Origin of the sequence: Bradyrhizobium shewense (genome assembly GCF_900094605.1) — a bacterium.
In the GTDB taxonomy this organism is placed as follows: domain Bacteria; phylum Pseudomonadota; class Alphaproteobacteria; order Rhizobiales; family Xanthobacteraceae; genus Bradyrhizobium; species Bradyrhizobium shewense.
Genome location: NZ_FMAI01000024.1, coordinates 57,252 through 107,669 on the forward strand (window position 1 = coordinate 57,252; position 50,418 = coordinate 107,669).

Consider the following 50,418-nt stretch of genomic DNA (forward strand, 5'->3'; position numbering starts at 1 on the left):
GCAGGCCCTCCAGGCCGCAGCCGAATTCGGTCGTGGTGATCTCGCGCGCATAGGTGCCGCTGACGGTGGTGAGGTGCGAGGCGTAGACGAGGCCGGCCTTGAGGAAGGACAGTTGGTCGTAGAATTCGATGCCGTCGATGTGGAAAGAGCTTTCCGGTGCGCCGATCCGCCGCAGCGAGTCCTTCGGGAAGAGACCCTGATAGGCGAGGTTGTGAATGGTCAGGATCGACGGCAGCTTGGAGCCGCGCCAGGCGAGATAGGCCGGCACGAGCGAGGCCTGCCAGTCATTGGCATGGATCAGGTCAGCTGCCCAATTCTTGTCCAGCTTGCCCATAGCCAGCTCAGCGGCGGCAGAGGCAAAGCGCGCGAAGCGGATGTCGTTGTCCGGCCAGTCGCGCCCGGACTCGTCGCCATAGGGGTTGCCGGGCCGGTCGTAGAGTTGCGAGCAGAGCAGCACGTAGACCGGCAGCCCGTCCTTGGTCGCGGCCCGTCCGAGCGAGCAGGCCGGCATCTCCGCGAAGGCCGGGCAGCGGCCAACGATCTGAATATGCGTGAGTTGCTCGATGATGTCGCGATAGCCGGGCAGCATGATCCGGATATCGGTAAAGGAGCGAAGGGCGCGGGGCAGCGCAGCGGACACGGCTCCAAGGCCGCCGACGCGGACGAAGTCGTCCATCTCAGTGGTGACGAACAAGACCCTCAAGAACAGCTGCCCTCTGTCGATCCCGTTCGATGCTATGCAAGAACGGGTCCAGTTGTCCCGGAATTCTTAAAGCCCGCCCACGCGGCGCGCAGGTTCGGTAAACACTTTCCTACTCAGCCGCCGCCCTCTAGGGTCGCCGCATCAACAACAGAGAACTTCGAGAGTTCCTGAGAGCCCAAGGACGTGAGCAGGCATGCAGCTAGCAGATAAGCATGAGGGGACGACGACAAAAGCCTTCGCCGGGCTCAGGGTCCTGGATTTTTCGACCACCATTGCCGGTCCTCACTGCGCGCGGATGCTTGCCGACATGGGCGCTGAGGTCATCAAGATCGAGACCGATGGCGGGGAGACGATGCGGACCCGGCCGCCGCTGCGCAAGGGATGCAGCACCGCGTTCGGCCAGCTCAATGTCGGCAAGAAGAGCGTCGTGCTCGACCTCAAGTCCGAGGACGGCAAGGAAGCGGTGCGCCGGCTGGCCGCGACCGCCGACATCCTGGTCGAGAACTTTCGCCCCGGCGTGATGCACCGGCTGCGGCTCGACTACGATAGGCTGCACATCGTCAACCCGAGGCTGATCTACTGCTCGATCTCAGGTTACGGCCAGACCGGCCCCTCGGCCGAGCTGCCGGCCTATGCTCCGGTGATCCATGCTGCCTCCGGCTACGACATGGCGCATCTGGCCTACCAGCCCGGTCGTCATCGCCCCGACTATTGCGGCATCTATCACGCCGACGTGGTCACCGGCACCTATGGCTTCGGCGCGATCGCGTCCGCGCTCTATCAGCGGACCGTGACCGGCCTTGGCCAGCACATCGACGTGTCCATGCTGGAATCGATGCTGTCACTGACGCTGACCGAATTGCAGGGCGCGCAATTCGCCGTGAAGCCGCCTCCGCGCCCGATGTTCGGCCCGACCGAGACGGCAAGCGGCTATGTCATGATCACGGTCGCCAGCGAGAAAACGTTCCAGGGATTGATGGGCGTGATCGGCCACCCCGAATGGATCTCCGATCCGCGCTTTGCGACCTACGCCGCGCGCCGCGACAATTGGGCGGAGGTGATGGACGGCGTCGAAGCCTGGTCGCGGCAACTCACGACCGACGCCTGTCTTGTCGCGCTTGGCGCGGCCGGCGTGCCGGCCTCGGCCTATCGCACCGTGTCCGAGGCGCTGGCCGATCCGCAGCTTGCGCACCGGCAGGCGCTCTCCGAGGTGCGGGACGAGGGCGGCTCCTTTCAGGTGCTGAACCTGCCGTTCCGGATGTCCGGCGCCGACACCACGCCGGCCAAGACGATGGCCGTGCTCGGTGAGCATACGCATGCGCTGCGCGAGGAGATCAGCCTCGCCGATGATGCATCAATTCCGACAGGCAAAACTGCCGCGACAGGCTGAGCATCATTACGCCGCACGTGCGGCGTGTGATCTGTTGTGCGTTCCTCTTGCCGTGGCGAGCTTTTGTCGCCAATCTCGTCCTCAGTCATTCGACGATCCGAAACATCGGACGAGGGATCCCGGGAGGAACCATGACGAACACTGCTGCCGCGGCGCGCAAGCACGCGCCGATTTTCCTTGTTGCGGCATTTGCCCTCCTTCCGCTGGCCGGGCCGGTGCAGGCGCAGAAGCCGGGTGGCAGCATCACCGTCGGCCAGGAGCTGGAGATCACGGGCTTCGATCCGCTCAAGGTCGGGGTCTACGACACCTCGACCTTCACCGCCGCCGCTGCGATCTTCGATACGCTGACCACGCTCGACGACAAGGGCGAAGCCGCGCCAAAACTCGCGGTGTCCTGGACGCATTCCGACGATTACATGAGCTGGACCTTCAAGCTGCGCCAGGGCGTGACATTCCACGACGGCACGCCGTTCAATGCGCAGGCGTTCAAGGAGAATTTCGACCGGCAGAAGGATCCGGCCAACAAGTGCCGCTGCGCCTTCTACATCACCAACGTCAAGGAGGTGCTGGCACCCGACGAACACACCATCGTCTACAATCTTGCCGCCCCTTCCGTGAATCTGCCGGCGGTGATCACGATCCAGAGCCAGAACAATGCCGTGCATTCGCCGACGGCCTGGAAGACCAAGGGAGACGACTATAATCGCAATCCCGTCGGCACCGGTCCCTACATCCTGAAATCATGGACCGCCGGCGACCGCATGGTGCTGGAGAAGAACCCAAACTATTGGGACAAGGGTCGTCCCTACCTGGATCGTGTCATCTTGAAGCCGCTGCCCGACGCGCAGTCGCGCTTCGCCTCGCTGCAATCGGGCGAGGCCGATATCATCTGGGACGACGAGAACGACGCCGACAACATCATGAAGGCGCAGAAGGACCCCAAGCTGACCGTGCACAGCTACAAGGGCTCGGGTGCTGCGGTGTATGCCTTCAATACCAAGGTGGCGCCGTTTGACGACGTTCGCGTGCGGCAGGCGCTGGTGATGGCGGTCGACCGACCCAAGATGTCCCAGGCGATCAGCAACGGCCTGAGCCGGCCCGCGACCAATCCCTATGGCGACGGCTCCTGGGTCAAATGCAAGGACGACGGCGCGCTGCCGTTCGACGTCGAGAAGGCCAAGGCGCTGATCAAGGATTATGGCAAGCCGGTCGAGTTCAAGATGCTGGTGACCGCAACCCCGCGCGGCCGCATGATCGGCCAGGTGCTCCAGCAATTCTGGAAGCGCGCCGGCGCCAACATGGAGATCGAGCAGGTCGATCAGGCCACGATCCCGCCGCGCGCCTTCATGCGGCAGTTTCAGCTCGTGCCCTGGCGCATCGTCGACCTCGCTGATCCCGATCCGCAGATGTACGCGAATTTCCGCAGCGGCAGCCCGCTGGCGCTCGCCAACTTCACCGATCCGGAGCTCGACCGGCTGCTCGACCATTCCCGCGTCACCGCCGATCTCGGCCAGCGCACCGAGGACTATTGCGCGATCAGCCGTCTGATCAACAAGGAGGCGATCTGGTTCTGGACCTTCCAGAATACCTATTACGCGCTGTCGAGCGCCAAGCTGAAGGGCTTTCCGAAAATCTACAACGGCGTGATCGACGTCTCGAATACCTGGCTGGAATGAACGAGCGATGCTGAACTTCGTCGTTCGGCGGCTTCTTGCCATCCTGCCGGTTCTGCTCGCCGTCTCGCTGCTGACTTTCCTGATCGCCTCGCTGCTGCCGGGCGATCTCGCCTACGTCATCCTCGGCGATCAGGCGACGCCGGAGAATGTCGCGGCGCTGCGCCGTGACATGGGGCTCGACCAGCCGCTGTGGTGGCGCTATCTGAGCTGGCTCGGCCACGTCTTGCAGGGCGATCTCGGTCGCTCGTTCCGCACCGGCCAGACGGTGTTGCAGGCGGTCGCCGAGCGCATTCCGGTCTCGCTCGAATTGATGCTGATGGCCGAGTTCATCGGGTTGCTGATCGGCGTTCCCGTCGCGATCGCCTGCGCCGCGCGCGCAGGCGGCGCCTTCGACCGCTTCATGACCGGCAGTGCGTTTGCCATGCTGTCGATGCCGTCGTTCCTCGTGGCAATACTGCTGATCTACCTGTTTGCGGTCGAGCTGCACTGGCTGCCTGCGACCGGCTATGTGCCGTTTACCGAGGCGCCGCTGGCGAATCTGCGCTTCTTCGTGCTGCCGGCTCTGACGCTGGCGCTGGCGGAATGGCCTGGAATCATGCGGGTGCTGCGCTCCGACATGATCGCGACCTTGCAGGAGGATTATATCGCGCTTGCCAAGGCCAAGGGTCTCAAGCCCGCGCGCATCCTGTTCGTGCATGCGCTCAAGCCCTCGTCGCTGACCCTGGTGACGGTCACAGGCATCAATATCGGCCGTCTGCTCGGCGGCACGCTGATCGTGGAATCGATCTTCGCGCTGCCCGGCATCGGCCGGCTCCTGGTCGGGGCGATCTACACCCGCGACCTCGTCATCCTCCAGGGCGTGGTGCTGCTGGTCGCCTGCGGCTTCGTCATCGTGAACTTCATCGTCGACATGCTCTACGCCGTGCTCGACCCCAGGATCCGCCATGGCCACGCTTGAGCTCTCGATGCAGGACGAGGCGGCGCCCGTGCCGGTCGGCCGCAAGCGCAGGCTCGGCCTGCTGTTCTGGCTCGCCAGCGCCTGGCTCGCGATCATCCTTGCGCTCGCGATCCTTGCGCCGGTGCTGCCGCTGCAGAACCCTGTAGACATGGACATGCTGGAGCGCCGCGCCGCGTTCTCCGGCGAGCACTGGCTCGGCACCGACGGGCTCGGCCGCGACGAGCTCGCCCGCCTGATTTTTGGCGCGCGCGTGTCGCTGACCGTCGGGCTGATCGCGCCGATGATCGGCCTTACGCTCGGCGGCGCGCTCGGCCTGCTCGCCGGCTATTTCCGCGGCCGGTTCGAGACGCTGGTGGTCGGCAGCATGGACGTGCTGCTCGCCTTTCCGCCGCTGATCTTCGCGCTCGCCGTGACCGCTTATCTCGGCCAGTCCGTCCCCAACCTTACCTTGATCCTCGGCGTGCTCGGCATTCCCGCCTTCATGCGTGTGGCGCGGGCCGCGACGCTGACGCTGGCGCGGCGGGAATTCGTGATCGCGGCCGAGGCGTTAGGTGCCAGCCATGCGCGCATCCTGCTGCGCGAGCTGTTGCCGAACGTGATCCTGCCGCTGCTGGCCTTCTTCCTGCTCGGCGTCGCCGTCACCATCGTGGTCGAGGGCGCGCTGTCCTTCCTCGGTCTCGGCGTGCCGCCGCCGATGGCGAGCTGGGGCAGCATGATCGGCGAGGGGCGCGACAGCCTCGACGTCGCGCCGCGGCTGGCGTTCCTGCCGGCGGCCGGATTGTTCCTCACCGTGCTGGCCTTCAATCTGGTCGGCGATACCTTGCGGGCGCTGACCGACCCGCGTCAGGGGGCGCTGTGAGCGCTCCGCTCTTGACCATCGAGGACGTCGCGGTCGAGCTGCCGACGCCGCGCGGCAATTTGCGCGCCGTGGATCACGTCGACCTGTCGCTGGAGGCGGGCCGCACGCTGGGCATCGTCGGCGAATCCGGTTGCGGCAAGACCATGCTCTCGCGCGCGGTGCTTCAGCTCTTGCCGAAGAAGGCCAAGCTCACGGGCCGCGTGATGTTTGACGGCCAGGATCTGGTGCGGCTTCCCTCGGAAAGCCTGCGGCGCCTGCGTGGGCGCGACCTTGCAGTGGTGTTCCAGGATCCCATGACCTCGCTCAACCCGGTGCTGACCATCGGCACGCAGCTGATGGAGACGATCCAGGAGCACCTCGAGCTCGATGCCCCCGCAGCACGGAAGCGCAGCATCGAGCTGTTGGCCGCGGTCGGCATTCCGGCGCCCGAGCAGCGGCTCGCGCAATATCCGCATCAATGTTCCGGCGGCATGCGCCAGCGTATCGCAATCGCGATCGCGTTGTCCTGCGAACCGAAGCTGCTGATCGCGGACGAGCCGACCACCGCGCTCGACGTCACCATCCAGGCACAGATCCTCGATCTGCTCGCGCGCGAGCAGCGCCGCCGCCACATGGCGATGATCATCATCACCCACGATCTCGGTGTGGTCGCGGGCCGCGCCGACGAGGTCGCTGTGATGTATGCGGGCAGGGTGGTGGAGCGCGCCCCGACCCAGGCGCTGTTCAAGCGCATGCACATGCCCTACAGCGAAGCGCTGCTGGCGGCGATCCCGAAGCTGGAGACCGCGCCCCATACGCCGCTGCCCGCGATCTCGGGCCGTCCGCCCGATCCGACACGACCGCTAAAGGGCTGCTCCTTCGCGCCGCGCTGCCGCTATGCCGCTAGCCGTTGTCATGAGGCCAAGCCCGACCTGAAGAGCGCCGAGATGCCCGATCATCTCTATGCCTGCTTCTACCCGATCCAGATGGCGGAAGGAATCGGCGCATGATGCAGCTTGCCGCGCGCGTCGAGCCGCTGCTGAACGTCGACAATCTCGTCGTCGAATATGGTCTCGGCAACAAGACGGTGCATGCGGTGTCCGGTGTCAGCCTTGCGGTCGCGCGCGGTGAGACGCTAGGGCTGGTCGGAGAATCCGGCTGCGGCAAGTCGACGCTGGGACGCGCGGTGCTGCAATTGCGCCGCGCCAAATCCGGCCGGGTGCTGTTCGACGGTGAGGACCTCACCGCGATGGAGGGCGAGGCGCTGCGCAAGATGCGGCGCCGCGTGCAACTGATTTTCCAGGATCCGATCGCCTCGCTCAATCCGCGCCGTCGCATCGGCGACATCGTGGCCGAGCCGCTGATCATCGCCGGCGTCAAGGATGCCGCCGAGCGCAAGCGTAGGGTTCACGAGGTACTCAGCGCGGTCGGGCTCGATCCTGATCTCGTCGTGGGCCGCCTGCCGCACGAATTCTCCGGCGGGCAGTGCCAGCGCATCTGTATCGCGCGGTCGCTGGTGCTCAGCCCCGAGTTCATCGTCTGCGACGAGCCGGTCTCGGCGCTGGACGTCTCCATCCGCGCGCAGATCCTCAATCTGCTGGAGGAGATGAAAGCGCGCTTCGGCCTGACGCTGCTGTTCATCGCGCATGATCTCGCAGTGGTCAAAGCGGTCAGCGACCGCGTCGCGGTGATGTATCTCGGCCGGCTCTGCGAGGTCGGTCCGTCGGAGCAATTGTTCGCAAATCCTGCGCATCCCTACACCGGGCTCTTGTTGCAGGCGATCCCGGTGCCCGATCCGGATGTGCGTCCCGCCGAGAGTGTGGCGGCGGGTGAGCCACCATCGCCGATTGCGCCGCCGTCCGGCTGCCGCTTCCGCACCCGCTGCCCGCGAGCCGATCAGCGATGCAGCGCGGAGATACCGGAGTTGCGCGAAATCGGGCCGGGCCAGTTCGCGGCTTGCCATCATCCGCTGACCTGAACTAAGACCGGTTTGTCTCGCCTCGCCGGCCATGGCATGGTGGCGCGACAACGAGAAGCATGCCGGGAGAACGCCGATGAAGAGTTTCAAGGTCGCCGATTTTAAGGCGCCGCTGCAGGAGTTCGACGAGGCGACGCCGCAGCCCTCGGGCACGCAGGTGCTGATCAAGGTGAAGGCCGCCGGCGTCTGCCACAGCGACCTCCACATCTGGGAGGGCGGCTACGATCTCGGCCATGGCCGCAAGCCGCTGTCGCTGAAGGACCGCGGCATCAATCTGCCGCTGACCATGGGTCACGAGACGGTCGGCGAAATCCTGGCCTTCGGCCCTGACGTGAAACCGACAGACCAGGGCGACCTGAAGCTCGGCGATGTCGGGCTGGTCTATCCCTGGATCGGCTGCGGCAAGTGCGCGACGTGCCTCGCCGGTGACGAGAACATGTGCCTGACGCCGCGCTCGCTCGGCGTCTATTGCGACGGCGGCTATTCCGATCACATGCTGGTGCCGCATCCGCGCTATCTGCTCAATCTCAGGGGACTCGATCCCGCAACGACCGCGCCCTATGCCTGCTCGGGCGTCACCACCTACAGCGCGCTGAAAAAGGTTGAGCAGCATTTCGACACGCCGATCGTGATGTTCGGCGCCGGCGGGCTCGGCCTGATGGCGCTGTCGCTCTTGAAAGCCATGGGCGGCAAGGGCGCGATCATGGTCGATATCGATGCCAGGAAGCGCGAGGCGGCGGAGAAGGCCGGCGCGCTCGCCACCGTCGACCCGAAGGCGCCGGATGCGCTGGAGCAACTCGCCAAGAAAGCGGGCGGGCCGATCCGTGCCGTGATCGACCTCGTCGGCAATGCCGCGACGACGCAGCTTGGATTCGACTGCCTGACCAAGGGCGGCAAACTCGTGATCGTCGGCCTGTTCGGCGGCGGCGCAACCTGGGCGCTGCCGCTGATTCCGATCAAGGCGGTGACGATCCAGGGCAGCTATGTCGGAAACTTGCGCGAGACGCAGGAATTGCTCGACCTCGTCCGCACCAAGAAGGTGCCCCCGATCCCGGTGACGACCGCACCGCTCGCAAAGGCCAACGACGCGCTGGTGCAATTGCAGCAGGGCGCGGTGGTCGGGCGCACGGTGTTGACGCCGTAGCGAACACTCTCTCCGCCGTCATTGCGAGCGCAGCGAAGCAATCCAGAAATCCCTCCGCGGACACAGTCTGGATTGCTTCGTCGCAAGAGCTCCTCGCAATGACGACTTGGCTAGCTCCTGTCCTTGAGGCCCTAAATGTCCGCAAACAACGCCTTCCACATTGCCGTGCTCGCCGGTGACGGCATCGGTCCCGAAGTCATGGCGCCGGCCGTCGAGGTGCTGCGCAAGATCGAGCAGAAATCGGATTTGCGCTTCCGCTTCACCGAGGCACCTGCCGGCGCCAACAATTATCTCGCCACCGGCAAGTCGATGCCTGACTCGACCATCAAGCTGTGCGAGGAGGCGGACGCAATCCTGCTCGGCGCCTGCGGCCTACCGTCGGTGCGCTACCCCGACAATACCGAGATCGCGCCGCAGATCGAGCTGCGTTTCATCTTCGATCTCTATGCCGGCGTGCGACCGGCGCGCCTCATTCCGGGCGTGCCGAGCCCGATCGTCGGCGCTGATGCGCGCGGCATCGATCTCGTCGTGATCCGGGAATCGACCGAAGGCCTGTTCGCCTCGATGGGCAAGGGCGTCGTCACCCATGAGGACGCGCGCGAGACCATGGTGATCACGCGCAGGACATCAGAGCGCCTGTTCGACTTCTCGTTCCGCCTCGCCGAGCGGCGCAAGGCGCGCGGCAAGCCCGGCGCGCTTGCCTGCGTCGACAAGGCGAACGTGTTCAAGGCGTTCGCGTTCTTTCGCGGCATTTTCGACGAGATCGCCAAGAAGCATCCCGACGTGAAGACCGATCGGCTCTATGTCGATGCCTGCTCGGCCATGCTGGTGAAGCGTCCCTGGGATTTCGACGTGATGGTGATGGAGAACATGTTCGGCGACATCGTCTCCGACATCACTGCGAGCCTGATCGGCGGCCTCGGCATGGCGCCGTCGGCGGACATCGGCGACAAATATGCCGTGTTCCAGCCCTGCCACGGCACCGCGCCCGACATCATGGGGCAGGGCAAGGCCAATCCCACCGGCATGATCCTGTCGGCGGCGATGATGCTGGACTGGCTCGCCGACAAGCACGGCGTCGAGAGCGCGGCGGAGGCCGGCGAGACGATCGAGCGTGCGGTGGATCAGGTCTATGCGGGCGGCATCAAGCCGATGGAGTTCGGCGGCAGCAACGGCACCGCGGATATCACGAAAGCGGTGCTCGCGGCGCTCTGAGAAGCAGTCGAGCCGCGGCCCCAGTTCATCTCAAAGAAAAAGGGGCCTCGCGGCCCCTTTGTCGATCACCAGCGGCGCCAATGGTGGTGGCGATGGCCCCAGCCCCACGGGCGCGGGCCGTAGAAGCGTCGCGGGCCGCCGTAATAGCCGTAGGCGCCGTAATAGTTCGGACGCCAGAAGCAGCGGCCCCAGGGGTTACACACCCAGCGCACCTGATCGACGTCAGCGGCCGGACCGCTTGCAATCTTGTCCGCCTGCGGGATGCCATTCGGCATGGCTGCGAGCGCCTCGCCCGACGCGAGCGCCACACCGCCGATGGCAGCCAGAGCAAGAACAGCAGATTTCAGTGTCATCGCGATCTCCCTCGTTGTGGCGGGAGAACTTTCGTCAGATCAACTGGTTGCTACCGCGCGGAGCTGCACGAGGAATTTAATCTTCGTGAACGTCGGTTCAGCTTCAACGCCCCTGGAACTGCGGTTTGTGCTTTTCCATGAAGGCTTGCCGGCCCTCGAGAAAATCCCGGGAATCCATGCAGGCATTGCCGATCGCCTTGATCGCGTCCATGTCGCGCTGACTCTCATCCTTCAGCACCTGCGCGATGGTGATCTTGGCGGCCTTGATCGCGAGCGGGGCGTTCTGCGAGATCGTCTCGGCAATCGTCATGGTCTCGCCCCAGAGCTCGTCGACCGGGAACACGCGCTCGATAAGGCCAATGCGCAGCGCTTCGGCGGAATCGATGCGCATGCCCGTGTACATCAGAAGCCGAGCCCAGGACGGGCCGACCAGCGACACCAGGTGCCGCAGGCCGTCGAAGCCATAGGCGATGCCGAGCTTGGCCGCGGGAATGCCGAACTGGCTGCCGTGCGCGGCGATGCGGATATCGGCGAGCATCGCGACCTGCATGCCGCCGCCGAGGCAAAAGCCCTCGATGCAGGCAATCGTCGGCTTGGGATAGTCTGCGAGCAGTGCGCGCTGGGCGGCACTGCGCCTGGCATATTCCTCGGACGCTGCCGCGTTATGGCGGGTCTTCTCGAACTGGCTGATGTCGGCGCCGGAGACGAAGGCCTTGCCGCCGGCTCCGCGCAGGACCACGACGCGCACCGTCTCGTCGTCGCGCAGGCTCGTCAAGGCCTCGCCAAATCCCTCCCACATCTCCAGCGACATCGCGTTGCGCTTGTCGGGATTGTTGAAGGTGATCACGCCGACGCCCTCGGTGGTGTGCTGGAGAATCTTGCCGTCCGCGTAGGGTGTACCGGTCGTGCGGAATATGTCGGACATCGCTTGCTCGCTCGTCATGTGCGAGGTGCAATGTGCTGCGCTGGCGCTTCCGGGGTCAACCGCGGCAGGGTGGGCGAGTCTGCATCCGCCTGTACCGGGATTGCATGGCGCGTCGTCCCGAGTGTCGCGCGCGCAAAGAAAAGGGGCGGTCGTGCCGCCCCATAAAGGCCGCGCGCAAGCGCGCGAGCCGCAATATGATCGTTCAATCCGGCCGCGTCCCCGCGACGCGGCGGATTGAAGATCGGCCGCAAAGGCCAGACCGTCGACCGGTCTCAGCTCTCGTTCGCCGCGATCGATTCCATCAGCGAGACCAGCTGACGCTGCACGGTCTGGTCCTTGATCTTGCTGTAGGCGCGCAGCAGGCGGAGGCTGAAGGCCGAATCGAGGAACAGCAGGCTCTCGACTTCGCGCGCCTTGTTGTCGCCGTCGTAGAAGAAGGTCACGGGCACGTCGAGGGCGGAAGCGATCTGCTGCAGACGAGCCGCGCCGACGCGATTGACGCCCTTCTCGTATTTCTGGACCTGCTGGAAGCTGACGCCGAGCTTCTCGCCGAGCTCGGCCTGCGAGATCTTCATCTCGACGCGCCGCAGACGAATCCGCTTGCCAAGCTCGATGTCCGGCTTGCCAGCACTGCGCTGCTTCATTCTTTTCGCCGCTGCTTTCATCTTCGTTTTCACCTTTGTTCTTCGGTTGAAAATCCCCCGAAGAGCTGGGTCAGGGGTTCGCCCATATACGAGTCCTTGAATTCATGCGGATGCACGAACTCTTCCTTAAACCACGGGAAGCGAGCCGGACTGAAAGCTTCGATCAGCCAATCAATCATGTGCCGCACGCGCGGAATACGGCCGCTACCGGGATGGTAGGACAACCAGATATCCAGCGGTCGGTTCAACTCGACCTCCAGTGGAATCAACTTCCCGCCAAGCGCAATGGCGTAGCTCGGGAAGACGCCGATGCCGGCGCCATTCGCGACCGCCCAGTAGTTGGCGCTTGAGACGTTGGTCTTCATGACCAGAAGGTCACGTTCCGATACGCCCGGGAAGAAGCTCTCGAAGGATTCCTTGGCGGCAAGCTGGTCGGCGAATTGCAGCACCAGGCGATGCTTGATCAATTCCGCCGCCGAGCGCGGCGCGCCATGCTTCTCGATGTATTTCTCGGAGGCCCAGAACATCAGGTGCATGCGACCTAACCGCACCAGTTTGATGTCGAGCGCCGAGGGACGCGACAAATGGATGGCGACGTCGGCTTCGTGGCGCGAGACGTCGGCCGAGCGCATCGCGCAATGCAGGTCGACCAGGATCTTCGGATAGGCGTGCTGGAATTCAACCAGGCGCGGGGCGAGCCAGAACGTGCCGAGCCCCTCGGTGACGGCGACTCGCACCTCGCCGGACAGGGCGTTGGCCATCGAATCGCTGGCGCGCAGCACGTCGAAGGTGGCGGCCTCCATGCGCTCGACGGCGGAGACCACCAGCGCGCCCTCATCGGTGAGATGGGTGCCATGGACGTCACGGGTGAACAGTGTGGTGCCGGTCTGGCGTTCGAAGTCGTCGATTCGCCGGCGCACGGCGTTGATCGACAGCGACAGGCGCTCGGCCGCCGATCGGAAACTTCCGCATCGGACGACTTCAAGGAAAATGCGGGCCGCATCCCAATCCGAGAGGCCGCTGAGATTTGTCTTTGGGCGTTCCGCCACAGGAACGCCCCTTTCCGCCAAGGAGTGCATACAAGTCCCTTCGGTTAGCTAAACTGGCAGAATCTGGCGCAAACCACAACCACTGCGGGTTGGGGGATGATAAGTTTTGAACGTCATCCTTACTACCGGTGGGTGGTATCTGAGTGCTTCCAAGGGTTGGGAATCGGGCAGGCCATTGCCCGGATGAGGGGTGTGGCGTGAGTGCCGTTGCGAGCCGTGAAATGGCTGCGGGATTGCAGGCGCTGTCGGCAATGAGTGTGCTTGCGCGAAAGCCGGCGCCATCTCTCTCAATGGATCAATCACAGCGCGCGGGGCGTTTGCTCTCGGACCGTTTCGACCATGGCCAACGGCGCAGCGCGGCGATGTTAGCCGGAACCGCGGTTTCGCGGCAGAAACCCACTGAAATCAGGTTCAGAGGCGCTGTGGCCTCGTGCTATCCTCCGTATTCCATGGGGGCCGAAGGGGTCGTCACCAACACGTCTCGCAGGCCGAATTAACGGAAAGAACGCCGGTGTCGCATTCAGACGAACAGTTGCAGTCGGTGCTGGAAACGCTCGAGGGGTGCCGCAGGGTTCTCAACGCGTGCGACAGCCGTGAGTCGGCCGAGCTGCTGTCCATTGTCATCCTCGACGTCAGGATGAAACTCAAAGGAATTGACAGTGCCGATCTCAAGGCACTGTGCGACGAAATGCTGCGGAGCGCTGCGAGCGAGCCGCCGTCCCCTTCCAAGCAGACGCAGGACCAGCCCCGGCGTCCGCTGCTCCGCGTGGTGAAGTAGCCGCGCCGCCGAATCTCGCTTTTTGGCGAGGTTTGTGCGCGTCCCGATGCCGCACCTGTGATCGCAGGCGGCATCGGGAGGAGCCTTGGTTTTGTGCGCCTCTGTTGCGCATTCTCCGGCATCGGTTACACCAGAGCCGGTTCGGCTCCGGGCCGCGCCCATTCCCGGCGCGCCGCACCGGGGCCTGAGATGGCTCAGACGGCATCATGCAAAATGTTTCGATCCCGGCGGCGCTGATTGCCGGCCTCGTCAGCTTCCTCTCGCCTTGCGTCCTGCCCCTGGTCCCGCCCTATCTGATCTATCTCACGGGCGCCACGATCGAGCATGTCGAGAGCGACGAGCCGGGCTCGGCCTCCAAGCGCGCGATCATGATGTCGGCGCTCCTGTTCGTGCTCGGCTTCTCCACGGTGTTCGTCGCGCTCGGCGCCAGCGCCTCGCTGGTCGGCGGGCTGATCCGCGCCTGGTCGGCGGAGCTGTCGATCCTCGCCGGCATCGTCATCATCATCATGGGCCTGCACTTTCTCGGATTGACGCGCATCGGCCTGTTGATGCGCGAGGGACGGCTGCCGATCCCCAAACCGGTCGGCCTCTGGGGCGCCTACATCATGGGGCTGGCCTTCGCCTTCGGCTGGACGCCTTGCATCGGCCCGATCCTCGCCGCGATCCTTTCGATCGCCGCCGCTGAGGCCACGGTGACGAAGGGCGCAGGGCTGCTCGCGGTCTATTCCGCCGGTCTCGGCATTCCCTTCCTGATCGCCGCACTCATGATCGAGCAGTTCTCCGCGCTGTTCGCGCGGATGAAGGGCCATCTCGTCAATGTCGAGCGCGCCATGGGCGTCCTGATGGTGATCACCGGCATCGGCTTTCTCACCGGCGCGGTCTCGAATGTGAGCATCTGGCTGCTGGAGACGTTCCCGGCGCTGCAGACCATCGGGTAGGGCGTGATCCGGAAAATGCCGGCGCGCTGATCGCGCCGGCGTCCCCGCATGCAGTTGCTCAGGGTTTGAACACGTAGCCCGGCGAGATCGCCGCCGTCTCCGGGATCGGCGGCAGGTCGGCGAACAGTTCGGGACGATCCTTCATGACCTTGAGAATGTGCTTCGGCTCGATATGCGCATTGACGTCAAAGGTCGATTTGAGGATCCCGAGGCGGGAGAGCCGATCCTCGGCGCTCCACAGCGCGCGGTAATTGTTCGCCGACAGCCGGCGGTCCGCCTGCTGGATGTTGAACTGCATCGCAGCCTCGGCGACGTCCTGCTTGAGGCCCGGAATCCAGCGTGTGGCGACTTGCGCCGCCTGCTTCGGATTCTTGCGCATCCATTGATCGGCTTCGGAGACCGCGGCGAGGAATTTCTCGATGGTCTCGCCGTTGGCCTGCACCCAGGGGCGAAGCGCGACGTTGAAGCCGATATAGGAGATCACGTCGCCGCCCCTGATGATCTCGACCGCGCCGGGCACATCCTTGCCTGCAACGATCGGCCAGGGATCCCAGCCCGAGAACGCGTCGATACCCTTGGCGAGCAGGGCGACGGTCATGTCCGGCGGCGGCGTGTTGACCAGCGTCACGTCATCGGGTTTCAGCCCGGCCTTCTCCAGCGTCGCCAGGATGTAGAGGTGATTGATCGTGCCGAAGGAGGCCGCGATCTTCTTGCCCTTGAGCGTCGACAGGTCACCCTTGACGATGCCTGAACCTTCGCGCGCGATGATCGCCATGGTGGCATCAGAGCCGGCCTTGGTGGCGTTGCCGCTGTAATTGCCGAGTGCGACAAGGTCCATGCCGCGCAGCACGGCGCCGATCATGGGCACGCCGACCTGCACGATCTCGCTCTCGCCGGCTTGCAGTGCGTTCAGCGCATCGACGCCGGTCGCGTAGGGGCGTGCGATCGTGACATCGAGCCCGTACTTCTCGAAGAAGCCGCGCTCGAGTGCGATCGGCAGGCCGATCTGGTCGATGCCGGTGACCATGCCGGCCTTCAGTTTCGTCGGGGTCTGGGCGCTCGCCGGCACCATGCCGGCCAAGAGCGCGATTCCGAGCAGCAAGAGTCGTTTCATATTCTCAGCCTCCCTCTTTTATCGGCCCCACCGCCGTCACCCAATAGGGGCGAGCGACGGCGTTGAGGTCCGTTCGTTTGACGCCGCGTAGTTCGATCGAATGCTCGTCCGTTCCCGAGACGCGTCCATATTGCTGGAATGCGAGCACGTGGAAGCGCTCCGGCGTGAACGGCAGCTCGATCTGCACGTTCACCTTTTCCGATGTGCCCGTGAGCTCCGGCGAGATCTTTCCCGGCGCGGCAACCGTCAACCAGAGCTGAAACAGCGCCCACGCGGCAATCGCGCCGAGCACGATGCGGCCCTTGGATGAGCGCAAGACGTCGGAAGCGATGCTCATGCCGCGCGCACCATCTGGAGCACGCGCGCCGAGAGCTGCTTGAAGTGGTCGTCCTTGACGAGGTCGTCCCAGACGCGGGGACGCGGCAGGTCGACCGCGATCTCGTCGAGCACGCGTCCTTTCGACAGCACGACCACCCGGTTGGCGAGAAACACCGCTTCGGGCACGTCGTGGGTGATGAAGATCACCGTCGGCTTGCGCTCCTGCCAGATCCGAGTCAGCTCCTCCTGGAGCGTCATGCGCGTCTGCGCGTCGACGCTGGCGAACGGCTCGTCCATCAGCAGGACGTCGGGATTGTTGGCGAGTGCGCGCACCACGCCGACGCGCTGCTGCATGCCGCCAGAGAGCTCGTTTGGATAGCGGTGCGCCGCGTGCGACAGCCCCGCGAGCGCGAGATATTCGCGCGCGATGCGGTCGCGCTCGGCCTTCGGCACGCCGCGCATCTTCGGGCCGAAGCCGACATTGTCGAGCACCGTCTTCCAGGGAAACAGCGCGAACGACTGGAACACGACGCCACGCTCGGGGCCGGGCCCGTGCACCGGCTTGCCGTCGAGCAGGATGTCCCCCTTCGAATAAGGGATGAAGCCGGCGATCATGTTGAGGATCGTCGTCTTGCCGCAGCCGGACGGGCCGACCACCGAGATGAACTCGCCAAGCTCGACGTCCAGCGAGACGTCGTGAACGGCGGTGACATGCGCCCCTGCGTAAGGATCGAAGTAGGTCTTGCCGAGATTGCGCAGCGAAAGCGTCTTCATGATGTCACCAATCCCCAGCGTTGGCCGGTCACGCGCTCGAGCGGCGCGAGGACCCAGGCGTCCACGATGTACCAGAGCAATCCGAGAATGATCATGCCGAGCAGAATTTCGACGGTAGAGCCGGCGCGGCGGGCATCGAACATCATGAAGCCGATGCCCGATGTGCCGACGATCATCTCGACCGCGATCAGCGCGCGCCAGCCATAACCGAGGCCGTTGCGCAGGCCCGTGATGATGTTGGGCAGCGCCCCCGGCAGCGTCACCTCCCAGAGCACCCGCGCGCGCGAGGCACCGAGGCTGAGGGCGGCGCGCGCGAGGTCGCGCGGCACGGATTCAACCCCGAGCACGGTGTTGAGCACGACCGGGAACAGCACGGTGTAGACGATGACGAATGTCATCGTCGTCAGTCCGAAGCCGAACCAGATCAGGAGGATCGGCAGCCAGGCGATGTCGCCGATCGCCTGGAAGAACAGCAGCACGGGCCAGCAGATGCGGTGTGCCCAGCGGCTCGTTCCGATCAGGATGCCCAAGGGAATGCCGAGCGCCATGCCGACGGCGGCGCCGGTTGCGAGCCGGATCAGGCTGTCCTGGAGATAGTCGGGCAGGATCCCCTTGTAGGTGAGCGTGAAGAACGCGCGCACCACGTCGGCGGGGCCGGGGAAGAACGCGCGCGGAAACACCCCGGCCTCGCTGACCACGGTCCACAGCGCGAGCACCGGGATGAAGGGAATGATGGCGGCGATCCCCGGCCAGCGCCGGGTCAGGCGGGTGTAGCCGCCCCAGATTTGCAGCAGCAGGTTCATGCGCGCCTCACCAAGCCCCAGCGTTCGATGGTCGCGCGTTCCAGCGGGACCAGCAGCAGACGGTCGATCAATAGCCAGAGCACGCCGATCACGATCATGCCGAACACGATCACCTCGGTGCGGTAGAAATCGCGTGCGACGAACAGCATGTAGCCGAGCCCGACATTGGTCGCGATCATCTCGGCGGCGATCAGCCCGCGCCAGGCAAAGCCAAGGCCGGTGCGGATGCCGGTGACGATGTTGGGCAGCGCGCCCGGCAGCAGCACTTCGGTCAGCAACGCCCAGCGGCCCGCGCCGAGCGAGGCGGCGGCATTGCGCAGCGTGTGTGGAATGGTCCTGACGCCGAGCAGGGTGTTGTAGGCAACGACGAAGAACACGGCATTGAAGATCACGAAGACGATCGCGCCGAAGCCGTAGCCGAACCACAAGGTCGCGATCGGAATCCAGGCGATGCCGGCGAGCACCGAGAAGAAGCGGAACAGCGGCGTGAGAAGGGCGGCCACCGTCGGGCTCACGCCCATGGCGATGCCGAGCGGCACGGCGGTGGCGATGCCGATCAGCGTGCCGAGGCCAACGCGCAGTAGGCTGGCGCCGACATGGGAGAACAGCGTGCCGTCGCGGATCGACTCCATGGCGGCCGCGCCGACCGCACCGACCGATGGAAACACGCGCGGATTGACGTTGAACAGCGGAACGACGATCGCCCAGATCGCTACCAGCGCAAGCAGCGGCGCGACGAACATCGCAGCGCCCGCCAGCGAATTGACGCTGCGGATCAATCGCGACGATCGACCTTTCAGACTGCCCGTCACCTGCATTTGACCTCCCTGCGTTCAGCTATGCCTGTGCCGGCATTTCACGCTGATCATTCCTGACGTCGTAACCATGTCTCGCGCGATCGCGGCTGCCCGTCGGTTGCCACGACCGCGATCCCGGGCGGAGCGAGGATGTGGGGCGAGCCCTTCCTGTCACGGTCCACGACGTTTCCTCCTGCTCTTGACGCTCGACGTCCTGGCCGCGCGCACGGTCGACCCGTCGGTTTTGCGAGTTGCCGCGGCGATGACCGTCTTCCGGTTCGAGAGCTTCAATCGGGTGTAGCCGAGCAGGCGTTCCATCGCGGCGCGCGCCTTCTCGGGGTTGGCGCTCTCGATAGCCCGCGCCGCCGCCACGTGGTTCGGCAAATTATCCTTGAACCAGCCGCCGGGGCTTCCGACGGCGACGGTGAAGACGGTGCTCAGGATGGTGTCGATCGCGCTGCGAAAGCCCTGCAGTACTGGGTTGTGCGTCGCATCCAGGATGGCAAGATGAAAGGCCTTGTCGGCCGCGAGGGCGCTGGCCTGGTCCTTAGCGGTCTGCATCGCGGCCAAGGCCGTATCGATCCGCCAGCGATCGTTCCTGGTCGCGCGTTCGGCCGCAAGCGCTGCGGCTGCAGGCTCGATGATCGAGCGCACCTCCTGGATTGCGAGCAAGAGGTCGCGATCCGGTTCGTCCTGGCCGACGAGCCAGCTCAGCACGTCGCGATCGAGCAGGCTCCATTCGTGGCGCGGCAGCACTTGCGTGCCGTGGCGCGGCCGCACGCTGACGAGGCCCTTTGCGGCGAGAGTCTTGATCGCCTCGCGCACCACGCCGCGACCGACGCCGAAACGGGCTTCGAGTTCCGGCTCCGGCGGCAGGGTGGTGCCGACGGGAATGAGATCCTGGGCGATCTCGCGGCCGAGCGTCGTCAGCACGGCGCGGATGCGGCCGGGCTTGATCAGTTTGTCGGCTGGGCTCGGCCGCGCTCTTGCCACCGGTTTGTTTCTCCCCGCCGGCCTGTCGCGGCCGGTTCATTTTGTCTTGGCCGCTCGCCGGCAGCGTCACAATCATCCGATGTTTAACATCGGATGATTGCGTGGGGCGAGCGCAATTGTCGCAGGAAGGCTGTATTGCGCTGCGATATGGCGCCAGGCCCGGGGCGGCTACCGCGCCTCGTCCAGCGTACAGACAACCGTGCAGACCACGCCGCGCGGCAGGAAGTCGACGGTGGCCTCGCCGCCGAGCTGGTCGCGCGCGCTGCGCTCGATCAGGCGCGAGCCGAAGCCGCGCTGTACCGGCGCGGTCACCGGCGGTCCGCCGATCTCGGTCCAGATCAGGCGCAGCCGCGGTTTCGGGGCATCGGCGATGATCTCCCAGTCCAGCGTCACCCGGCCGGTCTCGTTGGACAGCGCACCATATTTCGCGGCATTGGTGGCGATCTCGTGCACGATCATCGACAGCACCACGGCGAGCCGCGGCGACAGCGGCACGGCGGGTCCGGCCATGCGGATGCGGTCGGGACTGTTCATCAGGAACGGCTGAAGCGCGCGGGCGATCACCTCCCGCAGCTCGGAGCCCGCCCATTTCTCCTGGCTCAGCAGATTATGCGCTTCGGCCAATGCGCCGAGCCGTCCCTCGAATTTCGTCCGCTCGTCTCGGCTGGCGCTGCGGAAGGTCTGCACGGCGATCGCCTGCATCAAGGCCAGCGTGTTCTTGACCCGATGGTTGAGCTCATCGATCAGGAGATTGTGCAGCATCTCGCCGCGCGCGATCGTGGTCGCCATCCTGACCGCGAAGGTCAGGCCAGTCAGCAGCAGGATGCCGCCGATCAGGCTGGTGATCGCGATGTTGCGCCAGAGCGGCGCGATCAGCGAGCTTTCGTCGACGCCGGCGGCGATCGTCCAGCCCGTCAGCTGCGATCGTGTGTAGGCCGCGGCCAGAGCGACGCCGTCGAGCGACACCGTCGGGAGCGATGCCTCGCTGCGGCGAAACATCTCGGCATAAAGCGAGGGCGAGGCGCGCTTGCCAAAGGTCTCGCTGGGGTTCGGCGCGCGCGCAAACACGATGCCCTTGGTGTCGAGCAGAGTCACGGTCCAGAGCCGGTCGGGCCGTTGCTTCTCCACCAGCTCCTGAAAGATGCTGATCGGTGGGCTGAAGCAGAGGTCGTAGATCACCTCGCCGTCGCGGAACACCGGAACCTCGACAGTGAGCACTTGCCGCCCGTTGATCGCGCCGGTGAACAGGTCGGAATATTGCGGCGACCTGGTCGCAAATACCTTTTCGATGATCTCGAGATGGCCGCGTGGCGGCAGGCTTGCGGTGTCTTCCGTTGCGGAGGAGAACAGCAACCGGCCCTTGCGATCGGAGATCAGCACCAGCCCGCCCTTGCCATATTGGTCGACGAAGCCAAGCGCGATGCGGCGGAAGTTCTGGAAGTCGTCGTTGCGCAGCGAATTCGTCAGTGCAAGGACCTGCAAGCCGCCGGTCATCCGCTGCACTTCGGAGTCGAGCACGAGGCGCATGCTGCGCACGTTCTCCAGCACTCGGCGGGTCGCGTCGCTTCGATCCTGCTTGTAATTGTAGAACACAATGCCGACCGCAAAGACGATCAGCGGCAACATCGTTCCCGTCACCAGAAGAGCGAGCCGGACCGGCAGGGTGAGCTTTGACAAACGCGGGCGTCCCGGTTCCGGCGCAGCGGCGCCGGATTATGATTTTGGGCAGACCATACGTGCGGGACTTGCGCAGCGCCATGTTTTTCGCAGATGGCGAGCAACGAGATTGCAGCGCAGTCCGGGATGTCCGCGCTTCAGCTCATGCGGAGTGCGGTCAGGAGTGGCGTTCCGGGGCCTCTCGATGCGATGTCACGCGGTCAAGTCCGGGCAGGCGACCGCCTTCAAGACGGCCGCCTTACGACTTGATCAATCGATTTCCTGAACCACTGTGCGCGAGCCTGGGTCCACGAGCATCACGCGATCGCCGGAATACACGTAGCGATACTTGGTGAGCGAGGGACCCCAATCGGACGGCACGGCCTCCAGCTCGACGTCGCTCGGCACGGTCGCGCCGACGATGATCTTTTCCTTTGTCGTGACCGGGCGAAGGTGATGTTCGGTGACGTAGGATTTGATCCTGGTCCGGTATTGCGGCTCGATCTGAACCGCTGCCGCGTGACCGGTTCCGGTGGTGGTCACCACGGTGGATTGCGCGAAGGCGCCGGTCGAGATCAGAACAGCCGCGGCGGATAGCAAGAGCAGCTTCTTCATCTTTGTCCTCCTCACGAGAATAAGCGCCGCAACAACATCTCATCGTGCACAGCGTTCCAACACCCAGGAACAAATTGCCGGTTTTTCCCGTCTTGAATGGCCGGGCGGGAAGGCCCGGCGATTGGAGGAGGAAGAAAATGAAGCTGAGAATAGCGACTGCAGCGTTGATGCTTGCTGCATTGTCCCTGCCGGCGTTCGCGGCCGACGAGTTTTACGTCGTACAGGACGTCAAGACCAAGAAGTGCACCGTCGTCGACAAGAAGCCGACGGACACGTCGATGACCGTCGTCAGCCTGTCGGGCGCGATCTACAAATCGCGGACCGAAGCTGAAGGCGGCATGAAGACCGTGAAGTCTGCACGTCAAACTGAGGAGGATGACAAATGCCGGTATTGATCTTGTGGGCCGTATCGGCCGTGCTGGTGATCGGCGGCGGCATCTATCTGATCGGGCATATGCACTAGGCCAGCAGCAGCGGGCGAGCGGTCCGTGCGTGCAGCGCACAGGTCCGCTCGTGGCCGGCCTCCTCCGGGAGTGCGACTGTGCCCATGGCCTGCCCGCGCCGTCAGGGGCGCGAGTTGCAGTGCAGCAGGTGTGCCGGGCGTAGCCCTGCGACGAAGAGTACCTCCAGCGCACGCGAAATGACTTCCGTCCGGCCGACGTTTTTCATACGCTTCCGGCTGCGCTCACGGCCCGGCTACAGGGCCGGAGCATCAAAGGGAGGGGAGACGATGAAGCGAAGGTCATTTCTCGCTGGTATCGGTGCGACCACTGCGGCGGCTACGATTGGGATGCCGTCGATCCTCAGGGCGCAAGCGCCGATCTCGCTGAACGGCGCGGTCCAGTTCAACGACGACCACGCCTTCAACCGGGCACTGCTCCGGTTCGAGGAGCTGGTGAAGAAGTACTACGGCAAGCCCGTCAACTTCACCCTGCACAGGAATTCCTCGCTCGGCCTCGAGAAGCAGTATTTCGAGTACATGTCGCAGGGCAAGGCGGTCGATTACGGCATCGTCTCGCCGGCTCACATGTCGACCTTCGCCAAGGCGGCCCCCTTCATCGATGCGCCCTTCGTATTCAAGGGCATCGAGCACATGAACAAGGTCGTCGAAGCCAATATCCTGGCGCCGATCGCCGATGAAGTCGCGGCGAAGGCCGAGGTCGTCCTGATCGGCTATTCCGGCGGCGGCATCCGCAACATCTTCGCCAACAAGCCACTTAAGAATCTCGCCGATCTCAAGGGACTCAAGGTTCGCGTGCAGGGCGCGCCGATCTGGTCGAAGACCTTTGCGGCGGTCGGCATGAGCCCGACGGTGATCGCCTATAACGAGATCTACAACGCGATCCAGAACGGCGTGATATCGGCCGGCGAAAATGAGGCGGCCGGCGTCGAGGCGATGAAGTTCTACGAAGTCGCTCCGCATCTCAACCTGACCCAGCACGCCGTGTCGATCCGGCCGATCTGCTTCTCGGTGAAGACGCTGAAGACCCTGCCGAAGGAGCTGCAGGATGCGATCATGAAGGCCGGCAAGGAGGCCGGCGACTACGGCCGTCAGCTCGAGTCGAGCGAAGAGGTCGTCAAGCTCGACACGCTCGAGAAGGCCGGCAAGCTCAAGCGCGTTCCCTTCGAGGAGCGGGACGCCATGAAGAAGCTTGCCGACCCCGTGATGGCCACCTACGCCAAGGAAATCGGTGCGGAGGGCATTTTCGAGAAGATCAACGTCGTCTGAGGTCTTTGCGTCCGCCGACAGCATCTCCGGGCAAGCCCCGCTTCTTGCCCGGCGCTGGCGGATGAGCCGCTGCACGGAGCCCCAATGTCTGAAATGCCCGTCCCGTCCACACCGTCGCTGTGGCGCCGCGTATCGGCGGCCTATGCGAAGCTGCTGGAATTCCTGCTGGCCGCCTGTGTCGGCGTCCTGGTTGTTCCGGTCACGCTGCAAATCATCTCACGCTACACGCCCTTCATTCCGTCCTACATCTGGACGGAGGAGATGGCGCGCTTCCTGTTCGTCTGGACTATCATGATCGGCGCCATGGTCGGCGTGCGCGAAGCGCAGCATTTCGAGGTCGATGTGTGGCCTGACCTGTCGCGGCGGTCGGAGGCCGCGGTGCGAATCCTCGCGCGGCTCGGCATACTGGCGCTGGCGCTGGTGTTCGTATCGGCCGGCCTCGAGTTCACCCGCTTTGCCTGGAACAGGACTTCAGAGCTGGCCGATCTGCCGCTTTGGCTGATTCACGTCGCCTGGCCTGTGACCGGCGTGACGTGGATCGTCTTTGCGGGCGAACAGATCATCGATGAAATGCGCATTCTGGTTGGGGCAGAGCGATGAGCGGCAATGTACTCTCTGCCGGACAGGCCGCGATGGTGCTGTTCGGGGTTTTCATCGGCCTGCTCATCGTGCGCGTGCCGGTCGCCTTCGCGCTCGGCCTTGCCTGCGTGCCGATTCTGCTGATCGAGCCGCATCTCTCGATGATGATGCTCGCGCAGGAAACCTTCAACGCCTACAATTCATTCATCCTGCTCGCGGTGCCGTTCTTCCTGCTGACGGCCAACCTGATGAGCATCGGCGGCATCACCGACCGGTTGGTGGCGCTGTCGCGCTCGATGGTCGGGCACTGGCCGGGGTCGCTGGCGCAAATCAACGTCGTGCTGTCGGTGTTCTTTGCCGGCATCTCGGGCTCCTCCACCGCCGACGCGGCGAGCCAGTCCAAGATCTTCATCGATGCGCAGACCAAGGAGGGCTACGACCTCTCGTTTTCGATCGCGATCACCGCGGTCTCAGCGGTGCTTGCAGTGATCATCCCGCCGTCGATCCTCATGATCGTGTGGGGCGGGCTGATCTCGACCTCGATTGCGGCGATGTATCTGGCCGGCATCGTGCCGGGTTTGCTGATCGCGGGCGCGCAGATGGCGACGGTGCACGTCTACGCGGTGCGCCGCGGCTACCCGACTTATCCGAAGACAAGCTGGGTCGAGATGCGATGCGCTATTTGGAAGTCAATTCCGGCGCTGATGACGCCCTTCATCATCGTTGGGGGCATTCTGCTCGGCTGGTTCACCGCAACCGAGTCCGCCTGCGTCGCGGTGCTCTATTCCGTCGCGCTCTCCGCGTTCTTCTATCGCGAGACGGGGATACGCGAACTGTACAAGGCCCTGCTCGACACCGGGCGCCTTGCCGGCGTGGCGTTGTTTTGCGTCGGCACCGCAAGTGCGTTCGGCTGGCTGCTCGCCTACTACAAGATCCCGCAGGAACTGCTGGCCAATGTCTCGACATGGGGCATGGGCGCTGTTGCGGCCGGCTTCTTCATCTCCTTCTGCTTTCTGGTGGTGGGCTGCTTCCTCGATGCCATCCCGGCGATCGTCATCGTCGGTACCGTGCTGGAGCCGCTCGCCAAGTCTGTCGATCTCCATCCCGTCCAGTTCGCGATCATTTCCATCGTATCGCTGGCCTTCGGACTGGTGACGCCGCCCTACGGATTGTGTCTGATGATCGCCTGTTCGATCGCCGGCGTGCGACTGCGCTATGCTCTGAAGGATACGGTGATCATGCTGATTCCGATGCTGCTCGTGCTCGCGGCAGTCATCGTCTGGCCAAGCGTGTCGCTGTTCTTGCCGCGTCTGATCGTGCCGGAGATGCTCAAATGAGCGTCTGATGGCGCGATCCCGCGGCCGTGGGCCGCGGGATCGGTTGGATTGGTTACAGATTGCTCTCGGTGATCGCGGCGTAGACCATGCTGCGCAGCTCGCGCCGGATCGGGTAGGCGCTCGACGGCAGCACCTGCGTCATGAAGATCGCGATCAGCTCTTCGGCCGGATCGATCCAGAACGAGGTCGTGGCCGCGCCGCCCCAATTGTATTCGCCGGGGCTGCCGGCGATCAGCGTCTCGAACGGGCGCATGGTCACCGCGAAGCCGAGGCCAAAGCCGATGCCGTTATAGGTGGCCTCGGAGAACAGCGAGCGCGACACTTCGGGCAGGGCGGCGCCGCCCGGAATGTGGTTGCTCGTCATCAGCGCCAGCGTCTTCGGCCCGATCAGCCTGACGCCGCCGAGCTCGCCGCCGTTGAGAAGCGCGCGGCAGAAGGTGAGATAGTCGGCGACCGTCGAGCAGAGGCCGCCGCCGCCCGAGATGAAGGAGGGCGGAGACAGGAATGAGCTCGTTGCTGGATCGTCTTGCAGCGTCAGGCCCTCGCGGCGCTGTCCGGCATGGAAGGTCATGCCGCCGCCGGGATCGGCGGAATAGCAGGCGGCAAAGCGATGCGCCTTGGAGGCCGGGACGTGGAAATCGGTGTCGGTCATGCCGAGCGGGTCGAGAATGCGTTGCTTCAGGAATTGCTCGAAGGGGATTCCCGAGATCTTGCCGACGAGGTAACCAAGCACGTCGGTCGAGACCGAATAGTTCCAGGCCTCGCCCGGCGAGAATTCCAGCGGGATCTTGGCAAGCGCCTCGATCATGGTCTGGAGCGTGCCCGACTTCTCGACCTCGCCGATTTTTTCAGCGCGGTAGGCGGCATCGACATTGGAGCGTTGCTGGAAGCCGTAGGTGAGGCCGGACGTGTGGCGCAGGAGGTCGACGATCAGCATCGGCCGGGACGGCGGACGGGTCAGGAAGGCCGGCGAGTTGCCGGCAACGAACACGCCGAGATCCTTCCATTCCGGAATGAATTTGGCGACGGGCTCGTCGATCGCGACCAGGCCTTCCTCGACCAGCATCATGAAGGCGACGCTGGTGAGCGGCTTGGTCATGGAATAGATGCGGTAGATGGTGTCGTCCTTGACCGCCAGCTTGCGCTCGACGTCGGCAAAGCCTTGAAGCGAGCTGTGCGCGACCTTGCCGCGGCGGTAGACCAGAAGATGCGTGCCGGGGAAGCGGCCGGCATCGATGTACCGTTTCCTCAGATGCGCATCGATGCGGTCGAGCGCGGCCTTGGACATGCCGACGGATTCGGGCGAGGCGGGGGTGGGGGCGAGCATCAGTTCCTCCGGGCAGTTTTGTCGATCCGTTGATAGCCAAATGACGGCCCCATTCCAAGCCGCTCGCGCTTAACGCGAGCGGGCCGACTGGTGTAGGCTGGCCCCTGGAACGCCTCCAGGCCCCCCGGGGCCAATGAGAAAACGCAGGGCAACCATCATGACCCAGTTCAACGAGACTGATCTCACCCAGGCCGTCGTCAAAAGCTTCGACAGCACGCCCAATCCGCGCGCAAAATTCCTGCTCCAGGAATTGGTGAAGTCGCTGCACGATTACGTGAGCAAGACGGGTCTCACCTTCGAGGAATGGGACCACGCCATCGATTTCCTGACCCGCACCGGGCGGAAATGCACCGATACCCGCCAGGAGTTCATCCTGCTGTCCGACGTGCTCGGTGTCTCCATGCTGGTCGACGCGGTCAACCACCGCGACCGCGAGGGCGCCACCCAGACCACCGTGCTCGGCCCGTTCTATGTCGGCGAGCACAAGGTGACCGCGCATGGCACCGACATCTCGCCGAACAATCAAACCGGTGAGCGGATGTTCGTGCAGAGCCGCGTCACCGACCTCCAGGGCAAGCCGCTGGCCAATGTCCCCGTCGACGTCTGGCATGCCGATGACGACGGCTTCTACGATTCCCAGAAGCCGAACTATGACGAGGTCGGCGCTTCGGCGCGGGCGCGCTTCATCACCGATAACGACGGCCGCTTCTTCTTCCGTACCATTTTGCCGTGCAGCTATCCGATCCCGACCGACGGCCCGGTCGGCGAGATGATCGTGCAGACCAAGCGTCATCCGATGCGCCCGGCGCATGTGCACTTCCTGGTCAACGCGAAGGGATACGAGCCGCTGATCACGCACGTCTTCATGGACGGCGACAAATATCTGGATTCCGACGTGGTGTTCGGGGTCAAGGATGATCTCGTCGCCAAGGTCGAGCCGCGCAACGATCCCGCGATGCCTGACGGCTCCAAGGCGAACGGTCAGTGGCATCTGATGACCTACGAATTCCACCTCAAGCCCGGTGGCGGCATGGCGCCGACGCCGCTCGGTGTGAAGGCTGTGGAGCGGGCCTGATGGCCCGCCGGGATGCCGCGGCACTCCGGGCGCGTACGACGTCCGCTGTGTTTCTGATAGGGGCACAATAACGGACCTCAGCGTTCGGAGTTGAGCCATCCACGGAAGTCGTCAACCTACCAGCGATTAAACCGACACTTGGTCGACTGATCCCGAGTCACCACCCAAGTCTACCTAGGTATGGTCACTTCATACCTGCGCGCGATGGCGCCGACCGAGTGCTTGGTGTTACCGATGCATCCAGAGTGAAAAGCAACGGAACCGGCCCTGCGAGCCGGCAGTTGCGGGACAAGGCCGGCGGCGTAGCTCCCGCCGGCCCTTCTCCCGAAGGAGCGGGCGCTTTGCCGCTCAATTGATGCTTATTGCCATGGTTGGTGCAGAGAGTACGCCATGAGAAACATCGCCGATCTCCTGATGCGGTTCTGGCAGGGAAGCCGACCCGCGTCCAATACTCAGATTGCGGCTATGGCTGAAAACCAGGATCGATCCAGCATGGCTGATTTTGTCAGGATCCTGCAGGCTTACGATCAAGCCCCGTAGGGCCGACTGCGTCCGTCCGTGATACGGATGTCAGGCAAACAAAAAGTCAAGACGCGGCCTCACCGCTAGATGGGCCCGTCAGCGACGGGATCTTGAAGTCTCGGAATTCGGCCGGTGCGCGCACAATGCGTTGCACGATTACCGATCAGGGTTTGGGACCCATTCCTCCGCGGTCGAGTCCCAATGATGGGTGTCGTCGAACTGTTTCCAGAGTGGCCGCCCTGACTTACTTTCACCGCTCTGTCGGTTTGCATTCGGTGCGCGGAGTTGGACGACGAGCGCCCCGGCCTTCATCACCCATTCGCGAGCGTTATATCGGGAGTTCCATTTGATTGCCGCGAGCATTGGATGCCTCCTTCGAAGTAAGAAGCCTTCGTCACTTTAGCCCGAGCCAGCTCCCAAGGATGTAAACCACTTCACAGTTGGTCAACATCTTCGACATAGCCGCTTGCGATCTCACTACGCGGCGACCGCAAGCTACGTTCGCTCGTTATTCCGGCCTCCGGCATGGGTCACGTTGCCGCGCGATCAAAACGCACGCGGCGAAACGCAGCATTGTACTTGCGCGCGAAGGCGCGTCCTTTTGAGAAAGTGTATTCTATCGCTGATGGGCGGCGCTCGATAGAGGCCAGCGCATGCTTGAGCTTTGGAACAGCTGGTACGACACCTTGGCCTCGGTGGAGGCGCTTGCCACGGTCATCATCATTGTCCTAGTGGCTGCAGGCGCTATCACGCTGGCGGATAGTCGGCGCCGAGGCGTCCGAGATTGATTGGGGGGAGACCTCGATAAGGTTCCCGTATGACCGCCAGAAGCGACGCTTCGGCCCTAGCGGGCGTGCAGTAGCGCCAGCAGCACGACAACGGCGCAGGCGAGCGCGGCCGAGGTCAGCTTCCAGAACATCAGCGGGCTGCGCTCCAATAGCGGCGTGATCCGCGTGTCCAGATAGGCCGGATTGGGCGTGCGAAGCTCGAAGACGAATTCGGACAGGTCCTCGTGCCGCTTGTAGGGATCGGGATGCAGCGCGCGGCGGAGCGCGCCGTCGATCCAGGCCGGCACGTTGCGGTCGTCGTCTGCGGAGCGATATTTGAGCCTGCGCACGTCCGCCTTGCGCCGGATCCTGGCAATTTGGGCGCCGTAGGGAAGCTTTCCCGTCAGCATCTGGTAGCAGATCACCGCAAGCGAAAACATGTCGGAGCGCGGTGAGCCGCCTTGCCCGAGAAAATACTCCGGCGCCGTATACTGGACCGTGCCCAGGATTTCGTCGGCCTCGTCCCGTGGCGCAGCCTCCGCGACGCCCGCGACCCTGACCGATCCGAAGTCGATGATCTTCGCGGTGCCGGTCTTGTCGATCAGGATGTTGTCGGGCCTGAGGTCCTGATGCAGCATCTCCATGCGGTGGAAGGCGCGCAGGCCCGCGGCGATCTGCTCAATGATGCCACGCACGGTTTCGAGATCGGGGCGCGGATTGTCGGTCATCCACTGCTTCAGGGTCTGCCCCTCGACGAATTCGGTCGCGACATAGAGATAATTGCGGCGCCGCGACTGGGACAGCGGCTTCAGCACGTGCGGGCTGTCGATCCGGCGCGCGATCCATTCCTCCATCAGGAAGCGCTTGAGATAGGCGGCGTTGTCGCGCAAATCGATCGACGGCAGCTTGAGTGCGACCGGCTCCTCGGTCTCGACATCGACGGCGAGATAGATGTGGCTGCGGCTGCTGCCGTGGATCTCGCGGACGATGCGGTAGCCGTCGAACATCGCGCGCGGCTCCGGCAGCGGAGGCAGCGGCAATTGTGAGGTCTGATTGAAGATGCCGGCCGGCTCGCGCTGCGGCACCGCGTCGATGCGGATAATCTGGACGGTGATGTTGTCGTCGCTGCCGCGCCGGTAGGCTTCCTCGGCGATCGCCCTTGCCGCGCCGTCGAGCTCGCCTGCGTGCTCGTTCAGCGCGCTCGTGATGAAGCGCGCGTCGACGAATTCGTAGGCGCCGTCGGTCGCCAGCAGGAACGTGTCGCCGGCCTCGACCTCGAACGCCAGGTAATCGATCTCGAGCTGCGGATTGATGCCGAGCGCGCGGCCGAGATAGGTCTGTTCCGACGACACGATGATCCGGTGATCGTCGGTGAGCTGCTCGAGCGCCTTACCGGCGACGCGGTAGATGCGGCAGTCGCCGACATGGAAGATGTGCGCGGTGGTCGCCTTGATGACCATGGCGCTCAGGGTGCAGACGTAGCCCTTGTCGCGGTCATAGGCGTACTGGCTCTTGCGCGTCTGCGCGTGCAGCCAGGAATTGGTCGCGTCCAGCACGCGGCGGGCGGAGGTCTTCACCGTCCAGGATTCCGACGTGCAGTAATAGTCCATCAGGAAGCTCTTGACCGCCGACTCGCTGGCGATCTGGCTCACCGTGCTGCTGGAGATGCCGTCGGCGAGAACCGCCGCAATGCCCTTCAGGCCGAGCAGCGGCTCCTCGGGAATCAGGACGCCGTGAAAATCCTGGTTGAGGGGCTTGCGACCCTTGTCGGAGTGCTGGCCGACCGAAATCCGGAGTCCGCGGGTCATCGTCATCACCAGGAGAGGGGAGCCTCACCCTGCTCGGGCGGGGCTCCCCTGTCGAGACGTATTCGATCAGGCGGCGACGCGGGGCTTTGCAGCCTTGTCGACCTGGCGCTTCGGGAGGGTCATGACGTGCGTGGCGTAGAGGGTCATGCCGGTGAAGGCGAGGCCGCCGACAAGGTTGCCGAGCACAGTCGGGATCTCGTTCCAGATCAGATAGTCCAGGATCGAGAATTTTGCGCCGAGCAGCAGGCCGGACGGGAACAGGAACATGTTCACGACGGAATGCTCGAACACCATGTAGAAGAACACCAGGATCGGCATCCACATCGCGATGACCTTGCCGGGGACCGAGGTCGAGATCATGGCGCCGACGACGCCGGTCGAGACCATCCAGTTGCAGAGCATACCGCGCATGAACAGCGTCGCCATGCCGGCTGCACCGTGCGCGGCGTAGCCGAGCGTGCGGCTTTCGCCGATGATTCCAATGGCGGTGCCGACCTTGTCCGGCGGCTGCGAGAAGCCGAAGGTCGTGACGAAGGCCATCATGAAGGCGACCGTAAACGCGCCGGCAAAGTTACCGATGAACACGAGGCCCCAGTTGCGCAGCACGCCGCCGATCGTGACGCCAGGACGCTTGTCGATCAGGGCGAGCGGCGAGAGCACGAACACGCCGGTCAGGAGGTCGAAGCCGAGGAGGTACAGCATGACGAAGCCGACCGGAAACAAGAGCGCGCCGACCAACGGCTGACCCGTGTTGACGTTGATCGTGACGGCGAACCATGCGGCGAGCGTGAGGATGGCGCCGGCCATGTAGGCGCGGATGATGGTATCCCGGGTGGACATGAAGATCTTGGACTCGCCCGCATCCACCATCTTGGTGACGAATTCCGAAGGCGCGAGATACGACATCAATGGTTCCTTTTGCTTCGTAAGAGAGATCGACGCGCCCGGGAGCGCGGCTGCAACGTCACGGGCCGTGCCGGCTGGCCTGCCGCGCACGAGGGCTAGGAAATGTCTGGAAGCCTTGGGAATCGCGTCACGAGGACTAAAGCCGGGAAGGGCCGCGAGGCAGTTGAGCTTCCGGATGCAGCCGCCAGAGGCTGCACAATGCGGCGAGCCGCAGTCTTCGTTGACGTTTATGGATAAGCAAGTTGCGTGCCGCGCCGTATGGCAAGAAATATATAGCAATATCAATTAGATAGATCTCGGCCCGATCCGGCGTCACAGCACTTGGCGGCCTGTTGCTTGATCTGTTGCACAAGGCTTGTGCGCCGCACAAGAATTGAGCAGGTCGCAACTTTCGCATGCGGGTTCGACCTGCGACAGTCACGCGCGGTCTCTTTAACATTTTGATTTATAATATGTTTTTGCGGTATCGCGCTTGGCATGAAGCTTGAATAGTTCCATGCCGACGCCATTGAAGCCGTCCCGCGAGACTTCTCATCCGACTTGCCGACGCCATCAGGCGGGGGTCTCCCCGCCGTGCGTTCGCATGCGCCAAAGACGGCGCCGCCGGACGGACGGGCTGCTCGTGTGCACTGACGCCATAAATTCTGCAACGATGCAAAGGACGACACTGCCTATGACCAAGCGCACCCGCCGGCCCTCGGAGACGGGCCTCAGCCGCCGTCAATTGTTGAAGGCCACCGGCTCGACCGCCGCACTTCTCGCCGCCGCAAAACTGAATTTCCCCGCCGGCGCTTTCGCGCAGGATTCAGGCCCCGAGGTCAAGGGTGCCAAGCTCGGCTTCATCGCGCTGAGCGATGCCGGGCCGCTCTTCGTCGCCAAGGACAAGGGCCTGTTCGCCAAATACGGCATGCCCGACACCGACGTGCAGAAGCAGGCCTCCTGGGGCACCACGCGCGACAATCTCGTGCTCGGCTCCGAAGGCAACGGCATCGACGGCGCGCATATTCTGACGCCGATGCCCTATCTGATCTCGGCCGGCAAGGTGACGCAGAACAACCAGCCGACGCCGATGTACATCCTGGCGCGGCTCAATCTCGATAGTCAGTGCATTTCGGTCGCCAACGAATATGCCGACCTCAAGCTCGGCGTCGATGCATCGCCGTTCAAGGCCGCGCTGGAGAAGAAGAAAGCCTCCGGCAAGGCCGTGAAAGCCGCGATGACCTTCCCCGGCGGCACCCACGACCTCTGGATCCGCTATTGGCTCGCCGCCGGCGGCATCGATCCCGACAAGGACATCGAGACCATCGTGGTGCCGCCGCCGCAGATGGTGGCCAACATGAAGGTCGGCACCATGGACTGCTTCTGCGTCGGTGAGCCCTGGAATCTGCAGCTGATCAATCAGAAGATCGGCTACACCGCGATCAACACCGGCGAGCTCTGGAACAAGCATCCGGAAAAATCCTTCGGAATGCGCGCCGCCTTCGTCGACAAATATCCGAAGGCCGCCAAGGCGCTGTTGATGGCGGTGATGGAAGCCCAGCAATGGGCCGACAAGGCCGAGAACAAGGCCGAGCTCGCCGCCATCATGGGCAAACGGCAGTGGATGAATTGCCCGGTCGAGGACGTGCTCGATCGCAGCGCCGGCAAGTTCGACTACGGCATCCCCGGCAAGGTGGTCGAGAACTCGCCGCACATCATGAAGTACTGGCGCGACTTCGCTTCTTACCCCTTCCAGAGCCACGACCTCTGGTTCCTCACGGAGGACATCCGCTGGGGCAAGTACGAGCCTGGCTTCGACACCAAGGCGCTGATCGCCAAGGTCAACCGCGAGGACATGTGGCGCGATGCGGCCAAGACTCTGGGCGTCGCCGCCGCGGAAATTCCAACCTCCACCTCGCGCGGCAAGGAGACCTTCTTCGACGGCAAGGTGTTCGATCCCGAAAATCCGGCAGCCTATCTGAAGTCGCTCGCGATCAAGCGCGTCGAAGTCTGATGGAGCCTGCGGCCGCCGTCAGGCGGCCGCTTCGTCCTTTGAAGCCGCAGAGGGATTTCGATGAACATGCCTGCCACCAAGATTGAGCTTGAGATCGCGTCGCCTGCGGCCGTTGCCGCGCCGGTCGTCGCGCTGACGCCGAAGCGCCCGCCGCGCAGGGAAGCCTATGCACGGATGGTGCGGGAAACCGCCGTGCGCGTGATCCCACCGCTGGTCGTGATCGCGCTTTTGACGCTGGTCTGGGAACTGGTCTGCCGTCGCGCCGGCTCGGCGCTGCCGCCGCCGTCGAAAGTGTTCAAGGACACCAAGGAGCTGATCCTCGATCCGTTCTTCGATCATGGCGGCATCGACAAGGGCCTGTTCTGGCATCTGTCCGCCAGTCTGCAGCGCGTTGCCCTGGGCTATTCGCTCTCGGCGATCGCCGGCATCGCGCTCGGCGTGCTGGTCGGACAGTCAGTCTGGGCCATGCGCGGGCTCGATCCGCTGTTCCAGGTGCTGCGCACGATTCCGCCGCTCGCCTGGCTGCCGCTGTCGCTCGCGGCCTTCCGCGACGGTCAGCCCTCGGCGATCTTCGTCATCTTCATCACCTCGATCTGGCCGATCATCATCAACACCGCGGTCGGCATCCGCAACATCCCGCAGGACTATCGCAACGTCGCCGCGGTGGTGCAGCTCAATCCGCTCGAGTTCTTCGCCAAGATCATGATCCCGGCGGCCGCGCCCTACATCTTCACCGGCCTGCGTATCGGCATCGGCCTGTCGTGGCTGGCGATCGTCGCGGCCGAAATGCTGATCGGCGGTGTCGGCATCGGCTTCTTCATCTGGGACGCCTGGAACTCCTCGCATATCAGCGAGATCATCCTGGCGCTGTTCTATGTCGGCATCGTCGGCTTCGTGCTGGACCGCGTGATCGCTGGCCTCGGCAAGGTCGTCACCCGCGGCACCGCGCTGAACTGAGAGGAGAGGGTACATGACCGCCTATCTGAAGCTCGACCACATCGACAAGGTCTTTACCCGCGGTGCCGCCACCACGGAGGTGCTGAAGGAGATCAATCTCACGATCGAGAAGGGCGAATACGTCTCGATCATCGGCCATTCCGGCTGCGGCAAGTCGACCCTGCTCAACATCATCGCGGGGCTGACCAACGCCACCACCGGCGGCGTGCTGCTGGAAAACCGCGAGGTCAACTCGCCGGGGCCCGACCGCGCCGTGGTGTTTCAGAACCACAGCCTGTTGCCGTGGCTCACCGTGTACGAGAACGTCAGGCTCGGCGTCGACAAGGTCTTTGCCAGGACCAAGTCCCGCGCCGAGCGCGACGCCTGGGTCATGCACAATCTCAATCTGGTGCAGATGGCCCATGCCAAGGACAAGCGTCCTTCCGAAATCTCCGGCGGCATGAAACAGCGCGTCGGCATTGCGCGGGCGCTGGCGATGGAGCCGAAGGTGCTGCTGCTGGATGAGCCGTTCGGCGCGCTCGACGCACTGACCCGTGCTCACTTGCAGGACTCGGTGATGGCGCTGCATCAGAAGCTCGGCAATACCATTTTGATGATCACTCACGACGTCGACGAGGCCGTGCTGCTGTCCGACCGCATCGTGATGATGACCAATGGGCCGAGCGCGCGGATCGGCGAGGTGCTGGAGGTGCCGCTGGTGCGCCCGCGCAAGCGGCTCGAGCTCGCCACCAACACCACCTATCTGAAGTGCCGCCAGCGCGTGCTCGAATTCCTCTATGAGCGTCATCGCTTCGTCGAGGCCGCGTAACGAAGAGTTAACGCAAGCGGATGCCTGCGCACAAATAATCGACATCCCGCTCAATCCTTGTGCGTCGCACAAGGATTGAGCGAATCGCAAATTTAGCGTGCGGAAAAGCCCTGCAAAAACTTCTGGCAATGCGAATAACGTCCTGAAATCCCTGTATTTCCAGCGTGCGCGCAACTGGCACGGAAATTGAAATGTCTTTGCGCGACGCCAACGACGACGTCCCTCAACATCATCAATCAGCATCGTGAACTCGCCACCGGGGTGAAGCCTCGGAGCACGCCTCCATGTGAGGCAGAGCCTGCAACGACGCAGCGGTGAGCCTGGAAGGGATACTCAATGACGAAGAATCCTACTTGGATTTCAGACTGGCGCCCCGAAGATGAGGCGTTCTGGAATGCGACTGGCAAGACTATCGCGCGACGCAACCTGATCTGGTCGATCGTGGCCGAGCATATCGGCTTCTCGGTCTGGCTGATCTGGAGCATCGTCACCACCAAGCTGCCGCAGGCGGGCTTTCATTACTCAACCGACCAGCTGTTCCAGCTGATCGCGGTGCCGGGGCTGATCGGCGCCCTGATGCGCTTTCCCTACACTTTCGCGGTGACCACGTTCGGCGGCCGCAACTGGACCATCTTCAGCGCGGCGATCCTGTTCATTCCGACCTTGTCGCTTGCCTATTTCGTGAGCCAGCCCGATACGCCGTTCTGGCTGATGCTGCTGGTCGCCTCGACCGCGGGTCTCGGCGGCGGCAACTTCGCCTCCAGCATGACCAACATCTCCTTCTTCTTCCCCGACCGGATGAAGGGATGGGCGCTCGGCCTGAACGCGGCCGGCGGCAATATCGGCGTCTCCAGCGTGCAGCTCCTGACCCCGATCCTGATGACGCTCGCCGTCTTCAACCTGTTCCAGGCGACGCCGGTCGACGGCATCTTCCTGCAGAATGCCGGCCTGATGTGGGTCCTGCCGATCGCGATCGCGGTATTCGGTGCCGTGTTCTTCATGAACAACCTGACCACGGCGAAGTCCTCGGTGAAGAACCAGCTGGCGATCGTCAAGCGCAAGCACACTTGGATCATGGCGTATCTCTATATCGGCACGTTCGGCTCCTTCATCGGCTATTCGGCTGCGTTTCCGCTGCTGATCAAGACCCAGTTCCCGCAAATCACGATTGCGATCGCGTTCCTCGGGCCGCTGGTCGGTTCGCTGTCGCGACCGCTCGGCGGCTGGCTCGCCGACAAGATCGGTGGCTCGGTCATCACCTTCTGGAACTTCATGGTGATGGCAGGCGCAACGGTCGGCGTGCTCTACTTCGTCGGGCAGAAGGATTTCATCGGCTTCCTGTCGATGTTCCTGATCCTGTTCGTGACGACGGGCATCGGCAACGGGTCGACCTATCGCATGATCCCCTCGATCTTCCGCGAAGAGAACCTGTTCAAGGTGCGCGGCAAGGGTGATGCGGCGCGCGCGCTCGCGCTGAAGACGGCGAGCATCGAGAGCGGTGCGGCGGTCGGCTTCATCGGCGCGATCGGTGCCGTTGGCGGCTATCTGATCCCGACCGGTTTCGGCAAGTCGATCGCCCTGACCGGCGGCCCCCAGCTCGCGCTCGCGATCTATCTCGGCTTCTACGCCAGCTGCCTCGGCTTGACGTGGTGGTTCTACCTGCGTCGCGGCCCGCAGGGTGAGGGCGCCTCAAGCCTCGCGGAGGCGCGAGTCTGACATTTGGTACGAATCTCGCTTCTCCCCGTACGCGGGGAGAAGCATTGCCCGACAGTTTGACCATGAACCTGGTTCGCAATGGCGCGCACCAAGGCAAACCCAACAGGCAGGAGAACATCATGACGCCAGAACAGATCACCCTCATCCAGCAGAGCTTCGCCAAGGTCGCGCCGATTTCGCAAGCTGCCTCCGTGTTGTTCTATGATCGTCTGTTCGAGGTGGCGCCGTCCGTGCGCGCGATGTTCCCTGAAGACATGACCGAGCAGCGAAAGAAGCTGATGGGCATGCTCGCCGCCGTCGTCAGCGGCCTGTCGAACCTGGAGACGATTCTTCCTGCGGCCTCCGCGCTCGCCAAGCGTCACGTCGCTTACGGCGCCACGGCCGAGCACTATCCCGTGGTCGGTGCGACCTTGCTGTGGACCCTGGAGAAGGGTCTTGGCGACGCCTGGACGCCCGAATTGGCAAAGGCCTGGACCGACGCCTACGGCGTTCTGTCCGGCTTCATGATGTCCGAGGCCTATGGCGCGCAAGCGCAGGCCGCTGAATAGGAGATGCCTCGTGAGTGAACCGCTGGTCATCGTCGGCAACGGTATGGCAGCCGCGCGTCTGGTCGACGAGCTCGCCAAGACCGCGCTCGGCCGCTACGCGGTCGCCGTGATCGGCGAGGAGCCGCGGCTCGCTTACAATCGTGTGCTGCTCTCCTCCGTGCTTGCCGGCGAGACCGGCTCGCACGAGATCGAGCTCCGGCCCGCCGATTGGTGGCGCCATCGCGGCGTCACGGTGCGCTACGGCTATCGCGTTACTGAGATCGACACCGGCCGCCGCGAGCTCAAGATCGAAGGCGAGGAGAGCATGGAATATTCCAAGCTCGTGCTCGCCACCGGATCGACGCCGTTGCGGCTCAATCTGCCGGGCGCCGATCTCGCCGGCGTGCACACTTTTCGCGATACGCGCGACGTCGATCTTTTGCTGACGCTGGCCGCTGCGAAGAAGCGCGTCGTCGTGGTTGGCGGCGGCCTGCTCGGACTTGAGGCTGCCTACGGCCTTGCCAAGGCCGGCGCGCCGGTGACGCTGCTGCATCTGATGGACCGGCTGATGGAGCGTCAGCTCGATGGGCCGGCCGCTGACCTGCTCAAGACGCTGGTCGAGCGCAAGGGCATCCGCATCCTGCTCAACGCCTCGACCGCCCGCATCCATGGCGACGGTCATGTCGAGGCCGTCGAGCTTGCCGACGGCAGCCGCATCGAGGCCGACGCGGTGATCTTCGCCGCCGGCATCAAACCGAACGTGGCGCTTGCCAAAGATGCCGGCATCGCGGTCAATCGCGGCATCGTCGTCAACGACGAGATGCAGACGGCATCGCCAGATATCTTCGCGCTCGGCGAATGTGCCGAGCATCGCGGCACCTGCTATGGCCTGGTCGAGCCCGCCTATGAGCAGGCGCGGGTGCTGGCACGGCATCTGGCCGGCCGCCCCGCCGCCTACCAGGGCAGCGTGGTCTCGACCAATTTGAAGGTCTCCGGCGTCAGCGTGTTCTCCGCCGGCGACTTCATGGGCGGGGAGGGCAGCGAGAGCCTGGTGCTGACCGATCGCAGGCGCGGCACCTACAAGAAGCTGGTGATCGCCGACGGCCGGCTCACCGGCGCGGTGCTGATCGGCGATACCGTCGATGCGCTCTGGTATCTCGAGCTGATCCGCAATCGCGACAAGGTGGCGGCGATCCGCACCGACATGATGTTCGGCCGCGCGCTCGCGCGTCCTTCCAAGGCGGCTTGATAGAGCCGGCGTGACAAGGCAGCTTGATATGACGGCGATCGATCCCACGCTCCGCGCCACCAAGACGACCTGTCCCTATTGCGGCGTCGGCTGCGGCGTGCTGGCGACGCCGGACGGCAAGGGCGGGGCCGCGATCGCTGGCGATCCTGACCACCCCGCCAATTTCGGCCGGCTGTGCTCCAAGGGCTCCGCGCTCGGTGAGACTGTCGGGCTGGAAAGCCGCTTGCTCTATCCGATGATCCGCTGCAAGGGCGTGCTCGAACGCGTCGCCTGGAGCGATGCGCTCGATCATGTCGCCCATCGCATGCAGCACATCGTGGCGCGTGACGGCGCCGACGCGGTCGCGTTCTATCTGTCCGGCCAGCTCCTCACCGAGGATTATTACGTCGCCAACAAGCTGATGAAGGGCTTTGTCGGCACGGCGAATGTCGATACCAACTCGCGGCTCTGCATGTCGTCCTCGGTCGCCGGCCATCGGCGTGCCTTTGGCGCCGACACAGTCCCCGGCTGCTACGAGGATCTCGACCAGGCCGATCTGCTGGTCTTCGTCGGCTCGAACGCGGCCTGGTGCCATCCGGTGCTATTCCAGCGCATGCTGAAGAACCGGCAAGAGCGTGGCGCGCGCATGATCGTGATCGATCCGCGCCGCACCGACACTGCAAGCGATGTCGATCTGTTCCTCGGTCTCAAGCCCGGCACCGATACCGCGCTGTTCTCCGGCCTGTTTGTCCACCTCGCCGACAGCGGCGCGCTGGACCAGGACTACATCGCGCAGAACACGAGCGGTTTCGACGACGCGCTGGCGCGTGCGCGCAGCATCGCCGGCAGCGTCACTGCGACGGCGCTCGCGACGGGCCTCTCCGAGCAGGATGTCGCCACCTTCTTCAAGATGTTCCGCGACACGGACCGCGTCGTCACGCTGTATTCGCAGGGCGTCAACCAGTCGGCACAGGGCACCGACAAGGTCAACGCGATCCTGAACTGCCACCTCGCGACGGGACGCATCGGCAAGCCCGGCGCCTCGCCGTTCTCGCTCACCGGCCAGCCCAACGCGATGGGCGGCCGCGAGGTCGGCGGTCTCGCCAATATGCTCGCCGCCCATATGGGCTTCACGCCGCCCGACATCGATCGTGTCAGGCGGTTCTGGAAGGCGCCGCGCATCGCCACCCATGAGGGGTTGAAGGCGGTGCAGCTGTTCGAGGCCATCCATCGCGGCGAGGTCAAGGCGCTCTGGGTGATGGGCACCAATCCCGCGGTGTCGCTGCCCGATGCGGACTTCGTGCGCGAGGCGTTGAAGAAGCTCGAGCTGTTCGTGGTGTCCGAGAACGTGCTCTCCAACGACACGGTCGATGCCGGTCCGCATGTGCTGCTGCCGGCGCTCGCCTGGGGCGAGAAGTCGGGCACCGTGACCAACTCCGAGCGCCGCATCTCGCGCCAGCGCTCGTTCCTGCCGGCGCCGGGCGAGGCGCGGCCGGACTGGTGGATCCTGAGCGAGACGGCAAAGCGCCTCGGCTTCGGCGACAGCTTTAACTACAAATCCGCCGCGGAGATTTTCCGCGAGCACGCCGCGCTCTCGGCGTTCGAGAACAACGGTAGCCGCGATTTCGACATCGGCGCGCTGACCTCGCTTTCGGACGAAGGCTTCGATGCCCTAAAGCCGGTACAGTGGCCGGTGCGTGAAGGCGGAGTGTCGGGCGATCGCTTCTTCGCGAGCGGCGGCTTTTTCACCAATGACGGCAAGGGCCGCTTCATCGCGCCGGAGGTGCCGTCGCTGCGCGGTGAGACCGGTGCCTCGCGTCCCCTCAGGCTCAACACCGGACGCATTCGCGACCAGTGGCACACCATGACGCGCACGGGTCTCAGCCAGCGCCTGGGCGCGCATCTGCCGGAGCCCTTCGTCGAGATCCACCCAGATGATGCCGGCAAATACGGTATCGTTCACGACGGCTATGCCCGCGTTACCACCGATTACGGTCAGTGCATCCTGAAGGTCGTCGTCAGTGACGGCACTCAGCGCGGCACATTGTTCGCGCCGATCCATTGGAGCGCAATGAATGCCTCGCATGGCCGCGTCGGCGCGCTGGTGCAGTCCTTCACCGATCCGTTCTCGGGGCAGCCGGAATCCAAGGCGACGCCGGCCGCGATCGCGCCTTACGAATTCGTCTTCCGCGGCTTTGCGCTGTCGCGGAAGCAGCTCGATCTGCCGCCGAACCTGTTGTGGACCCGCGTCACGGTCACCGGCGGCTTCGGCTATCTCTTCGCCGACAACGCCGACCTTTCGCGCTGGCCGGCCTGGCTCGAGAGCGTCGCCGGCGAGGACGTTGCCGACTATCGCGACTTCGGCGGCGGGGTCTATCGTGCGGCGTCGTTCGCGGGCGATCAGATCGAGACCTGCCTGTTCGTCGGCCCCGCGCATGATGCGGGCGACTGGGAGGTGGTGAAGAGCCTGTTCGTGGCCGATCTCGTCACCGACGATCAGCGTCGCATGCTGCTGTCAGGCAAGTCCGACGAGGGCGCCGCCTCGACCGGGCCGATCGTCTGCGCCTGCTTCGGCGTCGGCCGCGGCTCCATCTGCGAGACCATCGCGGCCGGCGCGCGCTCGGCTGCCGAGATCGGCGCCAAGCTCAAGGCCGGCACCAATTGCGGCTCCTGCATTCCGGAACTGAAGCGCCTGATCGCGACGACGGACGTGCCGGTGAAGCAGGCGAAGGTCGCGGGCGCGGTGGGGTAGGTCTCGTGCCCCGGACGCAGCGCAGCGCGTAGCGGTGCGCTGCAGAGCCGGGGCCATCTAACAGCGAGTGTTTTCTGGGTACCGGCTCTGCGCAGCAGCGTTTCACGCTGCAGCGCGTCCGGGACACGAGAGTGGCGTGGACGCAGCCATTCCTCCGCACCAATCGACGCGCCCTCGATTGTGCCCTATGGTGCCGCGGCTTCCCTCTCAGCAATCCATAACAACAATGATGTACCTGGAAACGCCGCCGCGCCTGATCGAAACAAGGCTTTTCTCCACCATGCCCGAAAAGTTTCGCCGCAAGGGCGTGCGGACCGATTGGGCTGACGCCAACCGGCCGAATGTGCCGACCGACAGCTTCATCGAGGGGCCCTCCTTCGACACGGACGGCAATCTCTACATCGTCGACATTCCCTTCGGCCGCATCTTTCGCATCGCGCCTGACGGCGAGTGGTCGCTGGTCGCCGAATATGAGGGCTGGCCGAACGGACTGAAGATCGCCGCGGACGGGCGCATCCTGGTGGCCGACTACAGTCACGGCATCATGGAGCTCGATCCCAAGGCCGGCCGCATCAAGCCCGTCCTGACCGCGCGCAATTCAGAATCGTTCCGCGGTTGCAACGATCTGCATCTCGCCTCCAACGGCGACATCTATTTCACCGATCAGGGCCAGACCGGCCTGCACGACCCTAGCGGTCGCGTCTATCGTCTCGCATCGAATGGCCGGCTCGATTGTCTGATCGACACCGGTATCAGCCCGAATGGCCTGGTGCTCGATCCCACCGAAACCGTGCTGTTCGTCGCGATGACACGCGACAACGCGGTGTGGCGGCTGCCGTTCATGAAGGACGGCAGCGTGTCCAAGGTCGGCCGCTTCTGCTCGCTGTTCGGCACCAGCGGTCCCGACGGCTTGACCATGGACGGCAAGGGCCGCCTGTTCGTCGGCCATGCCTCGCTCGGCCACGTCTTCGTGTTCGCGCCGAACGGCGAATTGATCGCGCGGATCAAGTCGTGCGTGGGGCCGAATTGCACGAATGTGGCGATCGGTGGCGCCAACAAAGATCGTCTCTATATCACGGAGTCGTCGACCGGCAGCGTGCTGGTGGCGGATATCAGCGGACTGTGAGCTCCAACATGAACACAAACCCTTTCGGCAAGACCGGTGCCAACGTCTCCGTCATCGGGCAGGGCACCTGGTATCTCGACCATGGCGATCGCAAGCGCGCGATCGCGGCGCTTCAGCGCGGGCTCGATCTCGGCATGACCCACATCGACACCGCCGAAATGTATGGCGATGCGGAGCTCGTCATTGCCGATGCGATCGCGGGTCGGCGCGACGAGGTGTTCCTGGTCTCCAAGGTGTTGCCGAGCAACGCGTCGCGTCGCGGCACCATCACTGCCTGCGAGCGTTCGCTGAAGCGGCTGAAGACCGACCGTCTCGATTGCTATCTCCTGCACTGGCGTGGCTCCTATCCACTGGAAGACACCGTGGCGGCGTTCGAGGAACTGGTGAAATCAGGCAAGATCAAATCCTGGGGCGTCTCCAATTTCGATGCCGATGATCTCGACAAGATTCTCGATGTCGCCGGCGAGGGTCGAATCGCCTGCAATCAGGTGCTCTATCATCTGAAGGAACGCGCGATCGAGCATGCGGTGATCCCCTGGTGCGAGCGCCATGGTGTCGCCGTGGTCGCCTACTCGCCGTTCGGTCACGACGATTTTCCGGATGCGCGCAGCAAGGGCGGCGCCGTGTTGGCATGCATTGCCGAAGAGCGTCGTGCGACACCGCGTCAGGTCGCGCTGAGCTTTCTCACCCGTGCGACTACGGTGTTCGCGATTCCGAAGGCGTCGTCCGCGGAACATGCCGGCGAGAATGCGGTCGCGGGAGATCTCGTGCTGACGAAAGACGAGATTGCGGCGCTCGATGCGGCGTTTCCGCGCGGTCCGAAGCCGCGCAGCCTGCCCATGCTGTAATGCACAAACGCCCATTCTTAACGGAGCATTGACGCGCGCGGCGGCCCGCGCATATCGGCATCCTGTTTTCGGAAGTTGTGAACGCGGCGCATTTGTCGTTTTTTACAATCGTTCTCGATTCGCATTTTCCCGGGTTCCAGCCGTGACACCGCCGCCCGCCGTAGCCGCAAGGCTCGACAGTATCCCCATGCCCGTGCCGGAGAAGAAGCAGAAGGCTCGCCGCGCGCCTGCGCGCGTCGACCATCCCTTCAAGGGCATTGCGCTGGTGCTGCTGTCGACGATCTTCCTCGGCTGCTCCGACACCACCGCGAAATATCTCTCGACCAGCCTGCCGTCGATCGAGATCACCTGGATCCGCTTCGTCACCTTCGCGCTTATGTTCACGCCGGTGATGCTGCCGGGCTCGCCGCTCCATGCCATGCGCACCGAGCGGCTCGGCCTGCAGCTGATGCGCGGTGCCGCGCTGCTCGGCTCCTCGCTGTTCTTCATCACCGGCCTGAGTTTCCTGCCCATTGCGGAAGCCTCCGCCACCGGCTTCGTCTCGCCGCTGTTCGTCACCGCGCTGTCGATCATATTCCTCAGCGAAAAGGTCGGTATGCGCCGCTGGATCGCGACCGCGATCGGCCTGACGGGCGTGCTGATCATCCTGCGGCCGGGCACGAGCGCATTTCACGCCGCCGCGTTCTTTCCGATCGTCTCTGCGTTCTGCTGGGCTGCCGCGCTGATCCTGACGCGGATGATGAGCGGGCGTGAAGCCGTGCTCACCACGATGGCGTATTCCGCGCTCACGGGCGTTGCGATCCTTTCCGTGATGGTGCCGTTCGTCTGGGTCACGCCGAGCTGGACCGCGATCGGGCTTGGCATCGTGATCGGCGTCGCCTCCACCGTCGGCCAGTGGATCATCGTGCTGGCCTATCGCTATGGCGATGCCTCGGTGCTGGCGCCGTTCTCCTACACGCAGCTGCTGTGGGTCAGCATTCTCGGCTTCTTCATCTTCGGTGAGGTCCCCGATCTCTGGACGGTCGTCGGCGCAGCCTTCATCGTCGCCAGCGGTCTCTACATCGCCCATCGCGAGCGTATCCGCCGCGCCCAGCTGCTGGTGCTGGAAGAGCGTTCCCCAAATCCCTAACGCAAGTTCGCGCGCCCACTTCGTGCTATCAACGGCTCAACACCATGGGAGGAGCCGAATGCGCGCTGCGATTTTCAGGAACGGTGAGATTGTCGTCGACAGGATGGCGGAGCCGAAGCCGGGCCCCGGCCAGGTGCTGGTCAAGACGCTCGCCTGCGGCATCTGCGGCTCCGATCTGCATGCCCGCCTCCACGCTCCCCGCATGGTCGAGATGGCGAAGAAGACCGGTCGCACGCCGATGGATCTGTCGCGTGACGTCGTGTTCGGTCACGAATTCTGCTGCGAGATCGTCGATTACGGCCCCGGCACGGAACGCAAGCTCAAACCGGGGACGCATGTCTGCTCGCTGCCCGCGCTGGTGACGCCGGAAGGCATCAAGGGGATCGGCTATTCCAACGACTTCGTCGGCGGCTATGCGGAACAGATGGTTTTGAGCGAGCCGCTCCTGCTCGAAGTGCCCAACGGTCTTGCGCCGGAACATGCGGCGTTGACCGAGCCGCTCGCAGTCGGCGTTCACGCCGTGGCGAAGGCCAATATCCGGGGCGGCGAGGTGCCGCTCGTCATCGGTTGCGGCCCTGTCGGGCTCGCAGTGATCGCGGCGCTGAAGATCAAGGGGCTGCACCCGATCGTCGCCGCCGACTATTCGCCGGCGCGCCGCGCGCTCGCGGCAAAGCTCGGCGCCGACGTCGTCGTCGATCCCAGGGTGTCGCAGCCCTATGCGACCTGGGCCGAGCACGCGCAGATGTCGGATGCGGAGAAGGCCGCGCGGCCGCCGTTCCAGGCCATGCTGCCGGCGCTGAAGCCCGCGATCATCTTCGAATGCGTCGGCGTGCCCGGACTGCTGCAGCAAGTGTTCGAAGGCGCGCCGCGCGATGCCAAGGTCGTCGTGGTTGGCGTCTGCATGGAGACCGACAAGAGCGAACCCATGCTCGGCATCATGAAGGAGCTCAACGTCCAATATGTGCTCGGTTATACGCCGGACGAATTCGCAGGCTCGCTGCGGCTGATCGCGGAAGGACAGGTGGATGCGGCGGCGATGGTCACGGCCGAGGTCGGCATCGACGGCGTCGCCAAGGCGTTCGCCGATCTCGCCAACCCTGAAGCCCACACCAAGATCATCGTGCAGCCGTGGCGGTGACGTTACTGCGTAGGGTGGGTTAGCCCTGCGACTGCGCGAAGCGCAGTTCGCACGGCGTAACCCACCACTTCTCTTGCGGCGGAGACAGAAGAGGTGGGTTACGCCGAGCAGATGCGCTGCGCGCATCAGCTCGCTAACCCACCCTACGAGATCTCGCTCAATACTTCTCCGGCACGTACATCTCCGGCGGAACCGGGCCGCGCTGATAGTCGGGGTGGCGGACGCGCGGCGGCAGCATCACCGGCGCGCGAGCGACCTCCTGATACGGGATCTGGTTGAGGAGATGCGCGATGCAGTTGAGCCGCGCGCGCTTCTTGTCGACGGCATCGACGATCCACCACGGCGAGCCCGGCAGGTGCGTGTGCTCGAGCATAGTCTCCTTGGCCTTGGTGTATGCCTCCCAGCGGCTGCGCGCCTCGACGTCCATCGGGCTCAGCTTCCACTGCTTCAAGGGATCCTTGATGCGCATGGTGAAGCGGAACTGCTGCTCGTCGTCGGTGATCGAGAACCAGTATTTGACCAGGATGATGCCGGAGCGGATCAGCATCCGCTCGAACTCCGGCACCGTCTGGAAGAATTCCTGGTACTCCTCCTCCGAGCAGAAGCCCATCACGCGCTCGACGCCGGCGCGGTTGTACCAGCTGCGGTCGAACAGCACGATCTCGCCGCCGGCGGGCAGGTGCGACACGTAGCGCTGGAAGTACCATTGCGTGCGCTCGCGCTCGCTCGGGGCGGGAAGCGCCGCGACGCGGCAGATGCGCGGATTGAGGCGCTGGGTAATGCGCTTGATGACGCCGCCCTTGCCGGCGGAGTCGCGGCCCTCGAACAGCACGACAACCTTCTTGCGCTCGCTTTGCACCCAGTCCTGCAGCTTGACCAGCTCGCCCTGGAGCCGCAGCAGCTCCCGGAAATAGAGCTTGCGATCGACCGTCGGACCCGGTGTGTCGGTTTCGTCCAGGAGCTCGTCGAGCCTCGTGTCATCGAGCTCCATCTCCAGCTCCTCGTCGAGGTCGTCGGCCATCTCCTGAATGATGCGCTCGCGCTTGGCGGTTTGGAAGGTGCGGTCGGATGCGGTCATGGGCTTCTTCTCTCGGCTAGGGTGCCAGTGTTACCAACGACCATCGGCGGGGTTTGTTGCGTCCATGTGACAGCCGCTCTGTCACGCTGAGGCAGGTCACACCGGCAGCGCGATCGAGTATTTCACTTGGCTCAGTGCAAAGCTTGACTCGATCGAGGCGATGCCGTCGAGCCGGGTCAGCTTGGTCTTCAGGAAGGTCTCGTAGGAGGCGAGGTCGGCGGCAACGACGCGGAGCAGATAGTCGCGGTTGCCGGTCATCAGATAGCACTCCAGCACCTCGTCCCATTTCGAGATCGCGCGCGCGAAGCGGTTGAGGTCCTCCTCCTTCTGCCGCGCCAGCTTGATCGAGATGAAGACGCTGACATGCAGGCCGAGCGCCTTCTGATCCACGGTCGCAACGTAACGGCTGATGACGCCGCGCTCCTCCAGCAGCTTGACCCGGCGATGGCAGGGCGAGACCGAGAGCCCGACCTTGTCGGCGAGTTCCTGCATGGTCAGCCGGCTGTCGGCCTGAAGCAACGCGAGGATTTTGCGGTCGATGGCGTCGAGCTCTGGCATTGGGATAGACCTTCAAATTCCGGGGGATTATTAGTATGGTATCCCAATATCGGCAGGTATTGCGCGAAAAATTGAGAAGTTTGGCGCCTCCCACGGGCGTATCATCGCGCCACCTGTTTTCCGGGAGCCTTGCCATGCCCGTCGATACCGCCCGCCTCGACACCTTGACCGCGCTGAGCCGCAAGGCGCTGTGGCTGTCGTCCTGGACCATCCACCACGCCAACCACATCCGCCCCAATGCCGACGGCCTGAAGGTCGGGGGACATCAGGCCTCGTCCGCCTCGCTCGCGACCATCATGTCGGCGCTGTATTTCCACGTGCTGCGTCCCGAGGATCGCGTCGCGGTGAAGCCGCATGCGAGCCCGGTGTTCCACGCCATCCAGTATCTGTTCGGCCGGCAGAGCCGCGAGAAGCTGGAGAACTTTCGCGGCTTCAAGGGCGCGCAGTCCTATCCCTCGCGCACCAAGGACGTCGACGACGTCGATTTCTCCACCGGCTCGGTCGGCCTCGGCGTCGCGCAGACGCTGTTCGCCTCGCTGGTGCAGGATTACGTCAAGGCGCATGGCTGGATGAAGGATCGCCGCGAAGGGCGGATGATTGCGCTGGTCGGCGATGCCGAGATGGACGAGGGCAATATCTGGGAGGCGCTCGCCGAGGGCTGGAAGCACGGCCTGTGCAACACCTGGTGGGTGGTCGACTATAACCGCCAGTCGCTCGACGCCGTCGTGCGCGAAGGGCTCTGGGAAAAGTTCGAGACCATGTTCCGCAATTTCGGTTGGGACGTCGTCATCGTGAAATACGGTCGCCTGATGCGCGAGGCCTTCGCCGAGCCCGGCGGCGAGGCACTGAAGCGCTGGATCGACAATTGCCCGAACGCGCTCTACGCCGCGCTCTGCTTCCAGGGTGGCGCAGCATTCCGCAAGCACCTGCACGATGAGATCGGCGACCAGGGGCCGATCACGAAGCTGATCGACAGGCGCAGCGACGAGGAATTGCTGGCGCTGATGTCGAACCTCGGCGGCCACGACATGGCGAGCATGCTGGAGGCGTTCGAGTCCATCGATCACGACCGTCCGGTCTGCTTCATCGCCTACACCATCAAGGGCGTCGGTCTGCCGTTCCAGGGCCACAAGGATAATCACGCCGGCCTGATGACGGTCGCGCAAATGGAAAAATATCGCGACAGCCAGAACATCCGGCCCGGGCATGAATGGGAGAAGTACGAAGGCCTCGCGCAATCCGCCGCCGAGCTCGACGCGTTCCTCGCGCGCGTGCCGTTCAACCAGGACGGCCGCCGGCTGACCGCGCCCGTCGTCGAGGTGCCCCAGCAGCTCGCGTTCAAGCCGTCGCCGCAGATGTCGACCCAGCAGGGCTTTGGTCTCGTGCTGAACGAGATCGCCCGCGGCGACAGTGAATTGGCGAGGCGCATCGTCACCACCTCGCCGGACGTCACGGTCTCGACCAATCTCGGCCCCTGGGTGAACCGGCGCGGCCTGTTCGCGCGCGCCGAAAAGGCGGATTTATTCCGCAGCGAGAAAATTCCCTCCACCTTCAATTGGGACTTTTCGCCCAAGGGTCAGCATCTCGAGCTTGGAATCGCCGAGATGAACCTGTTCATCATGCTCTCGGCGCTCGGGCTGTCGCACCAGATCAACGGCGAGCGGCTGCTGCCCGTCGGCACGCTCTACGATCCCTTCATCGAGCGCGGGCTCGATGCGCTGAACTACGCCTGCTACCAGGACGCGCGCTTCATGGTGGCGGCGACGCCGTCAGGCATCACGCTCGCGCCCGAGGGCGGCGCGCATCAGTCGATCGCAACGCCCCTGATCGGCATGGCACAGGACGGGCTCGCCTCGTTCGAGCCGGCTTTCGTCGACGAGCTCGCCGTGATCATGGCGTTCGGTTTTGAGCACATGCAGCGCGAAGCGGGCGAGGGCGGCTCGGTGTACTTGCGGCTCTCGACGCGCAGTATCGAGCAGGCCCAGCGGATCATGACACCGGAGCTGCAGCAGGGCATCACCGACGGCGCCTATTGGCTGCGCAAGCCGGGCCCGAATGCCGAAGTCGTAATCGCCTATACCGGTGCGGTGGCACCTGAGGCGATCGAGGCGACCGGCTTCATCGGCGAGAGCCGGCGCGACATCGGCCTGCTTGCGATCACCTCGGCGGACCGCCTCCATGCGGGCTGGACCGCCGCACGGAAATTGCGGCGGGATCGCCGCGGCGTGCAGCATCTCAGCCACATCGAAAAACTGCTGGCGCCGCTGCCGCGCGACTGCGGCATCGTGACCGTGATCGACGGCCATCCTTCCGCACTCGGCTGGCTCGGCAGCGTCCGCGGCCACCGCGTCGAGGCGCTCGGCGTCGAGCAGTTCGGCCAGACCGGCACGATCGCTGACTTGTATCGGCACTACGGCATCGATGCCAACGCCATCATCGATGCGGCCGAAAGCCTCACCACCGGCGCGCCGGTGCTGCATCGGAAGATGGCGGTGTAGTCGAGGTAACCGGTCGCATGGGTCCCTGTGTCTTGGAAGTCTGTCAGGATGGGGTTGGGCGGGAAGCCGTTGGGTCCTTGGCGCTTGACGCCGTGAGCCGGCTCGGTCTCCCGCCCGTTCCATTACCAACCTGAACAGTTGCACGAGGCTGCGCCAACAGACCTCGCATCACAGGGACAGGCACCGTGATCATACCCGCTCGTTGCGTCGGAATCGACGTCTCCAAACAACACCTCGATATCTTTGATGACGGTTTAGGCGTGCCGGAGCGCATCGCCAACGCGCCGCAGGCCATCACACAGATCGCGGCGCGTTGGCGATGCAACGTGCTGGTCGTCTTCGAGGCCACGGGT

The 50,418-nt window shown here is 64.2% G+C and carries 45 protein-coding genes and 1 pseudogene (1 of these 46 cut by a window edge); 28 read left to right on the forward strand and 18 right to left on the reverse strand.

Annotated features, from left to right (window positions below; all coding sequences use genetic code 11):
- Positions 1-703, reverse strand: partial view of a glycogen synthase GlgA gene (gene glgA / locus GA0061098_RS33355; protein WP_091965673.1) — the 5' portion only. The gene continues 713 nt to the left of window position 1, outside the view; only the first 703 of its 1,416 coding nucleotides appear in the window; it begins with the start codon at positions 701-703; the stop codon falls past the left edge of the window.
- A gap of 193 nt (positions 704-896) precedes the next feature.
- Here glgA and GA0061098_RS33360 point away from each other — a divergent pair, with 193 nt between their 5' ends.
- The 8 genes from GA0061098_RS33360 (at position 897) to GA0061098_RS33395 (ending at position 9,902) form a co-directional block, all read left to right on the forward strand.
- A complete protein-coding gene (locus GA0061098_RS33360; protein WP_091965674.1) occupies positions 897-2,093 on the forward strand; it encodes a CaiB/BaiF CoA transferase family protein in 1,197 nt (398 codons plus the stop codon).
- Between the two features lie 131 nt (positions 2,094-2,224).
- Positions 2,225-3,769, forward strand: coding sequence for an ABC transporter substrate-binding protein (locus GA0061098_RS33365; protein WP_091965675.1), 1,545 nt, complete (start codon positions 2,225-2,227; stop codon positions 3,767-3,769).
- 7 nt (positions 3,770-3,776) lie between these two features.
- Positions 3,777-4,727, forward strand: coding sequence for an ABC transporter permease (locus GA0061098_RS33370; RefSeq protein ID WP_091965676.1), 951 nt, complete (start codon positions 3,777-3,779; stop codon positions 4,725-4,727).
- A complete protein-coding gene (locus tag GA0061098_RS33375) occupies positions 4,714-5,586 on the forward strand; it encodes an ABC transporter permease (protein ID WP_091965677.1) in 873 nt (290 codons plus the stop codon). Before GA0061098_RS33370 ends, GA0061098_RS33375 begins: the two co-directional genes overlap by 14 nt.
- Positions 5,583-6,575, forward strand: a complete 993-nt coding sequence (locus GA0061098_RS33380; protein WP_091965678.1) for an ABC transporter ATP-binding protein — start codon at positions 5,583-5,585, stop codon at positions 6,573-6,575. Before GA0061098_RS33375 ends, GA0061098_RS33380 begins: the two co-directional genes overlap by 4 nt.
- Positions 6,572-7,543: an ABC transporter ATP-binding protein gene (locus GA0061098_RS33385; RefSeq protein ID WP_091965679.1), complete on the forward strand. Its 972-nt coding sequence runs from the start codon at positions 6,572-6,574 to the stop codon at positions 7,541-7,543. Before GA0061098_RS33380 ends, GA0061098_RS33385 begins: the two co-directional genes overlap by 4 nt.
- A 76-nt stretch (positions 7,544-7,619) precedes the next feature.
- Positions 7,620-8,687, forward strand: coding sequence for an alcohol dehydrogenase (locus GA0061098_RS33390; RefSeq protein WP_028143068.1), 1,068 nt, complete (start codon positions 7,620-7,622; stop codon positions 8,685-8,687).
- 135 nt (positions 8,688-8,822) lie between these two features.
- Positions 8,823-9,902 (forward strand): isocitrate/isopropylmalate dehydrogenase family protein, encoded by a 1,080-nt coding sequence (locus GA0061098_RS33395; protein WP_038946999.1) that lies wholly within the window; start codon positions 8,823-8,825, stop codon positions 9,900-9,902.
- Positions 9,903-9,967: 65 nt separating this feature from the next.
- On the opposite strand, the gene GA0061098_RS33400 is transcribed toward GA0061098_RS33395, so the two are convergent.
- From GA0061098_RS33400 to GA0061098_RS33415, 4 genes are all read right to left on the reverse strand, one after another.
- Complete coding sequence (locus GA0061098_RS33400; protein ID WP_028143066.1) at positions 9,968-10,255, reverse strand: hypothetical protein; 288 nt, start codon at positions 10,253-10,255, stop codon at positions 9,968-9,970.
- A gap of 103 nt (positions 10,256-10,358) precedes the next feature.
- A complete protein-coding gene (locus tag GA0061098_RS33405) occupies positions 10,359-11,180 on the reverse strand; it encodes an enoyl-CoA hydratase (RefSeq protein ID WP_091965712.1) in 822 nt (273 codons plus the stop codon).
- A 272-nt stretch (positions 11,181-11,452) separates the two neighbouring features.
- The gene (locus tag GA0061098_RS33410; RefSeq protein ID WP_020608151.1) at positions 11,453-11,824 is read right to left on the reverse strand and encodes a helix-turn-helix domain-containing protein; all 372 of its coding nucleotides are present in this window, start codon (positions 11,822-11,824) and stop codon (positions 11,453-11,455) included.
- Between the two features lie 29 nt (positions 11,825-11,853).
- A complete protein-coding gene (locus GA0061098_RS33415) occupies positions 11,854-12,903 on the reverse strand; it encodes a LysR family transcriptional regulator (protein WP_091965680.1) in 1,050 nt (349 codons plus the stop codon).
- Positions 12,904-13,384: 481 nt separating this feature from the next.
- Here GA0061098_RS33415 and GA0061098_RS33425 point away from each other — a divergent pair, with 481 nt between their 5' ends.
- Both GA0061098_RS33425 and GA0061098_RS33430 read left to right on the forward strand, forming a co-directional pair.
- Entirely contained in the window at positions 13,385-13,651 is a 267-nt protein-coding gene (locus GA0061098_RS33425; RefSeq protein WP_028143063.1) for a hypothetical protein, read from the forward strand.
- 206 nt (positions 13,652-13,857) lie between these two features.
- Positions 13,858-14,589, forward strand: coding sequence for a cytochrome c biogenesis CcdA family protein (locus tag GA0061098_RS33430; protein WP_038947000.1), 732 nt, complete (start codon positions 13,858-13,860; stop codon positions 14,587-14,589).
- 58 nt (positions 14,590-14,647) lie between these two features.
- On the opposite strand, the gene GA0061098_RS33435 is transcribed toward GA0061098_RS33430, so the two are convergent.
- From GA0061098_RS33435 to GA0061098_RS33470, 8 genes are all read right to left on the reverse strand, one after another.
- Positions 14,648-15,703 carry an ABC transporter substrate-binding protein gene (locus GA0061098_RS33435; protein ID WP_091965682.1) on the reverse strand — a complete coding sequence of 352 codons (1,056 nt, stop codon included), beginning with the start codon at positions 15,701-15,703 and terminating at the stop codon, positions 14,648-14,650.
- Positions 15,704-15,707: 4 nt separating this feature from the next.
- Positions 15,708-16,040: a hypothetical protein gene (locus GA0061098_RS33440; RefSeq protein WP_091965683.1), complete on the reverse strand. Its 333-nt coding sequence runs from the start codon at positions 16,038-16,040 to the stop codon at positions 15,708-15,710.
- On the reverse strand, positions 16,037-16,795 hold the full coding sequence (locus GA0061098_RS33445) for an ABC transporter ATP-binding protein (protein ID WP_091965684.1): 759 nt from the start codon (positions 16,793-16,795) through the stop codon (positions 16,037-16,039). The genes GA0061098_RS33440 and GA0061098_RS33445 overlap by 4 nt, the downstream gene beginning before the upstream one ends.
- Entirely contained in the window at positions 16,792-17,598 is an 807-nt protein-coding gene (locus GA0061098_RS33450; RefSeq protein ID WP_091965685.1) for an ABC transporter permease, read from the reverse strand. The genes GA0061098_RS33445 and GA0061098_RS33450 overlap by 4 nt, the downstream gene beginning before the upstream one ends.
- Positions 17,595-18,416, reverse strand: a complete 822-nt coding sequence (locus GA0061098_RS33455) for an ABC transporter permease (RefSeq protein ID WP_091965686.1) — start codon at positions 18,414-18,416, stop codon at positions 17,595-17,597. Before GA0061098_RS33455 ends, GA0061098_RS33450 begins: the two co-directional genes overlap by 4 nt.
- Positions 18,417-18,566: 150 nt before the next feature.
- Positions 18,567-19,388 (reverse strand): FadR/GntR family transcriptional regulator, encoded by an 822-nt coding sequence (locus GA0061098_RS33460; protein WP_091965687.1) that lies wholly within the window; start codon positions 19,386-19,388, stop codon positions 18,567-18,569.
- Positions 19,389-19,556: 168 nt separating this feature from the next.
- Positions 19,557-21,014 carry a sensor histidine kinase gene (locus GA0061098_RS33465; protein WP_091965713.1) on the reverse strand — a complete coding sequence of 486 codons (1,458 nt, stop codon included), beginning with the start codon at positions 21,012-21,014 and terminating at the stop codon, positions 19,557-19,559.
- 300 nt (positions 21,015-21,314) lie between these two features.
- A complete protein-coding gene (locus GA0061098_RS33470; RefSeq protein WP_091965688.1) occupies positions 21,315-21,659 on the reverse strand; it encodes a DUF1236 domain-containing protein in 345 nt (114 codons plus the stop codon).
- 137 nt (positions 21,660-21,796) lie between these two features.
- Between GA0061098_RS33470 and GA0061098_RS33475 the strand changes: the two are divergent.
- The 4 genes and pseudogenes from GA0061098_RS33475 to GA0061098_RS33490 all read left to right on the forward strand — a co-directional run bounded on the left by GA0061098_RS33475 (position 21,797) and on the right by GA0061098_RS33490 (position 25,304).
- A pseudogene (locus GA0061098_RS33475) lies at positions 21,797-22,029 on the forward strand (hypothetical protein).
- Positions 22,030-22,389: 360 nt separating this feature from the next.
- Entirely contained in the window at positions 22,390-23,388 is a 999-nt protein-coding gene (locus GA0061098_RS33480) for a TRAP transporter substrate-binding protein (RefSeq protein ID WP_018322778.1), read from the forward strand.
- A gap of 84 nt (positions 23,389-23,472) precedes the next feature.
- Positions 23,473-23,988 carry a TRAP transporter small permease gene (locus GA0061098_RS33485; protein ID WP_091965690.1) on the forward strand — a complete coding sequence of 172 codons (516 nt, stop codon included), beginning with the start codon at positions 23,473-23,475 and terminating at the stop codon, positions 23,986-23,988.
- Positions 23,985-25,304, forward strand: coding sequence for a TRAP transporter large permease (locus tag GA0061098_RS33490; RefSeq protein WP_091965691.1), 1,320 nt, complete (start codon positions 23,985-23,987; stop codon positions 25,302-25,304). The genes GA0061098_RS33485 and GA0061098_RS33490 overlap by 4 nt, the downstream gene beginning before the upstream one ends.
- Positions 25,305-25,356: 52 nt before the next feature.
- Here GA0061098_RS33490 and GA0061098_RS33495 read toward each other — a convergent pair whose 3' ends face one another.
- Positions 25,357-26,631 (reverse strand): serine hydrolase domain-containing protein, encoded by a 1,275-nt coding sequence (locus GA0061098_RS33495; protein WP_091965692.1) that lies wholly within the window; start codon positions 26,629-26,631, stop codon positions 25,357-25,359.
- A gap of 157 nt (positions 26,632-26,788) precedes the next feature.
- Between GA0061098_RS33495 and GA0061098_RS33500 the strand changes: the two genes are divergently transcribed.
- Entirely contained in the window at positions 26,789-27,706 is a 918-nt protein-coding gene (locus tag GA0061098_RS33500) for a dioxygenase family protein (RefSeq protein ID WP_091965693.1), read from the forward strand.
- A 390-nt stretch (positions 27,707-28,096) separates the two neighbouring features.
- Positions 28,097-28,246, forward strand: coding sequence for a hypothetical protein (locus tag GA0061098_RS45300; RefSeq protein WP_165637759.1), 150 nt, complete (start codon positions 28,097-28,099; stop codon positions 28,244-28,246).
- Positions 28,247-29,072: 826 nt separating this feature from the next.
- On the opposite strand, the gene GA0061098_RS33505 is transcribed toward GA0061098_RS45300, so the two are convergent.
- A complete protein-coding gene (locus GA0061098_RS33505; protein WP_165637760.1) occupies positions 29,073-30,809 on the reverse strand; it encodes a bifunctional protein-serine/threonine kinase/phosphatase in 1,737 nt (578 codons plus the stop codon).
- A gap of 60 nt (positions 30,810-30,869) precedes the next feature.
- Positions 30,870-31,709, reverse strand: coding sequence for a formate/nitrite transporter family protein (locus GA0061098_RS33510; RefSeq protein ID WP_091965695.1), 840 nt, complete (start codon positions 31,707-31,709; stop codon positions 30,870-30,872).
- 673 nt (positions 31,710-32,382) lie between these two features.
- Between GA0061098_RS33510 and GA0061098_RS33520 the strand changes: the two genes are divergently transcribed.
- From GA0061098_RS33520 to GA0061098_RS33570, 11 genes are all read left to right on the forward strand, one after another.
- Complete coding sequence (locus GA0061098_RS33520; RefSeq protein WP_091965696.1) at positions 32,383-33,702, forward strand: CmpA/NrtA family ABC transporter substrate-binding protein; 1,320 nt, start codon at positions 32,383-32,385, stop codon at positions 33,700-33,702.
- A 60-nt stretch (positions 33,703-33,762) separates the two neighbouring features.
- A complete protein-coding gene (gene ntrB / locus GA0061098_RS33525) occupies positions 33,763-34,659 on the forward strand; it encodes a nitrate ABC transporter permease (protein WP_091965697.1) in 897 nt (298 codons plus the stop codon).
- 13 nt (positions 34,660-34,672) lie between these two features.
- A complete protein-coding gene (locus GA0061098_RS33530) occupies positions 34,673-35,467 on the forward strand; it encodes an ABC transporter ATP-binding protein (RefSeq protein ID WP_018322789.1) in 795 nt (264 codons plus the stop codon).
- Positions 35,468-35,803: 336 nt separating this feature from the next.
- Positions 35,804-37,183, forward strand: coding sequence for an MFS transporter (locus tag GA0061098_RS33535; protein ID WP_091965698.1), 1,380 nt, complete (start codon positions 35,804-35,806; stop codon positions 37,181-37,183).
- A gap of 119 nt (positions 37,184-37,302) precedes the next feature.
- The gene (locus tag GA0061098_RS33540; protein ID WP_091965714.1) at positions 37,303-37,731 is read left to right on the forward strand and encodes a globin family protein; all 429 of its coding nucleotides are present in this window, start codon (positions 37,303-37,305) and stop codon (positions 37,729-37,731) included.
- A 10-nt stretch (positions 37,732-37,741) separates the two neighbouring features.
- The gene (locus GA0061098_RS33545; protein WP_167362765.1) at positions 37,742-38,959 is read left to right on the forward strand and encodes an NAD(P)/FAD-dependent oxidoreductase; all 1,218 of its coding nucleotides are present in this window, start codon (positions 37,742-37,744) and stop codon (positions 38,957-38,959) included.
- A gap of 28 nt (positions 38,960-38,987) precedes the next feature.
- On the forward strand, positions 38,988-41,690 hold the full coding sequence (locus GA0061098_RS33550) for a nitrate reductase (RefSeq protein WP_091965700.1): 2,703 nt from the start codon (positions 38,988-38,990) through the stop codon (positions 41,688-41,690).
- Between the two features lie 229 nt (positions 41,691-41,919).
- Positions 41,920-42,816: an SMP-30/gluconolactonase/LRE family protein gene (locus tag GA0061098_RS33555; RefSeq protein WP_091965701.1), complete on the forward strand. Its 897-nt coding sequence runs from the start codon at positions 41,920-41,922 to the stop codon at positions 42,814-42,816.
- Between the two features lie 8 nt (positions 42,817-42,824).
- Positions 42,825-43,664: an aldo/keto reductase gene (locus tag GA0061098_RS33560; RefSeq protein ID WP_091965702.1), complete on the forward strand. Its 840-nt coding sequence runs from the start codon at positions 42,825-42,827 to the stop codon at positions 43,662-43,664.
- A gap of 187 nt (positions 43,665-43,851) precedes the next feature.
- Positions 43,852-44,793 carry a DMT family transporter gene (locus GA0061098_RS33565; protein WP_165637761.1) on the forward strand — a complete coding sequence of 314 codons (942 nt, stop codon included), beginning with the start codon at positions 43,852-43,854 and terminating at the stop codon, positions 44,791-44,793.
- Between the two features lie 58 nt (positions 44,794-44,851).
- Positions 44,852-45,931 carry a zinc-binding dehydrogenase gene (locus GA0061098_RS33570; protein ID WP_091965704.1) on the forward strand — a complete coding sequence of 360 codons (1,080 nt, stop codon included), beginning with the start codon at positions 44,852-44,854 and terminating at the stop codon, positions 45,929-45,931.
- Between the two features lie 157 nt (positions 45,932-46,088).
- On the opposite strand, the gene ppk2 is transcribed toward GA0061098_RS33570, so the two are convergent.
- Both ppk2 and GA0061098_RS33580 read right to left on the reverse strand, forming a co-directional pair.
- Positions 46,089-47,009 (reverse strand): polyphosphate kinase 2, encoded by a 921-nt coding sequence (gene ppk2 / locus GA0061098_RS33575; protein ID WP_091965705.1) that lies wholly within the window; start codon positions 47,007-47,009, stop codon positions 46,089-46,091.
- Between the two features lie 96 nt (positions 47,010-47,105).
- A complete protein-coding gene (locus GA0061098_RS33580; RefSeq protein WP_028144303.1) occupies positions 47,106-47,567 on the reverse strand; it encodes an Lrp/AsnC family transcriptional regulator in 462 nt (153 codons plus the stop codon).
- Between the two features lie 134 nt (positions 47,568-47,701).
- Between GA0061098_RS33580 and GA0061098_RS33585 the strand changes: the two genes are divergently transcribed.
- Positions 47,702-50,065, forward strand: coding sequence for a transketolase (locus tag GA0061098_RS33585; RefSeq protein WP_091965706.1), 2,364 nt, complete (start codon positions 47,702-47,704; stop codon positions 50,063-50,065).
- The last annotated feature ends 353 nt before the right edge of the window (positions 50,066-50,418 follow it).

What these genes read in the sequence shown, in the direction of transcription:
- GA0061098_RS33360 (WP_091965674.1), top strand. Translation starts at nt 897, where the DNA reads ATGCAGCTAGCAGATAAGCATGAGGGGACGACGACAAAAGCCTTCGCC.
- GA0061098_RS33365 (WP_091965675.1), top strand. Translation starts at nt 2,225, where the DNA reads ATGACGAACACTGCTGCCGCGGCGCGCAAGCACGCGCCGATTTTCCTT.
- GA0061098_RS33370 (WP_091965676.1), top strand. Translation starts at nt 3,777, where the DNA reads ATGCTGAACTTCGTCGTTCGGCGGCTTCTTGCCATCCTGCCGGTTCTG.
- GA0061098_RS33375 (WP_091965677.1), top strand. Translation starts at nt 4,714, where the DNA reads ATGGCCACGCTTGAGCTCTCGATGCAGGACGAGGCGGCGCCCGTGCCG.
- GA0061098_RS33385 (WP_091965679.1), top strand. Translation starts at nt 6,572, where the DNA reads ATGATGCAGCTTGCCGCGCGCGTCGAGCCGCTGCTGAACGTCGACAAT.
- GA0061098_RS33390 (WP_028143068.1), top strand. Translation starts at nt 7,620, where the DNA reads ATGAAGAGTTTCAAGGTCGCCGATTTTAAGGCGCCGCTGCAGGAGTTC.
- GA0061098_RS33395 (WP_038946999.1), top strand. Translation starts at nt 8,823, where the DNA reads ATGTCCGCAAACAACGCCTTCCACATTGCCGTGCTCGCCGGTGACGGC.
- GA0061098_RS33400 (WP_028143066.1), bottom strand. Translation starts at nt 10,255, where the DNA reads ATGACACTGAAATCTGCTGTTCTTGCTCTGGCTGCCATCGGCGGTGTG.
- GA0061098_RS33405 (WP_091965712.1), bottom strand. Translation starts at nt 11,180, where the DNA reads ATGTCCGACATATTCCGCACGACCGGTACACCCTACGCGGACGGCAAG.
- GA0061098_RS33410 (WP_020608151.1), bottom strand. Translation starts at nt 11,824, where the DNA reads ATGAAGCAGCGCAGTGCTGGCAAGCCGGACATCGAGCTTGGCAAGCGG.
- GA0061098_RS33415 (WP_091965680.1), bottom strand. Translation starts at nt 12,903, where the DNA reads ATGCACTCCTTGGCGGAAAGGGGCGTTCCTGTGGCGGAACGCCCAAAG.
- GA0061098_RS33430 (WP_038947000.1), top strand. Translation starts at nt 13,858, where the DNA reads ATGCAAAATGTTTCGATCCCGGCGGCGCTGATTGCCGGCCTCGTCAGC.
- GA0061098_RS33435 (WP_091965682.1), bottom strand. Translation starts at nt 15,703, where the DNA reads ATGAAACGACTCTTGCTGCTCGGAATCGCGCTCTTGGCCGGCATGGTG.
- GA0061098_RS33440 (WP_091965683.1), bottom strand. Translation starts at nt 16,040, where the DNA reads ATGAGCATCGCTTCCGACGTCTTGCGCTCATCCAAGGGCCGCATCGTG.
- GA0061098_RS33445 (WP_091965684.1), bottom strand. Translation starts at nt 16,795, where the DNA reads ATGAAGACGCTTTCGCTGCGCAATCTCGGCAAGACCTACTTCGATCCT.
- GA0061098_RS33450 (WP_091965685.1), bottom strand. Translation starts at nt 17,598, where the DNA reads ATGAACCTGCTGCTGCAAATCTGGGGCGGCTACACCCGCCTGACCCGG.
- GA0061098_RS33455 (WP_091965686.1), bottom strand. Translation starts at nt 18,416, where the DNA reads ATGCAGGTGACGGGCAGTCTGAAAGGTCGATCGTCGCGATTGATCCGC.
- GA0061098_RS33465 (WP_091965713.1), bottom strand. Translation starts at nt 21,014, where the DNA reads ATGTTGCCGCTGATCGTCTTTGCGGTCGGCATTGTGTTCTACAATTAC.
- GA0061098_RS33470 (WP_091965688.1), bottom strand. Translation starts at nt 21,659, where the DNA reads ATGAAGAAGCTGCTCTTGCTATCCGCCGCGGCTGTTCTGATCTCGACC.
- GA0061098_RS33480 (WP_018322778.1), top strand. Translation starts at nt 22,390, where the DNA reads ATGAAGCGAAGGTCATTTCTCGCTGGTATCGGTGCGACCACTGCGGCG.
- GA0061098_RS33485 (WP_091965690.1), top strand. Translation starts at nt 23,473, where the DNA reads ATGTCTGAAATGCCCGTCCCGTCCACACCGTCGCTGTGGCGCCGCGTA.
- GA0061098_RS33490 (WP_091965691.1), top strand. Translation starts at nt 23,985, where the DNA reads ATGAGCGGCAATGTACTCTCTGCCGGACAGGCCGCGATGGTGCTGTTC.
- GA0061098_RS33495 (WP_091965692.1), bottom strand. Translation starts at nt 26,631, where the DNA reads ATGCTCGCCCCCACCCCCGCCTCGCCCGAATCCGTCGGCATGTCCAAG.
- GA0061098_RS33500 (WP_091965693.1), top strand. Translation starts at nt 26,789, where the DNA reads ATGACCCAGTTCAACGAGACTGATCTCACCCAGGCCGTCGTCAAAAGC.
- GA0061098_RS45300 (WP_165637759.1), top strand. Translation starts at nt 28,097, where the DNA reads ATGAGAAACATCGCCGATCTCCTGATGCGGTTCTGGCAGGGAAGCCGA.
- GA0061098_RS33505 (WP_165637760.1), bottom strand. Translation starts at nt 30,809, where the DNA reads ATGACGATGACCCGCGGACTCCGGATTTCGGTCGGCCAGCACTCCGAC.
- GA0061098_RS33510 (WP_091965695.1), bottom strand. Translation starts at nt 31,709, where the DNA reads ATGTCGTATCTCGCGCCTTCGGAATTCGTCACCAAGATGGTGGATGCG.
- GA0061098_RS33520 (WP_091965696.1), top strand. Translation starts at nt 32,383, where the DNA reads ATGACCAAGCGCACCCGCCGGCCCTCGGAGACGGGCCTCAGCCGCCGT.
- ntrB (WP_091965697.1), top strand. Translation starts at nt 33,763, where the DNA reads ATGAACATGCCTGCCACCAAGATTGAGCTTGAGATCGCGTCGCCTGCG.
- GA0061098_RS33530 (WP_018322789.1), top strand. Translation starts at nt 34,673, where the DNA reads ATGACCGCCTATCTGAAGCTCGACCACATCGACAAGGTCTTTACCCGC.
- GA0061098_RS33535 (WP_091965698.1), top strand. Translation starts at nt 35,804, where the DNA reads ATGACGAAGAATCCTACTTGGATTTCAGACTGGCGCCCCGAAGATGAG.
- GA0061098_RS33540 (WP_091965714.1), top strand. Translation starts at nt 37,303, where the DNA reads ATGACGCCAGAACAGATCACCCTCATCCAGCAGAGCTTCGCCAAGGTC.
- GA0061098_RS33550 (WP_091965700.1), top strand. Translation starts at nt 38,988, where the DNA reads ATGACGGCGATCGATCCCACGCTCCGCGCCACCAAGACGACCTGTCCC.
- GA0061098_RS33555 (WP_091965701.1), top strand. Translation starts at nt 41,920, where the DNA reads ATGTACCTGGAAACGCCGCCGCGCCTGATCGAAACAAGGCTTTTCTCC.
- GA0061098_RS33560 (WP_091965702.1), top strand. Translation starts at nt 42,825, where the DNA reads ATGAACACAAACCCTTTCGGCAAGACCGGTGCCAACGTCTCCGTCATC.
- GA0061098_RS33565 (WP_165637761.1), top strand. Translation starts at nt 43,852, where the DNA reads ATGCCCGTGCCGGAGAAGAAGCAGAAGGCTCGCCGCGCGCCTGCGCGC.
- GA0061098_RS33570 (WP_091965704.1), top strand. Translation starts at nt 44,852, where the DNA reads ATGCGCGCTGCGATTTTCAGGAACGGTGAGATTGTCGTCGACAGGATG.
- ppk2 (WP_091965705.1), bottom strand. Translation starts at nt 47,009, where the DNA reads ATGACCGCATCCGACCGCACCTTCCAAACCGCCAAGCGCGAGCGCATC.
- GA0061098_RS33580 (WP_028144303.1), bottom strand. Translation starts at nt 47,567, where the DNA reads ATGCCAGAGCTCGACGCCATCGACCGCAAAATCCTCGCGTTGCTTCAG.
- GA0061098_RS33585 (WP_091965706.1), top strand. Translation starts at nt 47,702, where the DNA reads ATGCCCGTCGATACCGCCCGCCTCGACACCTTGACCGCGCTGAGCCGC.